General features: G+C 70.3%; 42 protein-coding genes, 5 pseudogenes and 1 riboswitch (1 of these 48 running past the window's edge). Of the genes and pseudogenes, 22 read left to right on the top strand and 25 right to left on the bottom strand.

Annotated features, from left to right (window positions below; genetic code table 11):
* Window positions 1-537: 537 nt before the first annotated feature.
* From ACZ3ZE_RS21975 to ACZ3ZE_RS21995, 5 genes are all read right to left on the bottom strand, one after another.
* A complete protein-coding gene (locus tag ACZ3ZE_RS21975) occupies window positions 538-1,347 on the bottom strand; it encodes a strictosidine synthase (protein WP_361625575.1) in 810 nt (269 codons plus the stop codon).
* A gap of 57 nt (window positions 1,348-1,404) precedes the next feature.
* Window positions 1,405-2,271 carry an alpha/beta fold hydrolase gene (locus ACZ3ZE_RS21980; RefSeq protein ID WP_361625572.1) on the bottom strand — a complete coding sequence of 289 codons (867 nt, stop codon included), beginning with the start codon at window positions 2,269-2,271 and terminating at the stop codon, window positions 1,405-1,407.
* 170 nt (window positions 2,272-2,441) lie between these two features.
* A complete protein-coding gene (locus ACZ3ZE_RS21985) occupies window positions 2,442-3,446 on the bottom strand; it encodes an NADP-dependent oxidoreductase (protein ID WP_361625569.1) in 1,005 nt (334 codons plus the stop codon).
* A 137-nt stretch (window positions 3,447-3,583) separates the two neighbouring features.
* Window positions 3,584-4,639: an aldo/keto reductase gene (locus tag ACZ3ZE_RS21990; protein ID WP_361625566.1), complete on the bottom strand. Its 1,056-nt coding sequence runs from the start codon at window positions 4,637-4,639 to the stop codon at window positions 3,584-3,586.
* A gap of 56 nt (window positions 4,640-4,695) precedes the next feature.
* A complete protein-coding gene (locus ACZ3ZE_RS21995; RefSeq protein WP_361172174.1) occupies window positions 4,696-5,388 on the bottom strand; it encodes an SDR family oxidoreductase in 693 nt (230 codons plus the stop codon).
* Window positions 5,389-5,506: 118 nt separating this feature from the next.
* Here ACZ3ZE_RS21995 and ACZ3ZE_RS22000 point away from each other — a divergent pair, with 118 nt between their 5' ends.
* The gene (locus ACZ3ZE_RS22000) at window positions 5,507-6,082 is read left to right on the top strand and encodes a TetR/AcrR family transcriptional regulator (RefSeq protein WP_361172177.1); all 576 of its coding nucleotides are present in this window, start codon (window positions 5,507-5,509) and stop codon (window positions 6,080-6,082) included.
* Between the two features lie 171 nt (window positions 6,083-6,253).
* Here ACZ3ZE_RS22000 and ACZ3ZE_RS22005 read toward each other — a convergent pair whose 3' ends face one another.
* From ACZ3ZE_RS22005 to ACZ3ZE_RS22015, 3 genes and pseudogenes are all read right to left on the bottom strand, one after another.
* On the bottom strand, window positions 6,254-6,880 hold the full coding sequence (locus ACZ3ZE_RS22005; RefSeq protein WP_361625563.1) for an asparagine synthase-related protein: 627 nt from the start codon (window positions 6,878-6,880) through the stop codon (window positions 6,254-6,256).
* Window positions 6,847-7,335, bottom strand: a pseudogene (locus ACZ3ZE_RS22010) (hypothetical protein). The gene ACZ3ZE_RS22005 and the pseudogene ACZ3ZE_RS22010 overlap by 34 nt, the downstream one beginning before the upstream one ends.
* A gap of 628 nt (window positions 7,336-7,963) precedes the next feature.
* Window positions 7,964-8,833 carry an IS5 family transposase gene (locus ACZ3ZE_RS22015; RefSeq protein WP_467260246.1) on the bottom strand — a complete coding sequence of 290 codons (870 nt, stop codon included), beginning with the start codon at window positions 8,831-8,833 and terminating at the stop codon, window positions 7,964-7,966.
* A gap of 309 nt (window positions 8,834-9,142) precedes the next feature.
* Here ACZ3ZE_RS22015 and ACZ3ZE_RS22020 point away from each other — a divergent pair, with 309 nt between their 5' ends.
* A complete protein-coding gene (locus ACZ3ZE_RS22020; protein WP_361172183.1) occupies window positions 9,143-9,604 on the top strand; it encodes a DUF6924 domain-containing protein in 462 nt (153 codons plus the stop codon).
* A 17-nt stretch (window positions 9,605-9,621) separates the two neighbouring features.
* Here ACZ3ZE_RS22020 and ACZ3ZE_RS22025 read toward each other — a convergent pair.
* Window positions 9,622-10,430, bottom strand: a pseudogene (locus ACZ3ZE_RS22025) (IS5 family transposase).
* Between the two features lie 1,136 nt (window positions 10,431-11,566).
* Here ACZ3ZE_RS22025 and ACZ3ZE_RS22030 point away from each other — a divergent pair.
* From ACZ3ZE_RS22030 to ACZ3ZE_RS22040, 3 genes and pseudogenes are all read left to right on the top strand, one after another.
* Complete coding sequence (locus ACZ3ZE_RS22030) at window positions 11,567-12,898, top strand: hypothetical protein (RefSeq protein WP_467260249.1); 1,332 nt, start codon at window positions 11,567-11,569, stop codon at window positions 12,896-12,898.
* Between the two features lie 416 nt (window positions 12,899-13,314).
* Window positions 13,315-16,632 carry a hypothetical protein gene (locus tag ACZ3ZE_RS22035; RefSeq protein ID WP_467260252.1) on the top strand — a complete coding sequence of 1,106 codons (3,318 nt, stop codon included), beginning with the start codon at window positions 13,315-13,317 and terminating at the stop codon, window positions 16,630-16,632.
* An 827-nt stretch (window positions 16,633-17,459) separates the two neighbouring features.
* Window positions 17,460-17,707: pseudogene (locus tag ACZ3ZE_RS22040) on the top strand (hypothetical protein); the annotation flags it as partial.
* A 515-nt stretch (window positions 17,708-18,222) separates the two neighbouring features.
* On the opposite strand, the gene ACZ3ZE_RS22045 reads toward ACZ3ZE_RS22040, so the two are convergent.
* From ACZ3ZE_RS22045 to ACZ3ZE_RS22060, 4 genes are all read right to left on the bottom strand, one after another.
* Window positions 18,223-18,681: a GNAT family N-acetyltransferase gene (locus ACZ3ZE_RS22045; RefSeq protein WP_467260255.1), complete on the bottom strand. Its 459-nt coding sequence runs from the start codon at window positions 18,679-18,681 to the stop codon at window positions 18,223-18,225.
* 72 nt (window positions 18,682-18,753) lie between these two features.
* Complete coding sequence (locus ACZ3ZE_RS22050; protein ID WP_467260258.1) at window positions 18,754-19,458, bottom strand: restriction endonuclease; 705 nt, start codon at window positions 19,456-19,458, stop codon at window positions 18,754-18,756.
* Window positions 19,448-20,044 carry a restriction endonuclease gene (locus ACZ3ZE_RS22055; protein WP_467260261.1) on the bottom strand — a complete coding sequence of 199 codons (597 nt, stop codon included), beginning with the start codon at window positions 20,042-20,044 and terminating at the stop codon, window positions 19,448-19,450. Before ACZ3ZE_RS22055 ends, ACZ3ZE_RS22050 begins: the two co-directional genes overlap by 11 nt.
* A 143-nt stretch (window positions 20,045-20,187) precedes the next feature.
* On the bottom strand, window positions 20,188-20,319 hold the full coding sequence (locus tag ACZ3ZE_RS22060; RefSeq protein ID WP_467260264.1) for a hypothetical protein: 132 nt from the start codon (window positions 20,317-20,319) through the stop codon (window positions 20,188-20,190).
* Window positions 20,320-21,175: 856 nt separating this feature from the next.
* On the opposite strand from ACZ3ZE_RS22060, the gene ACZ3ZE_RS22065 reads away from it, so the two are divergent.
* Complete coding sequence (locus ACZ3ZE_RS22065) at window positions 21,176-22,327, top strand: ATP-binding protein (RefSeq protein WP_467260267.1); 1,152 nt, start codon at window positions 21,176-21,178, stop codon at window positions 22,325-22,327.
* A gap of 334 nt (window positions 22,328-22,661) precedes the next feature.
* Window positions 22,662-23,500 (top strand): annotated as a pseudogene (locus tag ACZ3ZE_RS22070) (IS5 family transposase).
* Window positions 23,501-24,008: 508 nt separating this feature from the next.
* On the opposite strand, the gene ACZ3ZE_RS22075 reads toward ACZ3ZE_RS22070, so the two are convergent.
* Both ACZ3ZE_RS22075 and ACZ3ZE_RS22080 read right to left on the bottom strand, forming a co-directional pair.
* Window positions 24,009-26,066, bottom strand: a complete 2,058-nt coding sequence (locus ACZ3ZE_RS22075) for a hypothetical protein (protein ID WP_467260270.1) — start codon at window positions 26,064-26,066, stop codon at window positions 24,009-24,011.
* Window positions 26,067-26,150: 84 nt separating this feature from the next.
* Window positions 26,151-26,498 carry an esterase/lipase family protein gene (locus tag ACZ3ZE_RS22080; RefSeq protein ID WP_467260273.1) on the bottom strand — a complete coding sequence of 116 codons (348 nt, stop codon included), beginning with the start codon at window positions 26,496-26,498 and terminating at the stop codon, window positions 26,151-26,153.
* A gap of 532 nt (window positions 26,499-27,030) precedes the next feature.
* Between ACZ3ZE_RS22080 and ACZ3ZE_RS22085 the strand changes: the two genes are divergently transcribed.
* On the top strand, window positions 27,031-27,606 hold the full coding sequence (locus tag ACZ3ZE_RS22085; RefSeq protein WP_467260709.1) for an IS630 family transposase: 576 nt from the start codon (window positions 27,031-27,033) through the stop codon (window positions 27,604-27,606).
* An 869-nt stretch (window positions 27,607-28,475) separates the two neighbouring features.
* On the opposite strand, the gene ACZ3ZE_RS22090 is transcribed toward ACZ3ZE_RS22085, so the two are convergent.
* Window positions 28,476-29,375 (bottom strand): hypothetical protein, encoded by a 900-nt coding sequence (locus tag ACZ3ZE_RS22090; RefSeq protein ID WP_467260276.1) that lies wholly within the window; start codon window positions 29,373-29,375, stop codon window positions 28,476-28,478.
* A gap of 482 nt (window positions 29,376-29,857) precedes the next feature.
* Here ACZ3ZE_RS22090 and ACZ3ZE_RS22095 point away from each other — a divergent pair, with 482 nt between their 5' ends.
* Window positions 29,858-31,252 (top strand): tyrosine-type recombinase/integrase, encoded by a 1,395-nt coding sequence (locus tag ACZ3ZE_RS22095; protein ID WP_467260279.1) that lies wholly within the window; start codon window positions 29,858-29,860, stop codon window positions 31,250-31,252.
* A gap of 162 nt (window positions 31,253-31,414) precedes the next feature.
* On the opposite strand, the gene exaC is transcribed toward ACZ3ZE_RS22095, so the two are convergent.
* Window positions 31,415-32,938 carry an acetaldehyde dehydrogenase ExaC gene (gene exaC, locus ACZ3ZE_RS22100; protein ID WP_442306190.1) on the bottom strand — a complete coding sequence of 508 codons (1,524 nt, stop codon included), beginning with the start codon at window positions 32,936-32,938 and terminating at the stop codon, window positions 31,415-31,417.
* Between the two features lie 47 nt (window positions 32,939-32,985).
* Window positions 32,986-34,287 carry a GAF domain-containing protein gene (locus tag ACZ3ZE_RS22105; RefSeq protein WP_467260711.1) on the bottom strand — a complete coding sequence of 434 codons (1,302 nt, stop codon included), beginning with the start codon at window positions 34,285-34,287 and terminating at the stop codon, window positions 32,986-32,988.
* A gap of 235 nt (window positions 34,288-34,522) precedes the next feature.
* Window positions 34,523-34,628: riboswitch (ZMP/ZTP riboswitch) on the top strand.
* Between the two features lie 28 nt (window positions 34,629-34,656).
* On the opposite strand from ACZ3ZE_RS22105, the gene ACZ3ZE_RS22110 reads away from it, so the two are divergent.
* Window positions 34,657-35,511: a bifunctional 5,10-methylenetetrahydrofolate dehydrogenase/5,10-methenyltetrahydrofolate cyclohydrolase gene (locus ACZ3ZE_RS22110; RefSeq protein ID WP_361172189.1), complete on the top strand. Its 855-nt coding sequence runs from the start codon at window positions 34,657-34,659 to the stop codon at window positions 35,509-35,511.
* Window positions 35,512-35,810: 299 nt separating this feature from the next.
* The gene (locus ACZ3ZE_RS22115) at window positions 35,811-36,611 is read left to right on the top strand and encodes a hypothetical protein (RefSeq protein ID WP_467260282.1); all 801 of its coding nucleotides are present in this window, start codon (window positions 35,811-35,813) and stop codon (window positions 36,609-36,611) included.
* A gap of 27 nt (window positions 36,612-36,638) precedes the next feature.
* On the opposite strand, the gene ACZ3ZE_RS22120 is transcribed toward ACZ3ZE_RS22115, so the two are convergent.
* Window positions 36,639-37,946: an SWF or SNF family helicase gene (locus ACZ3ZE_RS22120; protein ID WP_361627898.1), complete on the bottom strand. Its 1,308-nt coding sequence runs from the start codon at window positions 37,944-37,946 to the stop codon at window positions 36,639-36,641.
* Window positions 37,943-41,047, bottom strand: coding sequence for a DEAD/DEAH box helicase (locus ACZ3ZE_RS22125; RefSeq protein WP_467260714.1), 3,105 nt, complete (start codon window positions 41,045-41,047; stop codon window positions 37,943-37,945). Before ACZ3ZE_RS22125 ends, ACZ3ZE_RS22120 begins: the two co-directional genes overlap by 4 nt.
* 265 nt (window positions 41,048-41,312) lie before the next feature.
* Here ACZ3ZE_RS22125 and ACZ3ZE_RS22130 point away from each other — a divergent pair, with 265 nt between their 5' ends.
* The 3 genes from ACZ3ZE_RS22130 to ACZ3ZE_RS22140 all read left to right on the top strand — a co-directional run bounded on the left by ACZ3ZE_RS22130 (window position 41,313) and on the right by ACZ3ZE_RS22140 (window position 44,836).
* Window positions 41,313-42,419: a fatty acid desaturase family protein gene (locus ACZ3ZE_RS22130; protein WP_361627895.1), complete on the top strand. Its 1,107-nt coding sequence runs from the start codon at window positions 41,313-41,315 to the stop codon at window positions 42,417-42,419.
* 42 nt (window positions 42,420-42,461) lie between these two features.
* The gene (locus ACZ3ZE_RS22135) at window positions 42,462-43,025 is read left to right on the top strand and encodes an MOSC domain-containing protein (RefSeq protein ID WP_361172201.1); all 564 of its coding nucleotides are present in this window, start codon (window positions 42,462-42,464) and stop codon (window positions 43,023-43,025) included.
* 197 nt (window positions 43,026-43,222) lie between these two features.
* Complete coding sequence (locus ACZ3ZE_RS22140; RefSeq protein WP_361627892.1) at window positions 43,223-44,836, top strand: phospholipase D-like domain-containing protein; 1,614 nt, start codon at window positions 43,223-43,225, stop codon at window positions 44,834-44,836.
* Between the two features lie 60 nt (window positions 44,837-44,896).
* Here the strand turns inward: ACZ3ZE_RS22140 and ACZ3ZE_RS22145 are convergent, their stop codons facing one another.
* The 5 genes from ACZ3ZE_RS22145 to ACZ3ZE_RS22165 form a co-directional block, all read right to left on the bottom strand.
* Window positions 44,897-45,283: a hypothetical protein gene (locus tag ACZ3ZE_RS22145; protein WP_361172207.1), complete on the bottom strand. Its 387-nt coding sequence runs from the start codon at window positions 45,281-45,283 to the stop codon at window positions 44,897-44,899.
* Window positions 45,284-45,615: 332 nt separating this feature from the next.
* Window positions 45,616-46,533, bottom strand: a complete 918-nt coding sequence (locus tag ACZ3ZE_RS22150; RefSeq protein WP_361172210.1) for a MurR/RpiR family transcriptional regulator — start codon at window positions 46,531-46,533, stop codon at window positions 45,616-45,618.
* A gap of 139 nt (window positions 46,534-46,672) precedes the next feature.
* Window positions 46,673-48,043 carry a tannase/feruloyl esterase family alpha/beta hydrolase gene (locus tag ACZ3ZE_RS22155; protein ID WP_467260284.1) on the bottom strand — a complete coding sequence of 457 codons (1,371 nt, stop codon included), beginning with the start codon at window positions 48,041-48,043 and terminating at the stop codon, window positions 46,673-46,675.
* A 240-nt stretch (window positions 48,044-48,283) separates the two neighbouring features.
* A complete protein-coding gene (locus tag ACZ3ZE_RS22160; RefSeq protein WP_467260287.1) occupies window positions 48,284-49,138 on the bottom strand; it encodes a hypothetical protein in 855 nt (284 codons plus the stop codon).
* A 253-nt stretch (window positions 49,139-49,391) separates the two neighbouring features.
* On the bottom strand, window positions 49,392-49,994 hold the full coding sequence (locus ACZ3ZE_RS22165) for a class I SAM-dependent methyltransferase (RefSeq protein ID WP_467260290.1): 603 nt from the start codon (window positions 49,992-49,994) through the stop codon (window positions 49,392-49,394).
* Between the two features lie 184 nt (window positions 49,995-50,178).
* On the opposite strand from ACZ3ZE_RS22165, the pseudogene ACZ3ZE_RS22170 reads away from it, so the two are divergent.
* The 8 genes and pseudogenes from ACZ3ZE_RS22170 to ACZ3ZE_RS22205 form a co-directional block, all read left to right on the top strand.
* Window positions 50,179-50,940 (top strand): annotated as a pseudogene (locus tag ACZ3ZE_RS22170) (MHYT domain-containing protein); the annotation flags it as partial.
* 312 nt (window positions 50,941-51,252) lie between these two features.
* Complete coding sequence (locus tag ACZ3ZE_RS22175) at window positions 51,253-54,105, top strand: sensor histidine kinase (protein ID WP_467260293.1); 2,853 nt, start codon at window positions 51,253-51,255, stop codon at window positions 54,103-54,105.
* Window positions 54,102-54,536: a roadblock/LC7 domain-containing protein gene (locus ACZ3ZE_RS22180; RefSeq protein ID WP_361172225.1), complete on the top strand. Its 435-nt coding sequence runs from the start codon at window positions 54,102-54,104 to the stop codon at window positions 54,534-54,536. Before ACZ3ZE_RS22175 ends, ACZ3ZE_RS22180 begins: the two co-directional genes overlap by 4 nt.
* A gap of 12 nt (window positions 54,537-54,548) precedes the next feature.
* Window positions 54,549-54,965, top strand: coding sequence for a DUF742 domain-containing protein (locus ACZ3ZE_RS22185; RefSeq protein ID WP_361172228.1), 417 nt, complete (start codon window positions 54,549-54,551; stop codon window positions 54,963-54,965).
* Window positions 54,946-55,560 carry a GTP-binding protein gene (locus tag ACZ3ZE_RS22190; protein WP_361172231.1) on the top strand — a complete coding sequence of 205 codons (615 nt, stop codon included), beginning with the start codon at window positions 54,946-54,948 and terminating at the stop codon, window positions 55,558-55,560. The genes ACZ3ZE_RS22185 and ACZ3ZE_RS22190 overlap by 20 nt, the downstream gene beginning before the upstream one ends.
* Window positions 55,561-55,678: 118 nt before the next feature.
* Window positions 55,679-56,101, top strand: coding sequence for a roadblock/LC7 domain-containing protein (locus ACZ3ZE_RS22195; protein WP_329427220.1), 423 nt, complete (start codon window positions 55,679-55,681; stop codon window positions 56,099-56,101).
* Between the two features lie 60 nt (window positions 56,102-56,161).
* Complete coding sequence (locus tag ACZ3ZE_RS22200; protein ID WP_467260296.1) at window positions 56,162-57,307, top strand: DUF6397 family protein; 1,146 nt, start codon at window positions 56,162-56,164, stop codon at window positions 57,305-57,307.
* 100 nt (window positions 57,308-57,407) lie between these two features.
* On the top strand, window positions 57,408-57,671 hold the start of the coding sequence (locus tag ACZ3ZE_RS22205; RefSeq protein ID WP_361172237.1) for an ATP-dependent DNA ligase. It continues 1,284 nt past the right edge of the window; the window shows 264 of its 1,548 coding nt (coding positions 1-264); the start codon lies at window positions 57,408-57,410; its stop codon lies off the right edge, out of view.

Here is a 57,671-nt window from a genome sequence, read left to right on the forward strand (position 1 = left end):
GCGGTGAGTTCCTAGACAGCTCCCACCACACCGGAGGTCTTCGCCATGTTCAAGACCAGACCAGTGTCAACAACGCTCGTGATCAATACACCTAGCGGATGCGCTTCTGGTGCGCTGCTTCGATCTCGTCGAGACGTCTGCGTTCGGCGGCGTCGCCGCGAAGCGTGACCTCCTGCGCGATCTCGGCGAGCTGGTCCTCGAGGGAGCGTCCGGGGGTGTCGGACCATTCGCTCGCCCGGTGCGGCTGGCCGCCGCTTAGGGCGAAGCGGAGGCGTTCGGACGGGGCGTAGTCGAAGCGGGGGATCCTGATGTAGGAGTTCTTCTTGGCCTCGGCGAGTTCCTTCTCGGTGGTGACCTGCTCAGTCCGGTCCTGCTCCTGGAGGACGAGGCGCCGCTTCGTATCCCAGTTCGAGGCCCCAGCTGGCAGCGGGCGTCATTCGAGACAAGCCATATTCCCGAGCACCGGGTAGCGCCCGGTCCGGGGGGAGTGATTGCTCAGCCGGTCCGTCGGATCTGCTCCATGCTCTGGCCGGCCGTTCACTCCTGGTAGCGCGGGAGGATGTCTCCGTTCTTGACGAAGGTCAAGGCTGCGGCGACGTCGTATGCGTGGATCGCGGAGGCGAGCGGTGCCAGCTGGTTGGTCAGGCCCTCGATCGCGTTGCCGGTGAAGAATGCGTCCCGTGCTGCGCTGTCGCTGAACCCGAGGACGAGGGAGGCATGGAATCGCTGGTCATGGGGGTTGTCGTGGGCGACGTTCGGGGTGTCCCAGAGCTTTTCGCTCCAGGGCAGGAACGTCTGCGTGCGCAGTTCCTTCAACGCTGCGGCGTCGGCGAGCGCGGGAACGAGCTGCTGGTTGACGAACTTCCGGAACTCTCCTGCGCCGACCCCGTCTCTGCGGCGCAGGTAGATCAGGGTGCGGGCACCGACCGTCTCGTCGGGGTCGGCGACGTCGTACCAGCGGGAGGAGTTCGGTGGGCCGGCATAGAGCAGGGTGCGGCGGAACACGTTGATCTCGTCGGCGTGGGCCAGCTTCGTCTGCTTACGCCCTTTCAGGGGCGCAAGCGCCGATTGGAAGGTGACCTCGGCGACGCCGTCGATCTTCCGGTCCGCGGGGATCGAGGTCTGCACCCCGTCGGTCGCCGGCCACCGGCCCGGGTTGTGCTCGGCGAGGTGGATCTGTCGGTACTCTTCCAGGCCCGGGGTGGCGGAGATGATCCCTGAGTGCGGTCCCTTCCAGTGGTCCATGCCGGTCTGGCGGGGCTGGTCGGTGCGTACCCACAGCAGGATCGAGGAAGTGAGGTGCTTCTTCTCCACGCCCAGCTGAGCGGCGGACGGCGAGGCGCTCATGGTGCTGCTCTTCTCTTTCTGGTCGCCGACACGTGTAGTTGTGGTGTTCGCCAGAGGTCAACGGGCGAGGAACTCGACCGCTAGGGGGGCGAACTGCTGGTGGTGCTGGAAGATGCCGCCGTGGCCGGAGTCGGGGTAGATGATCAGCTCGCTGTCCTTGATGCGTCGGTGCAGGTCCTCGGAGAGGACCGAGGGCACCATGCGGTCGTTGTCGCCATTGGCGATCAGGGTGGGCTGGGCGAGCTGCGACAGGTCGTCGGGGGTGGAGCGCCCCCATTTCTTGATCGCCTTCAGCTGCGTCTGGAACGCTTTGATCTTGATCTTCGCATCGCGGTCGGCAGTGCGCTCTTTGAGCCGGTTGACGAACGCGCGCGCGGCGAGCTTGCCGGTGGTGTTGCGGTTGAAGAACAGGAATTCCTTGGGGTCCGACCGGGTCAGGGTGGCGCGCAGCATGTCCCAGTACGTGATGGCGGCGACCTTGTCGATGTCCTTGCCGCCCTTGGGGCCTGTGCCGGTGAGGACGAGTTTGCGGACGAGCTCGGGGTGCTTCACCGCCAGGGCCTGGGCGATCATGCCACCGAGGGAGAAGGAGAAGACGTCAATCTTGTCGAAGCCGAGCGCCGTGATGAAGGTGTAGGCGTCATCAGCCATCGTCTCGATGCTGTCCGGCACCTGGCCCGTGGAGGCCCCGACACCGCGCTGGTCGAAGGCGATGACGTGACGGCCCTTCGCGATGGGGTCGACGATGCGCGGGTCCCAGTTGTCCAGGGTCGCGGCGAGGTGCACGAAGAACACGACGGGGACGCCGCCCTTGGGTCCCAGCTCGCGGAAAGCGTAGGTGACGCCGCCGGCGGTGACGGTGCGGGTCGGGGCGTGGGCGTACGAGGTGATGACGGGTTCGTTCGGGGTGCCGGTGCTGCTCATGGTGGTTTCTCCCGGTGTGTTTCTGGTCGCCCGCCGCGGGGTGGTGGCGGGTCCGCTGGGGCTGATGACGGCCCTGCCGAAGCCGGGCGGCAGGCCCGTGACCAGGCGCATCACGCCTTGCTCGGCGTGGACGGTGAGCTGGTGGAGCTGGTCGGGTCGGCGGGTCTGTCCTACGTCATGGAGACGACGACCTTGCCGGCCTTCGCCCGGCCCTTTTCGACGTACTCCATGGCGTGGAGGGTGTCGTCGAACGGGAAGACGGTGTCGACGACGGGGCGGATCTTCCCGGTGTCGATGAGGGGGGTGAGTTCCCGCAACTGGTCTCCACTGGCCTTCATGAACAGGAAGGAGTACGTCACGCCCAGGCGCTTGGCCTGCCGGCGGGTCTTGGAACTGAGCGCGGTCATGGCCAGGCGGAGGGCCGGGTTCGCTCCTAGTTCACGGGCGAAGGCCGGGTCGGGCGGGCCCGCGACGCTGATGGCGATGCCGCCGGGCTTGAGGACACGCAAGGACCTGGCCAGGTTGTCGCCACCGAGGCTGTCGAGGACGACGTCGTAGCCGTCGAGGATCTCGGTGAAGTCCTGGGTGCGGTAGTCGATGACTTCGTCCGCGCCGAGGTTCTTGACCAGGTCGACCTTGGCGGTGCTCGCGGTGGTGGCCACGTGCGCGCCGAGTCCCTTGGCCAGCTGGACGGCGATGGAGCCGAGGCCGCCGGCGCCCGCGTGGATGAGGACCTTCTGACCCGGTCGCACGCGGGCGCGCTCGACCAGTGCCTGCCACGCGGTCAGGGCGACCAGGGGCAGGGAAGCGGCCTCGGTCATGGTGAGGGTGGCGGGTTTGGACGCCAGGTCGTCCTGGTGGACTGCGAGGAGTTCGGCGAAGGTGCCGATGCGGTCCTTGTCGGGCCGGGCGTAGACCTCGTCACCCACCGCGAAGCGGGTGACGGAGGACCCGACCTGCAGGACCTCTCCGGCGAGGTCGTTGCCCAGGACGAGGGGGAGACGGTAGGGCAGGAACGCCTTGAAGTCCCCGTTGCGGATCCTGAGGTCCAGCGGGTTGACGCTCGCCGCGTGGATCTTGACCAGGACGTCGTCGGCGCCCACCTGCGGGTCGGGCATTTCGGCGGCGCGCATCCTGGCCTGGCCGCCGTACTTCTCGACCATGAAGGCCCTCATCGTCGTCTCCGTTCCGTGTCCCGTCCCTGGAAGGGGGCGGGGGCTGTGCTCGCCCCGGGCTTCTCCCAGTACGAGATAGTTTGTGTTGTTTTCCTGGCTGCGGCTGGGCGCACTGCGTCCTCAGTCGCGTTCACCCGTCAGGCCACCGGCACGACAGGGGCGGTGACGCGGTCGGCTGCGCCTCCCTGGAGGCGGTGCAGCGAGGCAACTATCCCTTCATGGGGCGCGCCGAGCGGCACCGCGCTGACCTCGGTCAGTCGGGTGTACTGCGCGTCGGTCAGCTGGACGTCGAGGGCGCCGAGGTAGCTGTCGAGCTGGGCAAGGGTGCGCGGGCCGATGATCGGGAGGAGCGTGGCCACGGAGCGGGCGGCGCGCTCGCGCACCCAGACCACCGCCACCTGGGCGGGTGCCACGCCGGTCTCCTGGGCGACGGCCAGGACGGTGTCGACGACGGCGGTCTTCTGGCCGGTGCTCTCGGTGTGGATGACCATGCCCAGGTCGCTCAGACGTCCCTCGGCGGAGCTGCGGTATTTGCCGGTGAGCAGTCCGCCGCCGAGCGGGGACCACAGGGCGGCACCGAGCCCGAGACTCTCGGCCATGGGCAGGAGTTCACGGTCGGCGGTGCGCTCGACGAGGCTGTACTCGTGCTGGATGCCCACGATCGGGGTCCAGCTCTTCAGGTCCGCGAGGGTGACCGCGCGCGAGACACGCCAGGCGGGGAAGTTGGACAGCGCGGCATGGTGGATCTTGCCGGCGCTCACCAGGTCGTCGAGCCCGCGCAGGAGTTCCTCCATCGGAGTGAGCTCGTCGGGGAAGTGCACCCACAGCAGGTCGATGTAGTCGGTGCCCAGGCGCTTCAGGCTGGCCTCCACCGAGGCGACCATGTTCTTGCGGCTGTTGCCCGTCTTGGAGATGTCCGGCTGCGGAGCGGAGCCCAGGGCGAACTTGGTGGCCAGGACGAAGTGGTCGCGGTCGGCGGAGATCAGCTTTCCGGTCAGTTCCTCCGACTCGCCGAACTGGTAGCCGTCCGCGCTGTCGAGGAAGGTGCCGCCGGCCTCGGCGAACCGGTCGAAGATCCGGCGTGCCTCGTCCGGCTCGGCGCCCGCGCCCCAGCCGGTGCCGAAGTTCGCGGTGCCGAGCGCGTACTCGGACACGCGCAGTCCGGTCAAGCGCCCGAAGGTCGCATAACGCATGAAGGGTCCTTGCGCGAGGGGTGGGAAGGGGGCGCGCCGCGGTGGCGGGGTGAGCGTCAGCCTGCGTTCGGCTGGGGTGCCGCGGCCAGGCTCTGCTTGACGTACCGGCTGGTCTCGTCGGCGAGGATCTCGGGCAGGCCCGTCTCGATGCCGTACAGGGCCTGAGCCGCGACGTCGGCGGCGGCGACCTTCTGGTCGGCGGGGACACCGGCGGCCATGTCGGTGTCCATGTAACCGACGTGCAGCGCCGAGACGGCGATGCCCCGGGGCGCCAGCTCTTCGCGAGTCGCGTCACTCAGTGCCCAGGCGGCGGCCTTGGATGCGGCGTAGGAGCCGAGGGCGGCCGGGTGGAACCAGGACAGGGCGGACAGGACGTTGAGTACGGCGCCGCCGCCGTTGCCCTCGATAACGGGGGCGAAGGCGCGGGTCGCGGCGAGCGGGCCGTAGAAGTTGGTCTCCATCTCCCGGCGCACCTCATCGGTGTCGCCCCCGATCAGCGTCGCGCCGGTGGAGATGCCCGCGTTGTTGATCAGCAGGGTCGCATCCGACGCGATGCGGGCGGCCTCCCGTATCGACGCCTCGTCCGTCACGTCGAGGCGCAGCGGGACGGTGCCCGGCACGTCGACCGTCTCGGGGCGGCGGGCCGCCGCGTACACCTTCGCGCCGCGCTCCACGAGCTGGGCGGCCAGGTGCCGTCCGAGGCCCCGGTTGGCGCCGGTGACGACCGCGACCGCGTTCTTCAGTTCCATGCCTGCTCCTGGTCTTCGGCGGGCGCCGTCGAGTCGCCCGCCCCATGTTTAGATTACGAACCTAATCTAAACATGGGGATACGATAGATGCCAGTCGACATCCAAATGGGAGGTGGCCATGGGCCGCGTATCGCAGGCGCAGGCGCAGGAGAACCGCAGGCGGGTGGTGGACACCGCCTCCCGGCTGTTCCGGGAGCAGGGCACCCAGGTGAGCGTCGCCGACCTCATGAAGGCGGCCGGCCTGACCCACGGCGGCTTCTACAAGCAGTTCGCCTCCAAGGAGGCGCTCGTCGACGAGGCGACCGCCCACGCCTTCGCTGAGCTCGCCCGGCGCCATACGGCCGGGCTCGAGCAGTACGACGGGCAGCGGGATACCGCTCAGCGGGCCCTGATCGACGCCTACCTCTCCGTCGAGCACCGTGACGACCCGGCGGGCGGCTGCCCGGTCGCGGCCCTCGCCGTCGACGTCGCGCGCGGGGATGAGGACTGCGAGGCCCGTCGCACCTACACCGAGGGGGTGGCCGACTTTGCCGCGTTCCTCGCCCCGGTCGGGGCCGCCGGGGAGGGCGAGGACGGCATCGCCCGGCTGTGCACCTTGTTCGGTGCGCTGGTGCTGTCCCGGGCAACCGCGGGTTCCCCACTCTCCGAGGAGATCCTCACCGCCGCGCACGCGGCCCTGACGGAAGCCGGCTGACCGGGGCCAAAGCCCCTGGCGCCGCGCGGCGTGTGCGCGCCGGTCGCACCCACAGTCGAACACCGCGGGCACCCGCGAGGGGCTGTGATCACCCCCTGTCGGCGGTAGCGCTGCCAGCCAAAGCGTCACCGGCGTCAGCGCGGCAGTACGACCGCCGGCTGGTCTCGGATGTCACGCGGGATCTCGTCGACGCTCGCGGTCGCGTTTACGCTCGCGGCCTCGCGAGGAAGAGCACGGCGGACACGACGCGCGCCAGCGTCGCGACATCGCTCTCGTTGAGCCGCCCGGCACGGCCCAGTGCGGCGACGCCCCTGGGTCGGCCAGGTCGTCCGCGCTCGGCCGGACCGTTCGGTGAGTGGTGTCGAGGTGCCGGACCATCAGGTCGACGTAGGGGCCGTCCGGGTTCCTGCCCATGGCGTCGTCGTCTGCGGCACGAGCGCCGACGTCGACGGACAGGGTGTGCAGGTTCCCGGTGGGAGGGCGGCCGAGTGCGGCGAGCGCGCTGGAGTCCAGGCCGCCCGACAGCAGCATGCAGACGGGGACGTCGGCCGCCAGTTGCCCTCGCACGGCCCGGCCCAGCAGCCCTCGTACCCGCTCCACCGTGGTGGGCGGGTCGTCGCGGTGCTCGGCCGGCGTCAGCGTCCAGTAGCGGTGAATCGTTTCACCGTTGGCAGAGAGGACCACGGTGGTGCCGGGGGCCACCTCGCGCAGTCCGGCGAAGGCGCTGCGTCCCGGGGTCTTGATCATGGGGTGGGCGGTGAGCATCAGTTCACGAAACCCGTCGTGGTCCAGTGCCACCGGGACGTCGGGGTGGCGAGTACGGCCTTGGGCTCCGACCCGAACACCGTCCCGGCCTCGGGTCGGGCGTAACAGAGCGGTTTGATCCCCAGCCGGTCCCGGGCCAGGGTCAGCCGCCGCCGGGCTGGCTCCTACGCCGCGTCGGCGAACATTCCTTTCAGCCGCCCGGGGGCATCGGGGCCCCAGGCGTCGATCGCGTGCAGCACCACCTCGCCGTCACCACGCGTACGGAACCGGTGGCCGAGCCCGGCCAGCTCGCGCCGTAGTTCGCCGTGGTTGTAGACCTCGCCGGTGAACACCACGGCCAGCACGATCCGGCCGTCGCGCTCCAGGAGCAGTGGCTGGCGGCCACCTTCCACGTCCACGATGGCCAGCCGGGTGTGCCCCAGCGCCGCGTGCCCCTCACGCCAGGTTGCGGAGGCGTCCGGTCCCCGGCAGGCGAGCGTCTGCGTCATCTCCTTGAGTGGAACCTTCGGTGGCGGCCGCAGGAGCGTCCCCGAAACCTGCGTACCCGACCAGACCGCACATGCGTGAGAACTTCCCAGGTCCAGCAGGAGGGGCGGCCCTGAACGTCGTGGGCGGGCCCGCACTGCCTCACCCTCGCGGATGCCTGCTTCACGACAGGGGTCCACCGCCGGGTCTCCGACGGCGACAACTCAAACGATCAAGGGCTGATCACGTCACGCACCGCGAAGGGGGGCTGCCAGCGCGCGTCGAAGGTGGCACGTAGCGCCCATAGTGCCCACAATGCACATTGATCTTGAGCCCGATTTGCGTCGCACGCGCCGCTGACCTGCGGTTTCTCTTCATGTGTTTTTTGGTCCACGTGTTTTGCGATGACCCACCATGTCGAGTGCGTCGCGATCCTTGAGCCTGCTGAAAAGGGTCGCTGACCTGGCGTTTCTCCGGGTGTGCGTTATAGGCGTTACATGCGTTAAGTCGATATCTTGATGCATATTCGACGCACGCGACGCACGTTTGACGCACGGACGGCGCGGTTTCTGATGGGTCGTCATGCAGGCTGGCGACCACCGAGTGGAGCCCTCAGCTGTCTGCTCTTAGAGGTCGTTTTCGCCCGATGTTTTATCCCGGGATCGGCTGTTTGGTCTGTGGTAACGGGTCGCGCCAGGAGGTGGTGTTCTCGCCGGTGAGGCGGCGGGCCATGAGGTCGGTCATGGCAATGTGGATCACGGCCTCGGAGTGGGTGGGCAGGGTTTCGTAGTCGCGGGTAAGACGGCGGTGGAGCATTAGCCAGCCGTAGGTCCGCTCGACCGCCCATCGTTTCGGGATCGGGGTGAATCCCCTGGTCCCGGGCTTGCGGGCGGTGATTTCCATGTCGATGCCGAGGGTTGCGGCGTGCTCGACGAGGTGTTGTCGGTAGCCGCCGTCGACCCACACCTTACGTACGCGAGGGTGGTCGGCGGCGACCTGGTCGAGCAGCGCGGTGCCGGCGATGGAGTCCTGCACGCTGGCCGCGGTCACGAGCACGGCGAGGAGGAGTCCGAGCGTGTCGGTGACGATGCTCCGCTTGCGTCCGACGATCTTCTTGCCTGCGTCGATGCTCTGGCCGGCGGCGGGGACGCTGGTTGAGGTCTTGACGCTTTGTGCGTCGATCACGCAGGCCGACGGCTCCCCGTCCCGTCCCTCCTTCTCCCGTAGGAGCTTGCGGAGCACGCCGTTGAGCTGGCTGAACACGCCCTCGTCCGCCCATTTGGCGAAGTAGCCGTAGACGGTGTTCCAGGGTGGGAAGTCGTGCGGAAGGTAGCGCCACTGGACCCCAGTCCGGTCCACGTACAAGATCGCGTCCATGATGTCCCGCAGATCGTGCTCGGGCGGCCGGCCGAAGTCCAGGGCCCTGCCGCGGCGCTCGAAACGCCAGGCCGCAAGAACCGGCTCGATCAACTCCCAGCGGGCATCGGACAGATCACTCGGATACGGACGTCGCTTCGTCATGCGTCCGGCGTACTCCTGCGGACCGAATGCGCCCAGGCGTAAAACCGCGACAGCCGAAGCACACGACTGCGAAGACCGGACAGCCTGGGATGAGACAGGAACGCGTCACCTTCCGCCCCATTCGTAACCCCACACGCCCCACAGGCATTGGCTGCATTCCCGGCCTCATCTGCACCGAAGCCGCAGGTCATGAGAATGAGCCGATGCACCGGCAGTTCAGGTGAAAACTACCTCTGAAAGAGCGTTTTGTCCCGACGGGGGTGTTTGGTATCGCCGGTTTGTTTGAGGAGTTCTGCAGGTGTGGTGGGTGTGGCGGTCGATGTCAGCGTCGGGTGGGAGGATCACGGGATGCCTCTGCCTCAGCCTGATGATCTGACCTCGCTGGTACTGCGTACCGACTTCGGTGACGACGGAGCTTGGGACGCGGTTCGAGCTGCGCTCGACGCGGCCGATGAGTACCCCCACGCCACGTATGTCAGCGAGTTTCGCTTCGCCGACGCGGAGGTCCGGGCATTGGTGGATGAAGAGGCTGCCGCGGATGAAGAAGCGCAGATCGTCCATGTCTTTCTGGCGGACGCGGCCACGATGAAGGATCCGGATCACTCGCTCCTGGCCGTGGATCTCTCGGACGAGCCTGGGCGGACATTCAGGCTCCCTGCGCGGTGGTTTCCTGACGTCTCGGCCAACCTCAGCATCGCCAACATGGACTTTGCGGAGTTCGCCGACGCTGCTGATGGATCAGGAACCTTCCGCGGCTTTGACGAGGGCTGACCCTCTATCTGGGTGAGCTATGTGCCGCGCCGGTTCAGAGTGGCTTCGCGGGTGAGGCGGCGGCTCATCAGGTCGATCATGGCAAGGCGGATCATGGCTTCGGAGCGGGGGGGGGGGTCTCGTAGTCGCGGCCGAGGCGGTGGTGGTGCATGAGCCAGCCGAAGGTCCGCTCGACGACCCAGCGCCGCGGAATCACCTTGAAGCCCTTCTGGGCGGGGTCGGGGCGGGTGACCTCGACGTCGATGCCCAGGCGGGCGCCGTGGTCGATGACCTTGGTGCGGTAGCCCATGTCGGCCCAAGCCTTCGTGACACGCGGGTGGTCTGCCGCGATGCTTGAGAGAACCTGAATGCCGCCGACGTTGTCGGAGACGCTGGCGGCGGTGACCAGCACGGCCAGGAGGAGGCCGAGGGTGTCGACGCCGATATGGCGTTTGCGGCCTGCGATCTTCTTGCCCGCGTCGATGCCCTGGCCAGCGGCCGGGACGTTCGCAGAGGTCTTGATGCTCTGGGCATCGAGGACGCAGGCGCTCGGCTCGGCGTCGCGGCCTTCGGCTTCCCGGACCAGGCGCCGCAGGAGACTGTTGAGCCGCTCGAAGACCGCATCCTTCTGCCAGGCGGCGAAGTAGCCGTAAACCGTCTCCCACGGAGCGAAGTCGTGTGGCAGATACCTCCAGGGGATCCCGGTCCGGTCGACGTAGAGGATGGCGTCCATGATCCGGCGCAGATCGTGTTCGGGCGGCCGCCCGATGTCCAGGCCCTTCCCTCTTTGTTGGGCCCGCCAGGCTGTCAGGGTTGGTTCCAGCAGTTTCCAACGGGCGTCGGACAGGTCACTCGGGTACGGCCGCTGCTTACGAGGCGTGTTTCTGTACTACCGATGGCTGCCGTCTCGCTACAGGGCGCAAACCGGCGCGGCCGGGGGCGTGTTGGGATCAGACAGGAGCGAAGCGAGCGAAACGGATCCTCGAAGACCGTCACCCGCCCCACCTGCCACAGCAGGCACCACCGCCTCAGTCGACCCGCAGCGGTCTGTCACCTGAACTGTAACGAAGCGCCCTGAGCAGGATAGAACGCTCTTTGAGCCGGAGTTTTGGTCCGTGACTGGTCCGGAAGCGCTGGTCAGGAGCGGGACACCGGTGGGAGGAACTGGGAGTTTCGACGCAAACTCGGCTTCGCCCTGGGAGGCGCGAGCGAGAGGCGCCTGACGGGTAAAAGACCAGGTCAGGCGCCTCTTTTCGTGCCTCTAGAAGAAGCCGAGCTTCTTCGGGGAGTACGACACCAGCAGGTTCTTCGTCTGCTGGTGGTACAGGGAGCGCAGGCGGTCTGACCAGCCAAAACGACTGATGTAAGGGGTGGCCGATCGGCATTGTGGTCCGGGAATGGTCCGGATCTAGGCCGTGGTCCTCGTTTGCGAACCGTCGGGCGAGCACAGGGTGTTCTGGGCGGACGCGGCTCGCGCGCTGTCGGTCGCAGGGGCGGTGGGAGATGACCGCGGCTGCCCCAGGGACCGTGACCCGCATCGGTCGGAGAGCGCGTCGGTGATGCAGGCGCCTGCGTTGTGGTGGAACTTCGTCGGCCGCACCGACGACGAGATCCGCGCAGCCAGGGAGGACTGAATGGCGAGCGACCGCTTCGGCGAGGTGAAGGGCTACGACGGCACCCGGCTCGATGCCCCGGAGGTCCCGCCTACCCCGCTCAAGGCCCGGGGTAGGGTGCGCTGACCTGGGGTTTTCTCCTCGCGGTCGATGTCCGCAGCAGGCTCGCTCGGTTGTGCCCCCGACTTTCGGTGTGCCGCCGGGAGGGATGGTTTCGCACCTTCTCTCGGTGTCGCAGCCAGTGCGGCGCGCTTCTATCGTGTGCTCGTGTGGGAGCAGGTCTGGTCAGCTGAATGCTGACCTTTTGCTGACTTTACTGGCGAGCCATCAGATGCGTCTCCGGAGGCAGCGGCTTCCTCGCCTGGTGGTCGTGCAGGCGATCTGGCATGCCCAGCCTGCACCCCGAGGCAGTGCCGATCATCGGACCGCCGTGTCCTCAGCGCCGCTGCTTGTGCATCATGAGCGGATGGAGAGCCCAGGCGAGTTGCCCATCGTGATGATCACAGCCGATCGTGGTTCGGACGCCCTCGTATTGGTCAGGTCCGACGGCAAAGAGGCGCGGCTGCCGCTGCCTGGCCCCTTGTTCGAACCGACAAGTCTGCTGTCTCGGATCTCCTACCCGCCGACCTTCGAAGGCTTGGTTGTGGAGACTCTCAAGTGCGACAGCATCGTGTTCGAGCTCCCCCGGCTTGACCGAGCCGACCAGTTGGCCGGACGGCTCGTCGTCTATCTGGATCAGAACAAATGGCGCCTCGTAAGCGATGCGATGAGAGGGCGGCGGAGCGGAACGGCGGATGATCGAGTCGCGGCCCTTCGGCTTGCGCAGTGGTCAGCGGAGCGCAAGATCATCCTCCCTGCTTCGTCGGGGCACTATTACGAGACGACCAAGTGGTCGAACGCGGAGGGGCGTTATTGTCTAGGCCTGTCCATCCTTCAGTTCAGCAGGGGCTGGCAGTTGCGGGATCCGCTGCAGGTGTGGCGGGATGAACTCCGTCTGATGTTCCGTGCGGAGCTCGGGCAGTCTGAGGTGATGGCGCCGGTCGTGACGTTGGAGCCGAACTCGCTTCATTCCACCGCGAGAGGCTTCGTTCCTGCCTCGGCGCCGGCGGATTTTCCACCGACGGCAGCGTTCCAGCACGAGGCGCTCGTTTCTGCAGTGAGCTTGATCGACACCATGCTGGACTCGGAAGGTGGGGAGCGTGGTCCTGAGCTTGGCTGGACGGAAGCGAACCAGAAATTCAGTGACTGGCTGGACACCCAAAGCGGCGATGCTCAGCAGAAGCGCAAGGCGATCGACGCATGGCTCCTCAGCGACCTGCGGAACAAGGTGGCCGAGGAATCCTTCGCCGCAGGAATGACGCCAGAGCAGTTGAAGGACTGGGGCACAGGATCTCAGCCCGTCCAGAAGATGAGCTCTCTTCCGGCTCTGGGCCTCTTCCGGGAGATGCTCCACGAACGTCACCTCAACCGTGGCACCACCTGGAAGCCGAATGACGTGATCGACATGGTCTATCTCTCCTGCGCGGCCGGCTACGCCGACTTCATCGTCTGCGAGCGGCAGATGCGTGAGCCACTGGCGCGGGGGGCGAAACGGCTTGGGCGAACCACTCAGGTCTTTCGGAGCCTGGCAGAAACGGTATCTGCTGTGGAAACGGCGCTTGGAACCCGTCCAGGAGCTGGCAATGCCGGGACATCGGCGTAAGGCGTCCTGCGTGCGTACGCGACCAGAGCCGGTGTGCCTTGCAAGTGGCGTTGCAGCCATCAGACCGCGTGAAAAGGTCTCTCCTCGGCGTGTGCTTGCCTGGGCCATTCCCGTGCATGCCTGGAGCGATCTTCCTTCAGGCACGGGGCCACCGCCGGATGGGGTGTACCGACGCCAGTGCGCGTAGCATCAATAATCATGGACCTCATTGCACGCGTGCGCCGGGCGATGGATGAACAAGCCATCCATCCAACGGAGTTCGAGCGGTGCGCCTGTGCGCTCCTGCAATCACAGTATCCGGGCCTGTCCGTGGTCGAGGGGGGCATGACTTCGGCCGCGACGCCGACATCTACTTCCCATGGGGACCCCAGGACGCGGACGCCCGTGGGCGCCTGCTCGTGACTACGGGTGATCCTGTGGCGAACCTGCGCACGGGCCTTCGTCGTATGAGCGAAGAGGGCGTGCAAGCCGATCTGATTGTGATGGCCTGCTCACAGCCTGTCGACGCTACCAGACGCGCCTCCTTGGACCGGTTGTGTGCAGATCATGGCCTCCCAGCGCCGCACATCTACGCCCGGGACTGGTTCGCTTCGCGCTTGTCCAAGGAGCCGATGTGGAGGTTCCACCTCCTCGGCGTCAGAGGAGAGCTGGAGGCCCTGCTTGACAGGCCGCTGGAGCTGCCGGAAGACGGCGCTGAGCACACCGATCTCCTTGGCCGAGAGGCGGATCTGGCCAAGCTCGACGAGGCCGTCACCAGCGGCCGGGATGTCGTGCTGGCCGGCGTGCCCGGTGCGGGGAAAACCCGGCTCACCGTTGAGCTCACAGGCAAGGTCGCCTACCTAGAGCAGGCGCAAGCAGACCGCATCCTGGACGAGCTACTGACTTCTCGCCCTGCCGCCGTTGTCGTGGACGATGCCCACACTCGTCTCGATGAGATGCGTGTACTGCGGCGGGCGCGCCACAGTGCGGAACATGCCTTCGCCATCGTCGCGACCACCTGGCCCGACAGAGCAGACGAGGTGACGGCAGCCCTGCCCAGCGCTGTCCGCCTCGACATCGACCTGCTGGAGCGATCCGACATGAACGCCCTGGTCACCTCTCTGGGCGTCACTGGGCACCGGGCCCGGGCGGCAGTTCTCGACCAGGCAGCTGGACGACCGGGGTGGGCCGTCACCTTGTGCCAGCTGTTCACAACGGGGGAGGGAAAGCAGGTAGCCAACGGCGCAGCCCACCTGGCCAACGTAGAGCGCCATCTCCGCCGTATCACCGAGACCGAGACAGCCGTCGACGTTTTGGCCTGTGTAGCGGCCCTGGGAGGGGCTTCAAGCGAGACGCTATACGCGCTTGCGCCGCTCGTCGGCGAGCCGCCGGCGAGAATGTCCGGCCTGATGGAGCGCCTTGCGCGCCATGGCCTCGTGGAAACGGTTCACGACGTCTGGCGGCTGCAACCAGCGCTGCGCGCGCCACTGATTGCCCGGTGGTTTTTCACACGTCCGGCAAACAGGCCGTGGTCCACTCTGTGCGAAGCCTTCCCCACCAGGAGCCGTGACCTCGTCTCCGCCGCCATATCCGCAGCCCGTGTCTCGGTCTCGTCGGATGCTCGGACGGCAGTCGAGAACTGGGTTCGAGCCTTGCCTGCACCGACCGAGTGGGACACCGGCACCTTCTCGTTGGTGTCCGAATGCGCCCGTTTGGACCGAGAGGCTGCCCGCTTCGCGGTCACCCAGGCTCGTGTGCTCCTCGCCGCCCCGCGTGACGAGCCAATGAACGGCACCATCACGGACCGGCAAGCTGACGCAGCTGCTCGGCAGCTCGCGCAGTCGGCGACGCAGTATCTACTGCCTGAAGCGATAACCGCTCTGCTCGACCTGGCCGTGGGCGACGAGCGCCCGCGCCACTCCACTCCGCAGCACCCACTGCGTGTGCTCGACGACGTGGCCAAAACGATCGACCCGGACTTCGGAACCGTATTCGAGGTTCGAGGGCTGCTGTTGAGGCCCGTCCTTGAGTGGCTGCGTACTCACCGCTCTCCAGCTGAATGGGGTGTAGCCACCGAGGTGATCGCAAGCATCTTCTCCGCCGAAACGTCTGGGACTTGGACTGACCCCGGTAGCCCCAACACGGTCACCATCGCCCGGGGCGTGGAAAGTGCCGAAAACCTGGCTCGTCTCATCTCCTTGTGGGACCAGGTGGCGCCCGTGATCGAGGAAACCGAACGACAGGATGGCCTCAACAGCGCCCCAGCCGCGGTTGTTCCTCTGCTGGACCTGGCCGGCTCATGGGTACGGCTCGGTGAAGGATACGTTCCGCACAACAGCGAACCGAACCAGGAACAGAAGAACCAGGGAGCGAAGGGAGGGGCTCGCATACTGGCTACCCTGCATCATCTACTCCAGGCCTCTCCCGGTCTCGCTCTCCGTGCTCGGCGCATGCTCAACGCCGCATACGCGCGGGCCGGCGATGAAGGAAGCAACCTCCCGGCACTGGACATCGATCCAGATATGGAGTCCTTCATCGGCTGGAGTCGTAGGGACGCCACGGGTGACCAGGACGAAACCGCCCCAGGCAGCGTCCGCACAGTGGAATCTCTCGCCCAAAGGATTGCTGCCCTCGGCCCGACCGCCGGAGTCGCGCGATTCGTCGCCTTGGCCGAGCAAGCCGAGCTCGCGGGAGACCACGGAGGCGGCACCTGGGTCGCCGACCACATGGTGCCGCACCTCACCGATCCCGCCGCCTGGCACGCAGCAGCAACAGCAGCTGGCAGCCCGCCGATTAATCGAGCCGCACTGAGCCGATGGCTCACCACTTCCCACGACACGTTGTCTGCTGAGGTCCTCACCTCTGCGCTGGATGATCCCCGCTTCAGAACCGGCGTCATCTCCACCGTCCTCGGACGAGGTGCAGACGACACGGCTGCCCAACTCGTGGTCGCGAAGATGCGCGCCGAAGACGCCTGGCTGCTCGACTCGATCTTCCTCCGCGACGAGCCGCACGAGGTACTGCACCGTCTGCTGCGCCACCCGGACGCTGTCATAGCCGGCAGCACGGCGGTGATCTTCGCCATCGGACAACCCCATGGCCCCTCACTACCGGGTACATGGCGAGCTACCTGGCGTGACGCCGTACGCCGCATCCGCCCTGAGGATCTACCCCAGCACGACCAGTGGCGTGCCGGCCAACTCCTCGCCCACCTTGCCGAGCACGACCCCGATCTGCTGGAAGCGTGGTACGCCGAGCGCCTCGACGAAATGGCCGAGCAGGGCTATTTCACCGCGCCCGAGCCCCACGGGTGCGACCTGCACTTGGACCGCCTCCCACAAAGCCACCGCTACAGCCTTGCCATCCGCTGTGTCGACCTTCCACGCATCGGCCACAGCCCGCTTGTCCAGCTGATAGGCACCGACCGTGACCTGGCAGAGCAGCTCATCAGCGACAACGCGGTCACCCCCGGCAAGCTCCTCGAAGCCCTCGTGGGCCAGCGGAACGAAACACTGGAAAGCCTCGGACCCCTTCTCCTCGACCACGGCGTACCCGCCGCACACATCGCGGCCGACGTCGCCTGGGTCGACTCATGGTGGGGAGAGGATTCGGCCAGACACCAACATCTCATCGACTACTTCACAGATCTCTCCACCCGCGTCCCGGCTCTCGCTGCCGTCGCCGAAGCGGGCCGTGCTCAGCAAGAGGAGCTGCTGCGAACGGCGGAAAGGAAAGAGCGCTCTGCGCGAGTGTAGGGGCGCTGAGCGAGGCAGGCACAAGGGCTCCCGGATCCACGTCGGCGGTCATCGAGCGGCTTACATGCAGGCCATGGACGCTGCTCTGCTCTGCTCGCCGAGCGTGTCGGGTCAGGGGCGTTGGTGGCCATAGGCAGCTGTGGCGGCCCGGTTCCTGATACTCAGAGACTGAGGAGATCTTCAAGAAGTCCTCGCCCTCGGCGCGCTGACCTGCGGAGATCGCTATCGGGGGTGGGATGACCTGGGACTTTGCAGCTTTCTGGGGCTTTCATGGTGACGTTCTTTTACGTAGCCGATTCTCCCCAGCCGCTCCCCAGGGCGGCCCATTCTCCCCAGATTCTCCCCAGGGACAGCTGGTTTGAGGGGCGGATCGCGGCTGGTCAGGAGTGGGTTTCGAGTCCCGCTCACGTCGCGCAGCGTAGCGAGTCCACGGGTCTGCGGCCGGGCCCCGGGTCGGCTGCTGCGACGGTCCGCGCCTTGGCGCGCCGGGTGGGGTGGGGGTAGTCGGAGAGGAAGGCGAGGAGCCTCGGATGGGCCATGGCGGTGCCAGGGCCTTGAGGCCGCGCTCGTGAAGTGTCACGAGGACGCTGACCTCCCCCGATCCCCTGCGTAGGCCAACCGGCTTGGAAGGGAAGGCATCCCTTGTCCCCAGCGCGCCGCCGCCGCAAATTGTCCCCAGCGGACTGATGGTCCATAAGGAGGGGCTCGTTGGTGGGCTCCCGGGGTGCGAAAGCTCACCGCGTTCCCTATGGGACGTCGAGCGGAGGCTGGCCCGCGTCCCCTCAGCGGGGCTGGAAGGGGTTGTGCGGTCAGGCCCGGGTGCGGTTATGAGCTCCACCACCTCAGCGGTCGACTGGGAGTACCGTGCCCGCGTGAATGAGTCGCAGCGCGATCCGTTCGTGTATGTCGTCGTGTGCGCGGCCGGGATCGCCGGCGATGTCGGCAAGCTCATTACAGTCGCACAGGAACGGGGCTGGGAGGTTGTGGTTGTCGCCACCCAGCAGGGCCTCGGCTTACTCGACAGCTGGGTGATCGAGAACCAGACGCATACCCGATCCGCTCTGCCTGGCGCGCCATGTCCAGGGGGTGGCCGGCCGCAGGGGGTTCTGCTGAGCCGCCGGGGAGGCTCCAGTGGCCGGGCGCCGCGGTGGTGGGGGAGCCACGTCCGACCGCGAGTCCGGCCTCCGTCGGCAACAAGACGGTGACGAAGACGGACCCGGGGACCTCTTCGGCTGGCCACAGTTTCTGCAGGGCCCGGTGTCGGTACGTCATCCTGGCCCATCGCACCACCGACGGGCCGGGCCCGGACAGGTCGATGCCCAGGCTCGCGACGAGCGGGCCGTCGAAGGTGGTGGGGTTGTGGGCCTTCGTCTCCGCCCAGAGACGGTCGACGTCGCCTCGTTCCTGTGGTGACAGGGCCGGTGGAGGGTGCTCGACGAAGTCGATCTGTTGCGCGTCGAGGAACTCGACAGGGAAATGCCCGGTCTGCATCGGAGGTCCTTCCCACCCGTCGGAGCGCTCGGATCGATCGAATGTGGCGAGTACGGCCCCCACACCGGCTGCTCTGGTTCGGAGACGCTGGATCGCTTCCTATCGGCAGCTCCAGGTCATGGCTGGTGCGGGAAGGGGACGGAAGGCGAGCTCGGTGTAGAGGGGGAGTCCGTCGGGGGAGGCGTTTAGGCGGAGGGAGGAGCAGCCCTGGTCGGCAAGCCACTGCATGGTTGCGGTGGCGACGGCATGTCCATAGCCGCGCCGGCGCCAGGCGGGGTTGGTGGCGACGGAGTGGATCTCGCCTTGGAACGGAGAGTCGCTGGTGGGACTGGGGAAGCGAGGGGTGTAGGTGTCGACCGCGCAGGGGGCGAGACCGGCACCGTCGGGCGTATCGACGACGAAGGCGACGAAGCAGGGGCCTTCGAGGGAATCGGCGAAAGCCGCCTCGCACGCCGTGACCCATTCGCCGTCCGGTGTGGGCCGCGTGGCGTCGAGCATGATGCGGCGCAGCCGGGTGAGCTCGGCCGCGTCACGGCGGTCGGCACGACGGAGGTCCAAGGCGTTTCTCCTCCAGTACGAATCGGTTTGACGGCGGCGTGGTGGGTCGACCGTTTGCGTCCTGGCGCCGGCCTACGGGGTGGTGCGGGCGCGGATGACGTCGTAGAGGTGGGTGCCGTGTGCCCATCTCTTCAGGTCCTCGCGGCCGACGGTGATCAGACGGTGGCGGGAGGCGAAGTCGAGGGCGGGCTGCGTGAAGCCGTTGAGGCCGATGATGACGGCGTGATCGGCACCGTGCTCCGGGCGGGCGGTGCCGTTGAACTGTTGCATGGCCGGTGAGTTCACGGGCCTGTTGAGCTGCTTGCACTGGACCACGATGGTGAGGCCATCGGCGTCGGTGGCGATGACATCGGCGCCGAGGTCGCCTGATCCGCCGACTCGCCGGGCATGGAGGAAGCCGTCCCGGGCGAGGAGTTCGGCGCAGGCGTGCTCGAACCCGGTCGGGCTCATGGCCTCGAGCTGCTTCATCCGGTAGGTGAGCAGGGCAGGCTCCGGCTCGACCGATGTCACCTCCACACCGGCGACGGCAGGTGTGGCGAGAACGTCGAGGACAGCGCCGGCGAGCCGAGCGAGGAGGAACAGGACAGCGAGGAAGCCGATCATGATGAGCACGGTCCACCAAGGGTGTGCGGCGACCGCGCCCCACAGGCCCACGGTGATCCATCCGATGACGGTTCCGGTCAACCACTCCCAGAGCATCTTCCCGGCGGCCAGGACCAGTACGGCGTACAGCAGGAACTTCAGAAACGGGTCGAGGGAGCCGTCTTCATCGAACACCGTTCGTCCTCCCCTCGGGAGCGGTCCGTTCGTACGGCGCGGCGAACCGGGGCCGGCGAGTGCCGGGGAGCCGTCGGCGGGTCAGGGCGGGAAGCTGCAGGATCTGGTGGAGCGGGACACCCAGCTCGGCCCATGAGCGCAGCCGTTCACGGTCGGTCCAGCCCACGGCGTGCCGCTCTCCCCACTCCCTGGCGTCGCGGGTGAAGCCGCCGTTCGTCACGACTGTCGCCGCGTTCGCGCGGTGGGCGGGGCCTGCTGTCCCCTTCACCTGGTACATCACCTGGGAGCCGACCTTCGCAGCGACCTTGGTGTGCTTGGCCTGGACGACGAGGCGCCCGTACGCCGGGTGGTCGGCGATGACATCGGCGGCCTGATCGCCCTGCTGCCCGACCTGTCGGGCCGACCAGCCGTCCCGGATCAGCAGGTCCCGCAGTGCGAACTCGAACTGCCGGTCGTCCATCGCGTCGAGCTCCGCCAGGCTGAACCGCAGGACCGACAAACGCCGTGCGCGCGCCGCGTGCTCGTGGCTTGCCGCTACGGCCCGCCAGACGCCGGCCGCGAATCCCAGGAGAGCGAGCACAGTCACGATGGGCCACCACCGCACCAGCGCCTCGCCCACCCATACGAGCAACCGCACCACCAAGGAGGCCACCGCTGCGGCGACCAGGGCCGCCGCCCCGTATTCGACCGTGCCGCGCGGCCGGCGGATCGCTAACCGCCGCCGCCCCATCAGCGGCCCGCCGCCGGCGTCGCCGTCACCCCGGGCGCGGGGGGCTGTGCCGGCGCCGCCCCCTCGAATCCGAAGAACTGCGCCCACAGCACCACCACGGCGGCGATGCCGCCGATCAGCCACGGGCTCATCTTCTTCGAAGACCGACGGGTCGGATTCCGGCGGATGTGGCCCCGCACCCGGTGATAGCCCTCAGGCGGCATGAACTGTCCCCTCCCGACATGAGGGCCGCACCGACGCGAACCCTCCTGACATGGATGTAGCAGCGGCCACCGACACTGACCCGGGAGAACCGCACCGCGATCACTCCAAACCGGCCACGCCCGTCGAAGACCTCCCCTCAGCGGTCGAGCATGAGGTGAACGGCCAGGTGGCCACGGAGAACCGATCGCCGCCCCGGCCGAGTCCGCACCACCCGGGCACCACACGGCAGCCGGAGAAACCCCTGGTCGCAGCTCTCTGCCCGGTGAAGCGAAGTTGGCGAGAAAGGCAGGGGGCACGCTCCCCGCGTACGCGCGTGTGCGCCCCCACGCGCCGCCAGCCGGACGCAGCGCCGGGCAGGTCTCCACTTTTAGGACGGGCAGCACGGTGGGGTGGGTGCTCCATGTGCCCCGAGTCCGGGGCGAGTGTCCACGAAATAGGGCAAAGCCCGAACCATAAGGCCCCAAGCGCGGTCTGATCAGTCAAACCGTCCGATTGCGCAGCCGTCTGGGTGCGAAGCCGAACGGTTCGCTCGGCTGGCCGCATCGGGCCGAGGTGAAAACTCTTGAAATTCATGATCCCGTGGCCGCCCGAGACGGTGCCGCAAACGGTCCTCGGAGGGCCGCGACGCCCCTCCCGCAGCAGCGCGCGCCCTTCCCCGCCCGACCCTCCTGATTGCCCTTCAGGAGCCCTGTCGGGGCCTCGCCATTTCGGCTCTGACCTGGTGTTTTTCTGGGAATCTCCTAGGTTGGGAGAGCTCTGTCGAACACCCTCGGAGGGGGCACCATGAACGAGGAATCCAAGACGTACGACGCCAGCACGATCGTGGTTCTGGAGGGCCTGGAGGCCGTTCGGAAGCGGCCCGGGATGTACATCGGATCGGTCGGTGAGCGCGGCCTTCACCACCTGGTGCTTGAGACCGCCGAGCGGGCGCTGAACGAGATCCTCGGCGGCACCGCCGGCTGTGTCGAGATCACCCTCACCGCCGACGGCAGCGTCCGTGTCACCGACGACGGCACGGGTCTTGCCGTCGGGCACGCCGGCCACACCGACGACCATCCGTTGGAGACTCGGTTGACCGAGCTCTGGTGCGGGGCACCGCCCGCAGACCGACACTCGCTGTTCGGCGGTTACTTCGGCATGGGACTGGCCGTCGTCAACGCCTTGTCGAGCCGCCTGACAGCAGAGGTACGGCGCGACGGCGCCCACTTGGTGCTGCAGTACGAGCAAGGCGTGCCTGTCGGGGTACCCGCCCGCACCGGGCCGGCCGACGGCAGCGGGACCGTGATCACCTTCCGGCCCGACGCCGAGATCTTCGAGACGCTGAAGTTCTCGTTCGACACACTGACCAAGCGCTTCAGGGAACTGGCCTTCCTGAACCGCGAGTTGGACATCACCCTGACCGATGACCGCGACCCTGCGGCGCCCCGGGCCGTTCGCTTCCGCTTCCCGGACGGCGCGAGGGACTACATCGCGGAACAGAGCGCCCCGCTCCACCCGGACGTGATCGGCTTCGAGCGCGAGTACTCCGAGATGGAGGGAACAGTGGAGGTGGCCCTCCGCTGGTGCGACTCCCGCCAGGAACGGATCGCAAGCTACGCCAACAGCCTGCCGACCACCGGCGGCGGCACGCACGAACTCGGCTTCCGAGACGGCCTGGCGGCCGCGCTCACCGGCTACGCCCGGGAGCAACAGCTGATCAGCCCGTCCGACCCCGACTTCACCCCCGCTCAGCTCGGCGCGGGCCTGACGGCAGTCGTGTCGGTGAAGCTCGATCGGCCCGAGTTCGAGGGGTCAACCCGCGACCGGCTGGGCAACAGACCCGTCCGCGCCTGCGTCACCGAGGCCGTCCGAGAGCACCTGACCGCCTGGCTCCGCGCCAACCCGGCGCAGGCGACAGCCGTCCTCGCCCGGATCTCGCCGACCACCCGGCACTGACACAGCAGCACACCGAAGCCCAGGTCGGAGTTGCTCCCCGGCCCGGGCTTTGGTGGCGCAGACGGTTCCAACGACCCCACTGGCCACACGGCGTGGCAGATCTCAAACGCGGTCTCAAAGAGCGTTTTGTCCCGTCGGGGGTTTTTGACGCCTATATGGGTGGCCGAGTGGGCTGGGACTGCTGAGGCTAGGGTCGCTATCCGTGATGTGAGAGACGGCTGACTCGATCGCCGGAGACGTTTCCGCCCGTTCGCTCCTGTCTGATCCCAAGGCGCCCCCCGTCACCCCTGTTTGCGCCCTGTGGCTGCGTGTCTGCCGACGGAACTATCGAAACATGTCCCGACAGCGGCCGTATCCGAGTGACCTGTCCGATGCCCGATGGGAACTGCTTGAGCCCATTCTGTCGGCCTGGTGGGCCGAGCGGCGAGGGAAGGGCCTGGACATCGGGCGGCCGCCCGAGCACGACCTGCGTCGGATCATGGACGCGGTCTTGTATGTGGACCGGACCGGGATCCCCTGGCGCTACCTTCCCCACGACTTCGCGCCGTGGGAAACCGTCTACGGATACTTCGCGGCCTGGCAGAAGGACGGCGTGTTCGACCAGCTCAACGGCCTGCTCCGCCGGCTAGTGCGGGAGGCCGCAGGCCGGGATGCCGAACCGAGCGCGTGCGTGCTGGACGCCCAGAGCGTCAAGACCTCTGCCAACGTCCCGACCGCCGGGCAAGGCATCGACGCGGGCAAGAAGATCGCCGGACGCAAGCGCCATATCGGCGTCGACACCCTCGGCCTCCTCCTCGCGGTCTGGGTCACCGCGGCCAGCGTCTCCGACAACGCCGGCGGCATCCACCTGCTCTCCCACATCGCCAAGGCCACCCCACGATCACCAAGGCATGGGCCGACACCGGCTATCGAACCAAGGCCATCGAACACGGCGCCATCCTCGGCATCGACGTCGAGGTCACCCGCCGCGACCCGGGCCAGAAGGGCTCCAAGGTCATCCCGCGGCGCTGGGTCGTCGAGCGGACCTTCGGCTGGCTCATGAACCACCGCCGCCTCGCCCGCGACTACGAAACCCACCCGCACCGCTCCGAAGCGATGATCCGCATCGCGATGATCGACCTGATGAGCCGCAGGCTCACCCGAGAGTCGACTCCGAACTGGAAGGACTCATAGCCGCCGGGCAACGCTGACCCGCGCGTCCTCGCCCCTCATTGCCTGCGGCCAGCGGTCATCGATCGCCCCCGCCGCCTCCCGGCAGGCGCCACAGGCGTTCTCCCGATCCGGCGGCCACCAATAATCCGACGGAGACATGCCGGCTACCTGGATTCCGCAGAGCGTCCTGTCGAAGATGCCGTAGGCGTGGGAGACGTCGGCGGAAAGGCCGTCCGCGACGGCCCTCTCCCAGCGCATCCCCACGGGCAAGTACGGCGGCCGCGAGACCTCGAACCACTCGCCACCCACATGCGTGGCGGCATGACACCAGGAACAGGACCAGATCTCCTCTTCCGACACAGCCGGCTGCACCGGCCATCGCCACATCACCCGTCCACACACATCGCACTCCACGGGCGGATCCTCACACGCCTCCGTGCATGGCCCCAACCCGCTGACACCGCGCGACTTACCAAACACCCCCGACAGGACAAAACACTCTTTCAGGAACAGCGCAGGTATCTATGAGTCACGTGAAGAGGTGTTCGTCTGCCTCGACATATCCGAAACCTTGAAACATGTGGATGAGAGCACGCCGTAGCAGCAGTTGCCGTTCCTCGTGTTCCAACATCGGAGAAGCGGTGATCGTCACCGCCATTTCGTGTAGGGGACTGCGATCGGTCGGCCCTAGCACGCTGAGGTCGATCAGAGTGCCGAGGTCGACACGGGGTTGATCGTGGGGCCCTTCTGCGCTCAGGCGCAGTTCGATCGTGGGTGCACCTGCCCATCGCTTGGTCGTGATGTCGCAGGTAGCCGCTGGCAGAGGGTCCGCGGCTGTCAGCCAGGCTGTCTGCAAGACCGACTCCACCTCCTCGAGTGTGAGCTTGGTTGAGGTACCTGAGGGGAGAAGCGCTGCCCAGGCAGCGGTGTCCTGGATCGTAACCTCGGCACAGGTCACTGTCTCCGATGACTGAGGCGTGTTCGGCAGAGATGCCATGACCGCCCCGGCCAAGGCCTGCCGTCCATCCGGGGTGGCGATGGTCGTCGAGTAGCTGATGGAGTCGATCGCGTTGCGGTGCGGTCCCGGGGCCCAGAGATCTGCGGGAAGTTCCGCTCCTCTCCTCAGTGACAGCGCGGCCACCACGTGTGCGAGACGGCCTAGGCGGAGTTCAGTCTGGAGGTCACGGCGACGAGCCGTGGTGATGGCGTCCGGGGCGGTGTCCCAGGGCAGCGTTACGACGACTCGCATCCGCAACTGGGGAGCAGGCTGGACAGCGGTCCAATTCCTGGCGGAACGTGTCTGATGGAAACCTAGTCCTACCTCGGGCTCCCACCGCCAGCCGTGCTGGGCCAGGACAAGCGAGCCGGGGCCCCAGCTGCCGCCCTCGAGAGCGATGCGCTGTATGTCCGGGCCTAGCACTGTGGGATCGGTCCCTGCGGCGGTGGGGTATCCGACAGCAGCCAGCGGGTCGCTGTCTGCTGCTGAGTGTCCTGCGCTTACAAGGGCATTCCAGAGCGGCTCACTCACAGCTATGGCCCGACCGTTCCTCAGTGCGAGGACCCAACCATGGCCAGAGGAATCCGAGTTAGTGAATTGTTGCACGGCAGTGACGCCGGATAGGTATGCCTCGGCGGCCGGCGCACCGAGTCTTGCTGGCTGCAGTTGCTCGTACGCCATGCTCAGCTCGCGTTCGTACCTCGGAAGACCCTGGCCGACACGTAGCTGCGGGGGGATCACATTGCTTACTGTCGGAGGATCGGTAAAAGGCGAGGTCGAGTTCGCGGCAGTGGAGGCGGCGTCCCGTTCCGGCGCGAGCAGGCGCTCATTGAGGAGGCGAAGGAGGGTGTCGTAGGCCTCGAAGAAGGCGCCACGGAGCATATGCAGGTGTCGCTCGTCTTTACCGGGCTGGTGCTCGCCGAGGACGAGGGTCCATGCGTCTTCTCTTTCTCCCGCTGGCAGAATCTCAGACGCCTTGAGGTCGACACGGTCGGTGAAGAGAAGGTCGATCATCGCCTCGCTAAGGTCCAAAACAGCTTGGCTGCATGCCGTGGCTGCTTTACGCAGCTCTAGGTCGTTGAAGTTGAGGGGGTCGTTCCTGAAAGCGTCAGCGGCCTCGTGGAAGAGCCGGTTGATTCGGCCGCTGACGACGAAGAAGTGCTGGGTGCGCAGTGTCTTTAGCCAGTCGGCGTAAGGAGGCAAGACATCCAAGATCCGCTTAGCCTTTGCCTGGTCCCCCCATGGAGCGGCAGGTGGTTCAATCGGGGAGGAGATCGAGGTGGCAGTGGTCGGGGCCGTAGGGTCTTCCTGTCGTTGAACGTCCAGAAGATGCTTGCGGAGGACGACGTAGGCAAGGGCCTGATGTGATGCGGGTTTGATGATGGTGGAGTGGTCTCCTGGCAGCATGAAGACATTGGGGAAGACCCCTTGAGCGGAGGCACGGGGGACGACGTTGTCCTCGTCTCCTCCGAAGACCCAGAACGGAATGTGGCACGAGGAGGAGCCAGTCACCTCGGCTTGGACGATCTGGTTGAGGACCGTGCGTTGGGCGTCCTTCACATCCGGATCGAGCGGCGCCAGTGCGCGCACTTGGGGGTTCCCTCGCCACCATGCGCGGCGAAGCGGCAACATGAAGTCGGAGCCGTCGTTTGGGCACGCAAACAGCATGACCCCTCAGATTCTGGTGAGTTCCTGGCCTTGCCCCTCGTTGATCATCCGTGCGAGGTAGCGCTGGACGATTAGCCCGCCTTGACTGTGGCCGACAAGGACCAAACGATCATGCCCTGACGCATCGTAGTGCAAGAACGCCTTCAGGCGCTCCGCAAGATCGTTGTAGTCGGCGGTGCGACGATCAGGTCGAAGACGGCGGAGTTTGGGAGATCCGTAACCAAACCTTCTCACCGTGATGGAATCCATCTTCTCGTCGGACGCCAGGAGTCGAACGAGCGGATCCCATGTCTCCTCCGATGAGAAGAGTCCATGGACGAACACCACTCCGAGACTGACGGTGCCTACGCTCACTGCGCCCCCACATATTCCTAACGATGCCTACGTGACTGATTGTTCCGCACCGATAGCCAAGGCGGGTGTCTCCAGCTCCACCGAAGTGCCTCGGCGGGTAGGGACGGTGGACTTGGCCGCGCTGTGTGCGGCGGTGTCCTGCCTGTTGGTGAGGTCCACAACGGCCGCGGGGCACCGGGACGCGGTGGGCCTGGTGGAGGCGGAGACACGTCACGGCGGGCGAGGGCTCGCCGGCCGGGCGCTGGAGCCTGATCGCGCCCCGCTCGTCCGCGGGCTCTTTGAGCTTGAGGAAGTGCGGTTCCCGGCTGGCGATCAGGTTGCGGAACTCGCCGCTGTCGTCCATGTCGCGTACAGCTTTCTCGTCGAGTCCGGTGGTCGCATGGGCCGACACGATGGGGCAGGAGAGGGGCCCGTCGACGAGGAGGGCGCCATGGCCCTTGAACAGGACCCTGACGGTGGGCGAGACAGATAGTGATCAGCACCAGACGGGCACTGATCTCCTGCAGCTCCCGCCGCCGCTTGTGCTCGGCAACTGTGTCTTCCCAGGAAGCGGCCACGATCGCGGCCGCTTCCGCCGACCGCCGGTTACACCTGGGCCCGCCGCGGCACCCGCGCGCTCGCCCTGCAGGAAGGCACCTCCGGCAGACGAGTCAACGCCCTCGGCGCCCTGAGCGTCGACGGCCCCGACCCGCGACTGGTCTTCCGCACCACCACCGGGAAGATCACCGCCGACGTGCTGCTCGACTGCCTGTGCACCCGCATCGCCGGCCTGCCCGAAGGCCCGGAGTCTTTCAAGACCGCCCCGCCGCCTGACAGCCCGCCCAGACAACGGACCGTCGTCCCGGACAACGCGTCTGCCCACGTCAGCCGCCTAGTGAAGGCGGCCCGGCCGCACCTGCAGGCCCACGGGATCACCCTGTACTACCTGCCGCCCTACAGCCCGGAGCTGAACCGGATCGAGCGGGTGTGGCGGCCGGTGAAGTACGAGGACATCCCCATCCGCGCCTACCCCTGGATCACCGAACTGCAAGCCACCGTCGACCAAGCCCTCGCCTACCACAACAGCCAACTCCGCGCAGCAGAAACAGACTTACGCAAGACCGCTTAGTACTCCAGCAGGACTTTGGTGTCTGACCTGGGACGATGCCGGGCGCCTGGAGCGCTAGGCGAAGCGCACGTCAAGTCAAGGGCGCCCCGAACGACGCTCGCCGGTTCAGCCCAGCGTGGGCAGGGCGGACGCGGCCTTCGCGAATTCGTCGTCTTCGTACTCCGGTGCAGCTCCGCGCTCGCGAGGCTGAACCTCCGTGCTTCTCGGGGACCTTGGCGACGCCGGGGCCCGCCCTGCCCGCGCGGGGCTGAACCGAGCTGCGTGGCTACGGCCTTGGCTATATCCGTCCTGTCGGCGCGAGGCTGAATTGTGCTTGAATTTCGTAAATGCCCCGTGGCACCCTCCGCCTCGCCCGCGAGCGGATGAACCGTATCCGATCTGAGTGAGGGCGGCGCTGATGTCGTCCGCCCCCACCTGCGCGGGCCATGCGACAGCAGGGTCCTCGGCTCGGCGTTAGGGGGAGCGAGTCCCGTGCCTGGCGCGACCTGCGCCACGCGGACCAGGTCAGCGACCAGGGCACCGGCACTCAGCTCGTCATCGAAGCCATCGCCGCCAGCCGGCCGCTAACCCCCGAATCCCCAGCAGATGGCCAGGCCTGAGACGCACCCGGCTCACCACCGGCACGGCACGCTGGCCGGTGGCCGCAGCGTGCTCCTGGGTGTCCCACGCCGACCCATCCGCGCCGTGCCGGTGGTGGCGTACGGCGATCGGAGAGTCCCGTGTTTCACATGGCGCCATCTCCGCTGCATGGCCGACCGGTGGCGCAGTTCCTCCGAAAGCGGTCTGTAATAGAGGAGGAGGCATACGGCGGGTTCATTCCGCCACCGGGATTGCCGCACCCGCTGTCGGGGGCGGATGTTGTCGCGGCGTCAGCTGCCGAGGAGGCCGGCGATGGGTCCGAACAGGCCGGTGAGCGCGATGGCCTTGACCGGATCGGTCTGGGTCTGCGTGGTGGGCTTCCAGGCGGCGAGGGTCCAGGTCTGACCGGGGCCGCCCTTGCTCTTGCCGACCAGGTAGCCGCCGTCGTCGGTCCAGTAGGTCCGATCGCTCGGCACCGTCTCGCTGTCCGCGCCGTAGATGTGGGTGCCGTCGTACGCCCACCGGTAGGTGTTGTTCTTGCCGCGGCTCGCGCCGCAGCCGTACATCCTCGTCCACGTTCTGTCGGACGTGACTGCCGGTGGGTGGATTCCTTCCTCCGCTGCCGCGTCCATGTAGGACTGCGCGGCTTCGGGGCCCTCCGGGTCCTCCTCGACGTTGTGTTCGGGGAACGTGAGGGAGGCGCAGTAGCGGTGCCAGAGGTCCAGGATCTCGTGCAGGCTCGCGTGGGCCCCCAGCTCGTTTTCAGCCTCCGCCTTGAACGCTGCGGGCAGCAGTACGGCGAGCTTCTCCTTGAGGTCGCGGGGCATGTCGTTCAGCTTGTGCCGGAACTCGTCGGCTGCGCGCCTGCGGTCCTCGGCGGTGGGGCGTGCCTGGAGGTTCAGCCATACACAGTGATTGCCGATGTTCTGGTACTCGCCGACGGCATGGCTGACGATCTGGTTGACCGGGCGGCGCTCTGCCGCGTCGTCGGTGGTGCTGAACCACCAAGCGGTCGCCGGACTGCCGTCGGGCTCTCCCAGCTGCAGGGCCGGCTTTTCGGTGACGTGCTGGAGGTACTTGGTGCCTGCCTGCCAGTCACTGACGTCCTTGGTCCTGCCCAGCCGTACGCGGACACAACGGCCGGTCTCGTTGTTCACGATCGTGAAGTTGCCGTCTGGAAACGTTGACATGACCGCAGTATCGACACCTGAGCGCGCTCTGCCAGGCGCCTTCCGTGATCTTCAGTCGAAAGAGCGACCCTAGAGTTGCAACCCCCAGACATGGAGGAACGCCGGGCGACAACTCTCCCCGGGCGCCGACCATCCGGGTGACCCCATGGCCGCCCCGTGGCGTCCCTGGCGCGACTCTCCTGGCACCCTTTGAGAGGAAAGGTTTTCGCTCTCGCGTCCCCGTCGGCGGTGCCATGTGGCACGACCCCCCGCCCTCCCGGTGGGACTGAGTGTTGTGCCCCGTGGAAGACGGCGGTGACGGGCTGGTCAGCGGCTGCCTGTGCCTGCACGGCTCGGGCCTGGTAACGGCGCGGCGCCGATGTCGCAGCTCGGGAAATGCCGATCCCTTGGTGGCGGGGCTCCCTCGGGAAATAATCCCGGCGTCCTGCGGCGTTGCTGCTCGGTAATCGCTGACCGGGGGTGGCTGGACCTGAAACTGACAATTGGCGCTGAGTTACAACGTCCGGTTCTGGGACATACGGGAGCGCCCCGACCGGCGCAAACCGTTTATGGTCCGGTGGACGGTTGACGGGCGCGAGAAGTCCGAATCCTTTATGACGGCCGCGCTCGCTGAGAGCAGGCGAGCGAAGCTCATGACCGCAGCGCGTGAGGGCGAGCCGTTCGACTTGCACACGGGTTTGCCGGTGTCCGAGCTGCGAGCCATCAAGCAGCGGACGACGTGGTACGACCTCGCCCACGAATACCTCGATCAGCGATGGGACCGCACGCCAGGGAACACTCGCCGCACCCTGGCTGATGCGTTCGCCACTATCACGCCTGCCCTGGTGCCCCCGAGTTCAACCTACTCGGAGCCGCGGGTGCTACGGCGCGCCTTGTACTCGTGGGCGTTCAATAAGAACGCATGGGCTGAGGAGCCGACGGAGGAGTGGCGGAGGGCCCTGGATTGGATGAAGCGGAACTCCTTGCCTGTCGGCGATCTCGCGGAAGCCGATGTGCTGCGACGGGCGCTTGACGCCCTGTGCCGCAAGTTGGACGGAAAGGCCGCTGCGGCCAAGACGGCACGGCGCAAGAGGGCTGCGTTCAATGAAGTGCTCAACACAGCAGTGGAGAAAGGTTACTTCGCGGAGAATCCCCTCAACGGCCTCCGGTGGAACGCTCCGGCGGTCAACGAGGAGGTTGACCTGGCTGCAGTTCCCAATCCGGCACAGGTTGCGCGGCTACTCGCGGCAGTTGCTCAGCAGCGCGGGCGCGGCCCTCATCTGGAGGCGTTCTTCGGTTGCATGTACTACGCGGCGATGCGGCCGGCGGAGGTCATTCACCTCCGGCTTGAGCAGTGCCATCTTCCCGAGACCGGGTGGGGCATGCTCAACCTGTCGGGCGGTGTTGTCACCGCAGGCAAGGAGTGGACAGATGACGGCGCGGTGCATGAGGTGCACTCGCTCAAGCGCCGCGCAGCTACCGCCACTCGGCCCGTGCCCATCCCTCCGCAGTTCGTACATCTCCTCCGTGCACACATCGACCGCTTCGGCGTGGCACCGGACGGCCGGCTGTTCCGGAACCAGGCCGGCAACTACGTGGACCCATCGGCCTATGGCACGACGTGGGCGCGGGCTCGGAAGTACGTACTGACACGCATGGAGCTCAGCTCCGGGCTGGCCAAGCGTCCCTACGATCTCAGGCACGCCGGCATCTCGTTCTGGTTGTACTCCGGTGTGGACCCAGCCGAATGCGCTCGCCGCGCGGGTCAGAGCATCGAGGTTCTATTCCGTCACTACGCCAAGTTCCTGGACGGCGTGCGGGAGCAGGCCAACCGCCTCATCGAGCAGTCCATGGAGGAGTGGGAGCGCGTCAGCCGAGGTGAGGCTCCTGCGGGCTGAGTCGGAGTTTTGGTCCGTGACTGGTCCGGAAGCGCTGGTCAGGAGTGGGACACCGGTGGGAGGAACTGGGAGTTTCGACGCAGACTCGGCTTCGCCCTGGGAGGCGCGAGCGAGAGGCGCCTGACGGGTAAAAGACCAGGTCAGGCGCCTCTTTTCGTGCCTCTAGAAGAAGCCGAGCTTCTTCGGGGAGTACGACACCAGCAGGTTCTTCGTCTGCTGGTAGTGGTCCAGCATCATCTTGTGGGTCTCCCGGCCCACGCCCGACTGCTTGTAGCCGCCGAAGGCCGCGTGGGCGGGATACGCGTGGTAGCAGTTGGTCCAGACGCGGCCCGCCTGGATGGCGCGGCCCGCGCGGTAGGCGGTGGTGGTGTCGCGGGTCCAGACGCCGGCGCCGAGGCCGTACAGGGTGTCGTTGGCCGTGCGGATGGCGTCGTCGAAGTCGGTGAAGGACGTGACGGCGACGACCGGGCCGAAGATCTCCTCCTGGAAGATCCGCATGTGGTTGTCGCCCTCGAAGATGGTCGGCTGGACGTAGTAGCCGCCCGCCAACTCGCCGTCGTATTCAAGGCGCTGACCGCCCGTCAGGATCTTGGCGCCCTCCTGCTGGCCGATCTCCAGATACGAGAGGATCTTCTGGAGCTGGTCGTCGGAGGCCTGTGCGCCGATCATCGTCGCCGTGTCCAGGGGGTGCCCGGGGAGGATCAGTTCCGTGCGGGCCACGGCCGCTTCCAGGAACTCGCGGTAGTGGCCGCCCTGGATCAGGGCGCGGGAGGGGCAGGTGCAGACCTCGCCCTGGTTGAGGGCGAACATGGTGAAGCCTTCGAGCGCCTTGTCGCGGAAGTCGTCGTCCGCCGCCCACACGTCGTCGAAGAAGATGTTCGGCGACTTGCCGCCCAGCTCCAGGCTGACCGGCTTCAGGTTCTCCGCCGCGTACTGCATGATCAGCCGGCCCGTCGACGTCTCGCCCGTGAAGGCGATCTTCGCGACGCGGGGAGAGGACGCCAGGGGCTTGCCCGCCTCCTCGCCGAAGCCGTTGACGATGTTCAGCACGCCCGGCGGCAGCAGGTCGGCGACCAGGCTCAGCCAGAAGTGGATGGAGACCGGCGTCTGTTCGGCCGGCTTGAGGACGACCGCGTTCCCCGCCGCGAGCGCGGGCGCCAGCTTCCACACCGCCATCAGGATCGGGAAGTTCCACGGGATGATCTGGGCGACGACCCCCAGCGGCTCGTGGTAGTGGTACGCCACGGTGTCCTCGTCGAGCTCGCTCAGCGAGCCCTCCTGGGCGCGCAGCGCACCCGCGAAGTAGCGGAAGTGGTCGATGGCGAGGGGGATGTCCGCCGCCAGCGTCTCGCGCACCGGCTTGCCGTTCTCCCAGCTCTCGGCGACCGCCAGCGCCTCCAGGTTCGCCTCCATCCGGTCCGCGATCCGCAGCAGCACCTGGGCGCGCTCCGCCGGTGACGTACGGCCCCAGCCCGGCGCCGCCGCGTGCGCCGCGTCCAGCGCGCGCTCCACGTCCTCGGCCGTACCGCGGGCCACCTCCGTGAACGCCCGGCCGTCGACCGGACTCGGGTTCTCGAAGTACCGGCCCCGCGCCGGGGCGACGTACTCACCGCCGATCCAGTGGTCGTAGCGGGGCTCGTACGACATGATCGAACCCTCGGTGCCGGGTGCGGCGTAACGCGTCATGGGCAGGGCCTCCTCGTACCGCGCCGGCCGTCCCTGGCCGGCTGTGCTCAGCGGCGAGTCTGTGCGGACCGACGTTGCAACCCCGTTGCGCCCGCCGACAGTTCGGCGTCCAGCGCGGTCAGCCGCGCCCGTACGGCCGGAGCCTGCGCCGCCGGTACGGCCGCGGCCAGCGCCCGCCACACCGTCACGTCGTCCTCACCCCACGCGCTGTACGCCCAGTCCGCGAGCAGTCCCGGGTCGGCCCGGTCCACCAGCGCCGCCCGCAGCCGCCCGGCCAGCCGCTCCCGGAGACGCACCACCCCCGGTGCCCGCGACCCCGGCAGCAGCGGCCCCGCGTACTCCCCGAGCGCCGTCGCCAGCGCCCCCGAGGCGAGCCGCCGGTCCACCGCCAGGAAGTCCGCGTCGACCTCCCCGGTCAGCCGGTACGGGCGCGACGCCAGCAGCTCCGCTCCGAGCAGCCCCCGCAGCCGGGACATCTCCGCCCGCAAGGTCACCGGGGTCACCGACTCGTCCTCGTAGAGCAACGTCAGCAGTTCGTCGCCGCCCACACCTTCCCGCCGGTGCGCCAGCACCGTCAGGATCTCGCTGTGCCTGCGGGTCAGTCGCAGCCGCCGCCCCGCCACCCGCAACAGCGCCTCGTCCCTGCCCAGCGCCGAGAGCCGCGGCCTTGCCCCGGCCGGGGCAGGGGACAGCAGCGCCAACTGCGACTCCGCCGCCCGCGCCACCGCCTGCACGAACGCCAGGCTGTGCGGATGCGCCAGACCCTCCCCACCCGTGATGTCCACCGCGCCGAGCAGCCGCCCGCTGCGCGGGTCGTGCACCGGAGCCGCCGCACACGTCCACGCCTGCGCCGGGCGCTGGAAGTGCTCCGCCGCGCACACCTGAACCGGCCGGTCCACGGCGAGCGCGGTCCCCGGTGCGTTGGTGCCCGCCGCCGTCTCGGACCAGCGCGCCCCCGGCACGAAGTTCATCCGGCGCGCGCTCCGGAGCGTCCCCGGGTGCCCCTCCACCCACAGCATCCGCCCCGCCGCGTCACAGACCGCGATCAGATGCTCGCCGTCCCGCGCGTACGCCCCCATCAGCTCCCGGATCACCGGCATCGCCGCCGCCAGCGGATGCTCCTCCCGGTGCCCCGCCAGCTCCTCCTCGTCGAGCTCGACCCGCGCCGCGCCGTCCGGGCTCACCCGCGCCCGCACCGAGCGCCGCCACGACTCAGCGACCAGCGGCCGCACCGGCGGGACACCGAGCGCACCCCCGGCCGTGAACGCCTCATGCGCCCGGCGTACGGCACCGGCACCGGCACCAGCGCCGGCACCGGCAGCGGAACCGGCGCCGGCACGCGAATCCAGTCCGTCCGCCGCCCGCCCCGCCGGATCCGCCGCAGCCCCCGCCCCCGGCGTTCCCGCCGCCCCCGCCGCACCCGTCACCGCACCGCTCAACTCGGCCTCCCCGGCGAGGCCGTTCGCCTCGTGGACGTCATCGTCCACGTCATCGTCGTGCGCGCGCGAGGCGCCGACAAGCGTCCGTGCGGCCTCGCATATGCCGCCTGTCCGGTACCCGTCACGGTGACCGTCACGTACAGTGGTGCCGGGCCGTGACTGGCGCTTGAGGTGGATCACCACCGGGGAGCGGCCCGGCGGACGCGCTCACCCGCGCGGCCGTGTCGCGGTCGCGCGCCTGGGCATCCACCGGTCATCGTCGACGCCCAGGAGTGGCCCATGTCCACCAGCACCGCCCGCCTCATGGACGGCACAGCGCTCGCCCGCCGCACGGTCGAGGAGACCGCCGCCCGCGCCGCCGAGATCACCCGCCGCACCGGTGTCACCCCCTGTCTGGCCACCGTCCTCGTCGGCGCCGACCCGGCCTCCGTCACGTACGTCAAGATGAAGCAGAACCGGTGCGCGAAGGCCGGAATCCGCTCCAAGCACGTCGAGCTGCCCGCCGACACCACCACCGAAGAGCTCGTCGCGGCGATCACCGCGCTCTCCGAGGACCCCGAGGTCCACGGCATCCTGCTCCAGCACCCCGTCGGCCCGCACATCGACGAGCGCGCCGCCTTCGAGGCCATCGCCCCGGAGAAGGACGTCGACGGCGTCACCATGGCCTCCTTCGCCGCCATGGGCTTCGGTCTGCCCGGCTTCGTCTCCTGCACGCCCGGCGGCATCATGCGCCTGCTCGACGCGTACGACGTCGAGCTCAGCGGCAAGCGGGCCGTGGTCGTCGGCCGCAGCGCCATCCTCGGCAAGCCGGCCGGTCTGCTGCTCCTCGGCCGCGACGCCACCGTCACCTACTGCCACTCCCGCACCACGGACCTCTCCGCCGCCATCCGCGAGGCCGACATCCTCGTCGCCGCCGTCGGCAAGCCCCAGTTCATCAAGGGTGAGGACATCAAGCCGGGCGCCGTGGTGATCGACGCCGGCTACAACCCGGGCAACGTCGGCGACGTCGACTTCGACAGCGCCGCCGAGCGCGCCTCCCTCATCACACCCGTGCCCGGCGGCGTCGGCCCGATGACCATCGCCGTCCTGCTCGCCCAGACCGTCGAGGGAGCCGAGCGCCAGCTCGGGCTCTGATCCGTACGGTCCAGGGGCTTGCCCCGGTGCCCGGCCGATGCCTGGCCGACGCCCGCCTGGCGCCTGTCCCGGCGCCAGCTCGGCACCTGCCGGGCGCCTGCCGAGCACCTGTCCCGGTTTGCGCGGAGGTGTCCGTCGCCGCCGTCCCCGGACCGCCGGTTCGCGCAGTCCGGGCCCCGCTCCTCGGGCCGTGATCAGGGTCTCGCCCCAGCAGCGGGATTGTCACGGTTCTGTACGAGCGGTGCCCAAGTCACGGATATCGCTCGCCACATGGGCGATGCCGGGTGAACCTGTTCCCTATGCTCCACCCGCCGACGGCATCCCCGTCCCGCGGCGCCCGGGCCCCTCGGCGGCCGGGCGCCGGTGCTCTGCTCGTCGCGGCGCTCGCCGCGGTCCTGCTCCTTTCCGTCGCCTTCACCGCGCGCGGCGGCACCGACGCCCGCGCGCCGCGCGCCGTCGGCCCCGCGCGCGCCGCGGCCGACACGGCGCCGCCGCCGGACGCGGGACCCGCCGGAGGGCGTGCCGACACGCCGTACGACACGCCCGGCCAGCATCCCTCCGCGCAGGGCGAGAGCCCCTCGCCCCTGCCGACGCGGACGGTGGCGCCGACCCGATCGGCGAAGCCGCGCCAGGTCCGCACCGCCTCCTCGTCACCCACCCGCTCCGGCTCCGGCTCCGGTTCCACCCCCGCGGCGACCGGCGGGACGACAGCGCCCCCGCGGTCCACCCCGAGCCACTCGAAGGCGCCCTCGGGCACCCCGTACGACCGGCTGCGTGTCGGCGACTGCTTCGACATCGACCGCGACGCGCCCGGCACGATCGTCCGTCGCACCTGCGACACGCCGCACGACGCCGAGGTCGTCGCCCGGCTGCGGCTCACGGGCCGGTACGCCGACGACGGCGCGGTACGGGACGAGGCCGCTGTCCTGTGCCGGGGGCTGCTCCGCCGCAAGGCCGCGGACCAGCCGCTCGGCACCCGCTGGACGACCTTCGTCCAGTACCCGTACCGCACCAGCTACCTGCTCGGCGACGACACCGCCGTCTGCAGCCTCGCCGCCCCCTCCGGCTCGGGCCGGAAGCTGACCGCGCCGCTCCAGTGACGCGGCCCGGCGGCGGTGCGGCCCCCGTCAGGGCGCCGCCACCGCCGCGAGCGCCGCCGCCGGGTCCTGTTCCGCCGGGCCCGCCGGGGTCCAGCGGCCGTGTTCCTTGCGGTACGGCCACCAGCGGCCGTCCGCGCCGAGCCGCAGCTGGGCGTCCGCCCCGGCGACCGTCCAGCGGCCGGCGCCGACCGTCCGCAGCCCGGGCCGCTCGCCGTCCTCCCAGGCCTCCGCGAGCTGCGCGCCCGCCCGCACCAGCGCCTCGGGCGCCGGGGCCTGTTCCTCCTCCAGGACCGCCAGCGCCGCCGCGCCGCCGAACCGCCACGCCCGCACGGCCAGATCGAGCTCGGCCGGCCCGCGCCCGGACCCCTCGGCGAGTCGTGCCGCGATCCACGACACGGGGTCGGCCGCGGCGAGCCGTACCGCGTCCTGGGACGGCGAGAGCGGGGCGTCGTCGAGGGCGCCGGCGAGCATGCGCAGGGCCCGGGCCGCGGCGTCCGCCGCCAGGAACTCCAGTGCCGCCGGGTCGATCCCGGGCTCCGGGCCGTTCTCGGTGTCGAGCGACGGAGGCTCACCCGGCGCCGCGGGCGGGACCGGCGGGTCGGGCAGCGGCGGCAGGATGCCCCCGGCCGCGAACGCCTCCTCCGCCGGCACGCCCGCCGCGTGCGACCGGCCGCCCACACCCGCCGGCGTCACCCCGCCCGAGGCATCGGACCCGCTCGCCCCGGCGGCCCCCTCCGGGCCCTCGGCCCCGGAGGCGCGCGCCGCGCTGCGCTCCTGGAGCGCGTCGAGCAGCGCCCGCTCCCCGCGCCCCCGCATCAGCAGGAGCACGAACGGATCCTCGTCGAGCAGCCGCGCCACCTGGTAGCAGAGTGCCGCCGTGTGCGGGCAGTGGTCCCACGCCTCGCAGGCGCACTCCGGTTCCAAGTCGCCGACACCCGGCAGCAGTTCGAGGCCGGCCGCCGCCGCGTCCTCCACCAGGTGCGGGGGCATCTCCCGGTCGAGCAGCGCCGCGATGTGCCCCGCGCTGTCCACCGCCAGGTCGAGCAGCAGGTCCCACTCCGCCTCGGACAGCTCCTGGAGCAGCACGTCGCTGCGGTACGCCGTGCCGTCGCGGTCCTGCACCACGGCCGTGATCCGGCCCGGCCGCACCGACACCGCACCGACCGCCCCCGCCCGGGCGTGTCGCCGACCCTGCTTCAGCTGCTGCCCGTCGAGCGCCGTGTCCTCCAGCGCCTGCAGCCACGCCCGGCCCCACCAGGTCCGGGCGAAGACCGAACCCTGCACCCGGGGCAGCGCCGCGAAGGTCCGCTCATCCTCGGTCCCGTACCCGCTCATCGTCCGTCCTCCCCGCGCAGCCGCACCAGCTCCGCGAGCTCCGTGTCGGTCAGTTCCGTCAGGGCCGCCTCGCCCCCGCCGAGCACGGCGTCCGCCAGCTCGCGCTTGCGTTCCAGCATGTCCGCGATCCGGTCCTCGATCGTGCCCTCGGCGACCAGCCGGTGCACCTGCACCGGCTGGGTCTGGCCGATCCGGTACGCGCGGTCGGTGGCCTGCGCCTCCACCGCCGGGTTCCACCACCGGTCGTAGTGCACGACGTGCTCGGCCCGGGTCAGGTTGAGCCCGGTGCCCGCCGCCTTCAACGACAGCAGGAAGACCGGGACTTCGCCGTCCTGGAAGCGGGCGACCATCGACTCCCGCTGGGCGACCGGCGTGCCGCCGTGCAGGAACTGCGTGGGCACGCCACGCGCGGCGAGGTGTGCTTCGAGGAGCCGCGCCATCTGCACGTACTGCGTGAAGACGAGGACGCTCGCCCCCTCCGCGAGGATCGTGTCGAGGAGCTCGTCGAGCAGCTCCAGCTTGCCCGAGCGGCCCTCCACCCGGGGGCTGTCCTCCTTCAGGTACTGCGCCGGGTGGTTGCAGATCTGCTTGAGGCCCGTGAGCAGCTTGACCACCAAGCCCCGCCGCTCCATCCCGTCGGCCTCGGCGATGGCGGCCAGCGTCTCCCGGACGACGGCCTCGTACAGTCCCGCCTGCTCCTTGGTCAGTGCCACGGCCCGGTCGGTCTCCGTCTTCGGCGGCAGCTCGGGGGCGATCCCCGGATCCGACTTGCGGCGCCGCAGCAGGAACGGGCGCACGAGCGACGCGAGCCGTTCGGCCGCCGCCGGATCGCGGCCGCCCTCGACGGCGGCGGCGAAGCGGGTGCGGAACGCGCCGAGCCCGCCGAGCAGCCCCGGCGTCGTCCAGTCGAGGATCGCCCACAGCTCGGAGAGGTTGTTCTCCACCGGCGTGCCGGACAGCGCCACCCGCGCCGCGCCCGGGACGGTGCGCAGCGCGCGGGCGGTCGCCGAGTACGGGTTCTTGACGTGCTGGGCCTCGTCCGCGACGACCAGGCCCCAGGAGCGCTCGGCGAGTCGCCGCGCGTCGAGCCGCATCGTGCCGTACGTGGTGAGGACGAACTCGCCGTCGGCGAGGGCGTCCAGGTCGCGCGCGGGTCCGTGGAAGCGGCGCACGGGCGTGCCGGGTGCGAACTTCTCGATCTCGCGCTGCCAGTTGCCCATCAGCGAGGTCGGGCACACCACCAGGGTGGGGCCCGCGGAATCCGGGTCGGTCTGCCGGTGCAGGTGGAGGGCGATCAGGGTGATCGTCTTGCCCAGGCCCATGTCGTCGGCGAGACAGCCGCCGAGCCCGAGCGAGGTCATCCGGTGCAGCCAGCCGAGGCCACGCAGCTGGTAGTCGCGCAGGGTGGCGGCGAGCGCGGCGGGCTGGGCGATCTCCTGCGCGCCGCCCTCCGGATCGGCGAGCCGGGCCCGCAGCCGTTCCACCCAGCCGGTCGCCTCGACCTCGACCCTGCGCCCGTCGACCTCGGTGGTGCCGGTGAGCACGGCGCCCAGCGCGTCGACCGGGGTGAGCTTGTGGTCCTGGTACGTACGGGCCCGCCGCAGCTCCTCGGGATCGACGAGCACCCACTGGTCCCGGAGGCGTACGAGCGGCCTGCCCGCCTCGGCGATCCGGTCGAGCTCGGCACGCGTGAGCTCCCGGTCGCCGACGGCGAAGCGCCAGTCGAAGGAGAGGAGGGCGTCGGCGGAGAGGAGTGAGGGGAGGCCGTTCCCCCGGTCGCGCGCGCCGTGTCCGTCGCGTGCGCCGGGCCCGTCCTGCCCGGCGTTCGGCTCGCCGTATGCGTTGAAGTCCCTTGCGTCCGGGGCTCCTTCGGCTCGGTCGTGTGCGCCCGGTGGGCCGATGACGGCGCGGGCGGTGAGCCGGTTCGCGAGCTCGCGCGGCCAGTGGACGCGGACCCCCGTCGCGGCGAGCGCGCGGGCCGCGGGGCCCAACAGCTCGGTGATCTCCTCGTCGGCGAGGTCGACCGCGTCGGGGACGGCCGCGGAGAGCAGCGGGGAGAGCGCGGGCCAGGCCCGCGCCGCCCGGCGCAGCGCGAGCAGGGCGTCCATCCGGGCCCGGGGCCCGAACGCGGCACCCGCCGCGGACACCCCGGCCCACACCTCGGCAGCGTCCGTGACCAGGGCGGGATCGGCGACCGAGTGCATCTGGAGGACGGCGCGGAAGGCGGGACCGGGGGAGGGGGAGGCGGTGCCGGCCTCGGCGGGCTCTGAGGGACCCGAGACCTCCGAGGGACCCGAGACCTCGGCGTACCGGTCCGCCGCCTCCGCGCCCACCAACTCCAGCCGCAGCGACAGGCGTACGCCCGCGTCATGACCCGCCGCCACATCCGCCGCCCAGCCGCGCTGATGCGGCAGCTCCTGCGGCTCGTGGCTCTCGTCGGCGGCGAAGGCGGGGCCCCCCGCCGCCAGCGGCGCGGCCGGGGTGCGCGGCAGTACGTCGGCGACGGCGTCGGCGAACGCCCGCAGCAGCCCCTCCTGTTCGGGGAGCAGCAGCGGCTCGTCCTCCGCCTCGGCCGGCAGCGGTACGGCGTGGGCGGCCGGCGGCATGGAGGCGGCGAGGTCGCGCAGCGCGGCCAGTTCCTCGGGGCCCAGCGGTCCGGCCCGCCACGCGTCGCGGTCGGTCCCGGTGAGCCCGGGCAGCAGCAGCCCCCGGGCGACCAGGCCGAGGGAGAACAGGGCCGCCGCGCCCCAGAACGCGGCCGAGGGCGAGGCGTCCTCGGTGGACCGCGCCCGCACGAGCACGGGCAGGGCCTCCCGTACGGGCAGGAGCAGTGCGGGAACGGTCTGCGGCAGTACGTCGTCGTCGAGGACGGTCAGTTCGGTGACGGCAGTGGTGAGGGCGGCGGCGTCCGCCGGGGGCCGGAACTCCGGGCCCCAGAAGGCGATCCGTCCCGCGCGCGGCGGATCGGCGGGCAGGAAGACGGCGGAGCAACGGCCGAGTTCATCGGAGGTGAGAAGAGAGGAAGAGGCCGAGGGGCCCTGCGCGGATGACGGGGACTGCGGAGACGACGGAGACGACGGAGACGAGGACGAAGGCGACAGCGACAACGCATTCCTCAAATTTGACTACCGGAGGGTCGAGCCGCCGAGGGTACCTGAACGCGTCACCCCCACGCGCCGTTCGACACCGTGATCCGGGTCACCCCGCCCCGCCGTGGTGGGGAAGACCCCACCCCCATCCCCAGGGCCGCCCCCCGAACCGGCCCGGGTGGTGACGCCATGGCCCGGACCGACCGCCGATCCGTAGGTTTCGAGTGGCCGCCGAGACCCGCGCGGCGACCCCTTCCACGGACCCCGGAGCCCCGCCATGTCCCAGGCCACCGCGACGCTCGCCCCGCCCCTCGCGGCACCCGACCCGCGCCCCTCCCGCCGTCAGGGCAAGGGTGGCGGCAGCGAGTTCGCCCCACTGCTGCGCACCATCAAGGAGCAGGGGCTCCTCGAACGCAGGACCGGCTGGTACGCCCGCGGCATCGTGGTCAACCTGCTCGGCATCGCCGCCGTCATCACCGGCCTGGCGCTCATCGGCCCGTCCTGGTGGGCGCTGCTCCTCGCCGTACCGCTCGGGCTCCTCTCCGCCCGCGTCGCCTTCGTCGCCCACGACGCCGGCCACTCCCAGATCACCGACCGGCGCGGGCTCGGCCGGGTCATCCAGCTCGTCCACGCCAACCTGCTCCTCGGCATGAGCCGCGAGTGGTGGAACGACAAGCACAACCGCCACCACGCCAACCCCAACCACCTCGACAAGGACCCGGACGTCGCCGCCGACATCCTCGTCTTCGCCGCGCACCAGACCGGCGGCCGCACGGGCCTGCGGGGCTGGCTCACCCGCCACCAGGCCTGGCTGTTCTTCCCGCTGACCACCCTGGAGGGCATCGCCCTCAAGGTGTACGGCGTCCAGGCGCTGCTCGCCGAGGACGGCCCCTACCGCACCCGGCGCGAACGCCTCGTCGAAGGCGGTCTGCTCCTCGCCCACCTCGCCGGATACGTCACGCTGCTCCTGACCCTGCTGAACCCGCTCCAGGCCCTCGTCTTCGCCCTGATCCACCAGATGCTGCTCGGCGTGCACCTGGGGATGGCCTTCGCCCCGAACCACAAGGGGATGGAGATGCCCGACGCCCACCCGGACGGGGACTCCTGGGGGCATCTGCGCCGCCAGGTCCTGACCTCCCGCAACATCCGCGGCGGGGCGCTCACCGACTGGTTCCTCGGCGGTCTCAACTACCAGATCGAGCACCACCTGTTCCCGAGCATGCCGCGGCCGCACCTGCGCCGCGCCCAGAGCGCGGTGCGCGCGCACTGCGCCGCGCTGGGCATCCCGTACACGGAGACCGGCTTCGTCGCGTCGTACCGCGAGGCGCTCGGGCATCTGCACGAGGTCGGCGCCCCCCTCCGTGCCGGGAAAGGCGTCGCATAGGGTCGAGGTGCCCGACACCCGAGGAGAGGGGAGCTCCACGTCATGAGCGGTACGAGCAGCGAGAACGAGGCCGTGGTCACCACGGTCAGCAGCAACGGTGTCTACTCCTTCACCAAGCCCAACCGGGCGAGCATCACGCTCCTCGCCGGCCTGGGTGTGGAGGGCGACGTGCACGCGGGGGTCACCGTCAAGCACCGTTCCCGGGTGGCCAAGGACCCGACCGTGCCCAACCTGCGCCAGGTGCACCTGATCCACGCGGAGCTCTTCGACGACGTGGCCCTCGCCGGATTCGAGGTCAGCCCCGGCGCCCTCGGCGAGAACATCACCACCCGTGGCATCGACCTGCTCGGCCTGCCGACCGGCACCCGGCTGCACCTCGGCGCCGAGGCGGTCGTGGAGGTCACCGGACTGCGCAACCCGTGCGCGCAGATCGACAACTACCGGCACGGACTGCTGAAGCAGGTCCTCGGACGCGACGAGGAGGGCCGGATCGTCCGCAAGGCGGGCATCATGTCGGTCGTCCTGACCGGCGGGGAGGTGCACCCCGGCGACACGATCCGCGTCGAGCTGCCGGCGGAACCGCACCGGGCCCTGGAGATGGTCTGACCGGTGGCGAAGGGTCGGTCGAGGGGTGGATGCGCGGACGTGCGGGTGGGCAGATGTGCGGATGTGCGGATGGCCGGATTCCGACCGGTTCGCGTGAACCACTGACTACCAACTGGTAACTTGCGCGAGTTGATCAAGGTCGGGGGCTGCTCAGTGGTGCCCTCGGCCTGAGCCACTCCCCATTCCAAGGAACCACATTGGCACGCACCGTCCGCACGACGGCCCTCGCCCTGACCCTCTCCTTCGCCCTGTTGCCCGCCGTTCCGGCGACCGCCGCAGCGCCCGAGCCGGCGGCCGTCGCGGCCGCCGCCACCCCGCACCTGGACGCCGTCGAGCAGTCCCTGCGCCAGGTGTCCCCGGGGCTGGAGGGCTCCGTCTGGGAACGCACGGCCGGGAACCGGCTGGGCGCCTCCACCCCCGGCGGCTCCGACTGGCTGCTCCAGACCCCCGGTTGCTGGGGCGACCCCTCCTGCGCCGACCGCCCCGGCTCCCGCCGCCTGCTGGAGAAGGTGCGCGAGGACATCGCGCGGGCCCGGCAGAGCGTCGACATATCCACCCTCGCCCCGTTCCCCAACGGCGGCTTCCAGGACGCGATCGTGGCGGGCCTGAAGGAGGCGGCGGGGAAGGGCAACCGGCTCACGGTGCGCATCCTGGTCGGTGCCGCGCCGGTCTACCACGCCAACGTCATCCCCTCCTCGTACCGCGACGAGCTCGTGGCCAAGCTGGGTCCTGACGCCGCGCACATCACCCTTAACGTCGCCTCGATGACGGCCTCGAAGACCAGCTTCTCCTGGAACCACTCCAAGCTGGTGGTCGTCGACGGGGAGACGGTGATCACCGGCGGCATCAACAGCTGGAAGGACGACTACCTCGACACCACCCACCCGGTGAACGACGTCGACCTCGCCCTGTCCGGTCCGGCCGCGGGTTCCGCGGGCCGCTACCTCGACACGCTGTGGGACTGGACCTGCCGCAACAAGAGCAGCTGGAGCAGCGTCTGGTTCGCCTCCTCCAACGGCGCGGGCTGCCTGCCCACCCTGCCCCGGACGGCCGGCCCGGCCGGCGGCGGTGACGTCCCCGCCATCGCGGTGGGCGGCCTCGGCGTCGGCATCCGGCAGAGCGATCCGGCCTCGGCGTTCCAGCCCGCCCTCCCGGACGCCTCCGCCGCCAAGTGCGGCCTGACCGGGCGTGACCACACCAACGCCGACCGGGACTACGACACGGTCAACCCGGAGGAGAGCGCCCTGCGCGCGCTGGTCGCGAGCGCGACCGAGCACATCGAGATCTCGCAGCAGGACCTGAACGCGTTCTGCCCGCTGCTGCCCCGCTACGACATCCGGCTCTACGACACCCTCGCGGCCAAGCTGGCCGCCGGAGTGAAGGTGCGCATCGTCGTCAGCGACCCGGCCAACCGGGGCGCCGTCGGCAGCGGGGGCTACTCGCAGATCAAGTCGCTGTCCGAGGTCAGCGACATCCTGCGGAGCCGCCTCACGGTCCTGACGGGCGACGACCGCACGGCTCGGGCGGCCATGTGCCAGAGCCTCCAGCTCGCGTCGTTCCGCGCCTCGTCCAAGGCGACCTGGGCGGACGGGAAGCCGTACGCCCAGCACCACAAGCTGGTCTCCGTCGACGACGCGGCCTTCTACATCGGCTCGAAGAACCTGTACCCGTCCTGGCTCCAGGACTTCGGCTACGTGATCGAGAGCCCCGCCGCCGCACGGCAGCTCGCGGACGGCCTGCTCGCCCCGCAGTGGACGTACTCGCAGGCGACCGCCACGTACGACTACGCCCGCGGCGTCTGCCAGGGCTGACGGACCGGGCCGGACACCCGGCCACGTGTCGGGCCCGCCCGGCCCGTCCGACCCCTCCGGTCAGCGCCTGCGCTGGCCGGAGGGGCCCGCCAGGAGCGCTTCGGAGACCAGGCGTACGCCCCGGGAGAGACGTCCCAGCTGGTCGAGCTCCATGGCGTACATCCTGATCGTGTTCTCGATGACGACCTCGGCCACGCCCATCCTCGGCAGCTCGGCCCGGCTGGTCTGCAGGGCCGCGCGCACCGTGCGTATCTCGTGCTGGAGCTGCAGCTGCACATGCCGGGTGAGCACGGCGGGGTGGCGGGTGAGGGTCGCGTAGCCGCCGTAGCGGGCCGGGAGGAGGTCGCGGAGCCATCGGGTGGCGGTGCGGTCCCAGTCGTGCGTGCCGGGGGCCTTGACCTGGAGGGGCCAGTCGGGGCTGCGCGTGAGGGTGGCCGTCTGGGGCATTCTCGTCACTTCCGAGGGGTGTCGAAGCTCTGATCGAGACAGTGAGGCGGGCGGCCTCGGCCCAGGGGGGGTTGGCCGAGGCCGCCACGGGCGTTCCTCGTGATCCGCCGCCCTGACCGTCACCCGGTCGCACCGCGAGGAGGTGCGGCGCGCTGGGTGGCTGATTCGACGAGGACATGGGGTCGTCCTCCCTGGCTCCTGACGGATCCGGAACGCCGAAGTCAGTAAATATATATACCGTCGAGTACGCAAGAGTATGAAAAATTTCATGCATGCGGTGATGCTGAACACCCCTCTGCGGAGACGGCGCCCACACCCCCCGTGACCTGCCGTTAGAGGAAGAACCCGTGCTGGTCGGCGACCTGCTCGTACTGTTCGAGGCGGGCCTGGGTGCGCTCCGGATCGGCGTCGGCCATGGCCTGGAGCAGCGCGGCCGACAGCATGCCGGGAGCCGCGTACGAGTCGAAGACCAGCCGCGATCCGGTGCCGGCGGTCAGCACCACGTCGGCCTCCTCCACCAGCGGGCCGACCGTCGGGTCGGTGATCAGCACCACCCGCAGACCGGCGCTGCGGGCGGCCCGCAGGGCGGCCAGGGTCTCGTGGGCGTGCCGGGGCATCGCGAAGGCCAGCACCCAGCCGCCGCCGGCCGCCCGGGCCTGCAGCAGCGTGTCGTAGGCCACGCTGCCGCCACGGGTCACCAGGCGTACGTCGGGGTGGATGCGGCGGGCGGCGTACGCGAAGTACTCCGCGAGCGAGACCGAGATGCGCAGGCCCAGGACGGTCAGCGGGACCGAGCCCGCCAGCTCGCGGCCGATCTCCAGGACCTGATTCGTGTCGGCCAGCAGGCGCCGGACGCTCTCCAGGTTCTCGATCTCGGCGTCGACGGCGGCCTGGAGCTCGTTCTGCCGGATCTGCTCACGGCTGTCGGGGGTGCCCGCCACCGCGCTCAGGGCGATGGGCTGGAGCACGTCACGCAGGGCGGGATACCCGCTGAAACCGAGGGAGACCGCGAAGCGGGTCACCGACGGCTGGCTGACGCCGACCCGCTCGGCGAGCTCGGTGATGGAGAGGAAGGCGGCCTCGGTGAGGTGGTCGATCAGGTACTGGGCGATCCGCCGCTGGCCGGGGGAGAGCCGGTGTCCGTCGAAGAGCGCGAGCAGCCGGTCGGCGGGCGCCTTCTCCTGCCCCGGCGGGGTCCCGCCGGGCGTGATCGCGGCTGCCTGCGCGCGTGCCTGCTGCCCCGATGACACCGGCGGACCTCCCTCTCACGTCGCTCGTGTTCCAACATAGCCCACGCCCCGCAGGCGGATGATCATTGCGCCGTGCGGGGCGGTGCCGGTGGCCCGACAGGGACCTCCCCTGCCGGGCCGATGCTCTCCTGCCGCGCCACTACCCCTTCACAGCACAGGAGTTGACCACGTCGCCGTCCGCCGGCCGGGCGATCACATGGTCCGCGGGCGGCGTCTCGCCCGCCTCGACCCAGCGGGTCAGCGCGGTGAACGCCGAGCGGTAGCAGGGCAGGATCGGCCGCAGCCTGTCCGGGTACGTGTCGTACAGGCCGTCCGTGTGGGTGCCGTCCTGGACCGTGTAGAAGCGGTGCAGCGCGCCCCGCCCCCGGCCGTCGATCATCCGCGCGTACACGTCCGAGTCGGTGGCGACCGGCAGGAGGGTGTCCAGGTCGCCGTGGAGCGTGATCAGCGGCTTGCCGATGCGGCCGGTCAGCGCGACCTTCGCGACCGCCCTGCGGACGGAGTCCGGCCGGTCCGCGTAGGTGTACGAGGCGCCCGACGCGCACGGCGCGAGGATCTCCGGCACGGTCGTGCCGGCCGTCGCACCCGGGCACTTCGGGTCGTACGAGGGGTCGAACTCCGCCCGGAACATCTTCTGGGTCAGTCCCCAGTAGGCCTTCTCGTGGTACGGCCACAGGAAGCGCGAGCCGGGCGCGAAGCCTGCGCGGATCAGATCGTCGTCCGAGGCCGTGCCGAAGGTGCGGGCCACGGTGACCGGCAGGCTCGTCAGGAGGTTGGGGCCACGCGTCGTCCACAGCACCCCCTCCCAGTCCACGCCCCCGTCGTACAGCTCGGGCCGGTTCTCCAGCTGCCAGCGGGTCAGATAGCCGGCATTGGAGATGCCCGTCATGTACGTGCGCCGCGGCGCCTTCCCGTAGCGCTGGCGCACCGCCTTCTTCGCGGCCTTCGTCAGCTCGGTCACCCGGCGGTTCCACTCGGCGACCGCGTCGCCGGGCTCCCGCCCGTCCGTGAAGAAGTCGGCACCCGTGTTGCCCTTGTCGGTGGCCGCGTAAGCGAAGCCCTGGGCGAGCACCTGGTCGGAGATCAGGGTGTCCGAGGAGTACTGCCGGCGGGTGCCCGGAGAACCGGTGACGACGAGGCCGCCGTTCCAGTCGTCGGGCAGCCGGATCACGAACTGCGCGTCATGGGCCCAGCCGTGGGTGGCGTTGGACCGGGAGCCGTCGGGGAAGTAGCCGTCGATCTGGACACCGGGGACGCCGGACGGATTGCGGGTCCCCTTCGCCGAGAGCCCCGCCTGGTCGGCCATGTCGGTGTACGGGGTGCCCGCGAGCCCCGCCGTCGTCAGATCGGCCAGGCACGCGGACTCCTGGTGCTCGGCACCCGGCACGGCCAGCCGGTCCTGGCGGGCGCAGTGCCCGGGGGCCCGTGCCCCGGCGGGGGCCGCGGGTCCGAGGACGGTCAGCCCCGTCAGGAGCGCGGCGAGCAGCGGAACGCCTTGGGACAGGCGCATGGTGGGCCTCCGGGTGTGACGACGGTACGGATGCCCGGCGCCGTACGGACGAGCGCCGGGGCACGCCGTGGTGCGTCGGCGTACACCTCGGCGCGCCGCCACATCGTGCGCGGGACGCCGATCACCGGGCCATGGGGCGGGGCCACATCTCGGACGGCTGGGCCATGTGGCCCTCGGGGTCCGTTGGTGCCTGAGAGGGGCTGTGCGAAGGGGCGCCTAAGGGTGGTGTTACGAGGGCCCTTACGAAGGCCGGACCGCCATCGCGTCGAGTGCTTCGAGCAGCGCGGGCAGCTTCGGGCCCGGGGTCACCGGAAGCACCTCGTTCGGCTCGGTGTCGAGGAGCACGAAGGCCATGTCGCCGGTCCGCGCGACCAGCGACCAGCCGGGCCCGTCCGCACGCAGCATCCGCGCGTCGCCCCCGGCGAAGCTGGACCGGACCCGTCCGACGGGCGGCGCCTCCTCCAGGTAGGCGTCGAGCTCGGCGAGTGCCCGGCGCACGCCGTCGGAGGGGGCGGCAGGGACAGGGGCAGGGGCAGGGTCGAGGGAAGCGGGGGAACCGGCACCCGTCCCGGTGGCCTCCCCGTCCCCGGTGGAGTCCATCCGCCCGCGCCACTCGGCCCACTGAAGGGCCACCATGTCCGCGCCGAGCCGCCGCTGAGCCGGCCCCCACGCGCCCTCGTCCGGCGGGGTCAGCGGCTCCGGGGCGCCCTCCTCCGGCTCGGGATCGTGCGGTGCGGGAAGGCCCTGCGCGGCCGCGGCGACCGCCAGGGGCCAGCCGGGGAGCGCCGAGACGACCGACTGCTCGTCGGGGGAGAGGTCGTACGCCATCCCGCAGTCCCAGGAGGAGATGGCCACCGCGACCAGCGACACGTCGTCGACGATCACGGTCCACCGGGCGCCCGTACCGTCCTGCCCGAGGACGAGTCCGTAGCCCTCCGCGTACGGTTCGAGTCCGAGGGCTGCGCAGGCCGCCGGGTAGTCGTCACCGAGCACGGTGGGAAACCGCGCGGGTGTGAGCAGCGCCGCCGTCAGCACGAACAGCGCGTCGTCGTCGCCGTCCGCCGCGCCGGTCACGGCGGATTCCGGTTCACCCACGGCAGCCTCCCCATCTGGTCGTCGGCGCACCTTAACCAGTGAGTAACCTGCCCGTCGAGAGCTGTCGCCGGAACACCTCGACGGGCGGGTGGGGCACGTGACCGTGCCGCGCGCCCCTGAGGTCAGCCGCGCTCGAAGACGGCCGTCAGGGTGTGGCCCGGCCGCATGGCCGGGCCACGTCCTGTGGATCGTCAGAAGGCTTCCTCGCGGCATAAGTGTGATCACCGGATCGGACGGACAGCCACTCCGTCAGTCACTCCGAACGGCGTACCGCGAGGGCCAGGTAGCGGTCGTCCTCGTCCACGTAGCTGCCCAGCTCCCACCCCGAACCGGCCAGCACGACACGGAGGTTGGGCTCGGCGCGGAGGTCGTCGGCGGTGATCCGGCGCCCGTGCCGGGCGGCGAGCGCGGCGCGGCCGATCGGGTGGAAGAGCGCGAGCCGTCCGCCGGGCCGGACCACCCGGGCCAGCTCCCGCAGGTCCGTGGCCGGATCGGCGAGGTGCGAGACGAGCCCCGCGCCGAACACGGCGTCGAGCGACCCGGCGCGCAGCGGCAGCCGGGCGACGTCCGCGCGGAGCAGCGTGGCGGCCTTCCCGCGCCCGGCCCGTACCGCTTCGTCCAGCATCTCGGGGGTCAGGTCCGCGCCGATCACGGTGCCCGTCGGGCCGACCGCCTCGCGCAGCGGGGGCAGCGCGCGGCCGGTGCCGCAGCCCGCGTCGAGCACCGCGTCGCCGGGGCGCAGCCCGAGATCGGCGACGGCGGCGGCGTAGGCGGGGCCGTCGTCGGGGAACCGGGAGTCCCAGTCGGCGGCGCGTGCGCCGAAGAACTCGCGTACCTGTGTGGGGTCATCGCTCATGCGCCCCATGATCGCGTAACGGGGTGTCACTCGCAGGTGTGAGGTTCCGCCTCGGACGAGTGAACGTTCTGTGTGCACGTTCGAGTGCGCCGTGATCGTTCGGGAACATCTCTCTGTCATATTCCATCAGCTTTCGAAATGCGCCCCTGATGCGCCCCTGGGGGCGCACTAGCGTCCCTGAGTCATGGGACACCTGGACCACGCCACCTTCGGCTGGCTGACACCCGTGCTGTCGTACGCGATGGCCTGCACCGGCGCCGCCCTCGGCCTGCGCTGCACCGTACGCGCCCTCGACGCCACCGGCCGCTCACGGCGCAACTGGCTGCTCACCGCGGCCTCCGCCCTCGGCACCGGCATCTGGACGATGCACTTCGTCGCGATGCTCGGCTTCGGCGTGACCGGAACCGACATCCGCTACGACGTCCCGCTCACCCTCCTCAGCCTGCTCATCGCCATGGGCGTCGTGGGCGTCGGGGTCTTCGCCGTCGGATACGGACGCGACAGTCGCCGCTCCCTCCTGGTCGGCGGCCTCACCACCGGCGTCGGCGTCGCGAGCATGCACTACATGGGCATGGCAGCCCTCCGGCTGCACGGCCAGGTCCGGTACGACCCGCTGCTCGTCGCCCTCTCCGTGCTCATCGCGGTCGTGGCCGCCACGGCCGCCCTGTGGGCGGCGCTCCACATCCACGCGCCGGCGGCCGTGGCGCTCGCCTCGCTCGTCATGGGCGCCGCGGTCAGCAGCATGCACTACACCGGCATGTTCGCCGTCCGCGTCGAGGTCTCCCCCTCCCCGGCGCCCCTCCCCGGCGCCTCCGTCATGCAGTTCATCTTCCCGCTCGCCGTCGGCCTCGGCTCCTACCTCTTCATCACCTCCGCCTTCGTCGCCCTCTCCCCGTCGGCGCGCGAACGCGCCGCCTACGCCTCCGCCGGCCGCCTCACCGAACCCGACGACCGCGCCGTCGACGTCGCACCCCCCGGCTTCCGCCCCGAGCCCCGGGACGCCCGCGACGCCCGCGACACCCGGGACCCCGCCCCGCGCACCCGCGCCTACCCGTCCGGCCCGGTCGACGACACCCCCGCGGACCCGCGCCACGCGCGGGCCTAGCGGGGCTTGCGGATCAGGCCGGCTCGTCCCCACAGCCCCCCCACGGGGAGACGTCCGCCGGAGCGCCACCGGCGCCGTCTCCGGACCGTAAGCCCCGAGCACCAGGCGGACCGCCCCTTACCGGCAGGCCGTGAACGAAGGAACGAGGAGGCCATGCGAACTCCCCGCAAGACCCCGGAACCGGAGGCCGAGGCCCCGCCGCAGGCGTCCACGGCGGCCCGTGGGCGCCGTGCCCACGCCGGACGGCCCGCCGACGAGAAGGTGCGGAGCGAGCCCGCCGCCCCTCGCCCGCCCACCGCCGCCTCCGCACGCACGTCCGCACCCACTGGGGCCAGAGGCCCCGACGGAGCCCGAGGCCCCGACGGCCCCGGACCGGGCGCCCCGGCGCGAGCCCACGTGCGCGGGCTGCGCCCCCGTACCGTCCGCGCGAAGATCGTCTCCCTCCTCATGGTCCCCGTCGTCTCCCTGCTCGCCCTGTGGGGATTCGCCACCGTCACCACCGCCCAGGACATCGCCCGCCTCCGTCTCCTCCAGTCGGTCGACGCCGACATCCGGCAGCCCGTCAGCGCCGCCGTCACCGCCCTCCAGGACGAACGCCGGGCCGCCGTACGCCAGGTCGCGGCCCCCGGCGCCGGGCGCGCCGCCGAGCTCAAGGACCGGATCGCGCGCACCGACACCGCCGTCGCCCGGCTCCGTCTCGACGCCCGGCACACCGTCGGCGACACCGGGAACCTCCCCGTGGACGTCTCAGGCAGGGTCGCCGCCTTCGTCGCGAAGGCCGAGGGACTGGGCAGGCTCCGCACCGCCGCAGCCGACGGCCACGCCGACTGGGACCAGGTCTACGCCGTGTACACCTCAGCCATCTCCGCCGGCTTCGGCGTCGACGGCGCGCTCACCGGCATCCAGGACCCGCAGGCCGGATCCGACGCCCGTGTCCTCCTCGAACTCGCCCGCGCGGGGGAGATGCTGGCCCGCGAGGACGCCCTCCTGGGCTCGGCCCACCTCACCGGACGGCTCGACGCCGACCGTCTCCGGGCGTTCGGCGGCGCCGTCGACGCCCGCCGCGCCCTCGTCGAGGCCGCCACCGCCGACCTGCCCGCGCCCCAGCGCACCGCCTGGCACGAGCTCACCGCCCAGCCCGGCTACCGGCGGCTCACCGCGGCCGAGGACCGTGTCCGCGCGGCCGACCCCGGCCGCCGGGCGGCCCAGGCCACTTCCTCCGGCGACTGGGACGACGCCCACGCCTTCGTACGCGACGGCATCGCGGGCGTCGAGACGGGCGCCCACCGCGCGGCGGCCGACCGCACCGACCCGTTCGGCGGAGGCGCCTTCAGCACCGGCGGCGCCGCCGTCCTCCTCGGCCTCGCCGCGGTGGGCGCGTCCCTCGTCATCTCCGTCCGCATCGGCCGCGGCCTCGTCGTCGAACTCGTCAGCCTGCGCAACACCGCTCTGGAGATCGCCCGCCGCAAACTCCCCGCCGCCATGCGCCGACTGCGCGCCGGAGAAGAGATCGACGTCCAGGCCGAGACCCCGCCGGGACCCGCCCCCCAGGACGAGATCGGCCAGGTCGGCGAGGCGCTCACCACCGTCCACCGGGCCGCGCTCTCCGCCGCCGTGGAGCGCGCCGAACTCGCCCACGGCATCTCCGGCGTCTTCGTCAACCTCGCCCGCCGCAGCCAGGTCCTGGTGCACCGCCAGCTCAACCTGCTCGACACCATGGAGCGACGCGCCGACGACCCCAACGAACTCGGCGACCTCTTCCGGCTCGACCACCTCACCACCCGGATGCGCCGCCACGCCGAGAGCCTGATCATCCTCTCCGGCGCCGCCCCCGGCCGCGCCTGGCGCATGCCCGTGCCTCTCACCAACGTCGTCCGCGCCGCCGTCTCCGAGATCGAGGACTACGCCCGCGTCGAGGTCCGCCGTCTCCCCGAGACCGCCATCGTCGGCGGCGCCGTCGCCGACCTCACCCACCTGCTCGCCGAACTCATCGAGAACGCGGCCCAGTTCTCCCCGCCGCACACCAAGGTCCGGATCAGCGGCGAACCCGTCGGCAACGGCTATGCCCTGGAGATCGAGGACCGCGGTCTCGGCATGGGCAGGGACAGCCTCGCCGAGGCGAACGCCCGGATCGCCCAGTCCGAGGCCCTCGACCTCTTCGACAGCGACCGGCTCGGACTCTTCGTCGTCAGCCGCCTCTCCGCGCGGCACGAGATCGCGGTCCACCTGCGCACCTCGCCCTACGGCGGCACCACCGCCGTCGTCCTCCTCCCCACCGACCTGCTGCAGGGCGCCCTCCCGCCCGGCCGGGGCACCGCCCCCGACCACCCCGACCGGCCCGCGTACGGTCCCGGACCCGCGCGCGAGCCCGAAGCCCGGCACGCCGCCGAGGCATCCGTACGCGAGGAGCGCCCCGCCCCCGACGCCCGCACGGCCCAGGCCGTCCACAGGCGCGATCCCGAGGCACCGCGCCCGCCCCGGATACCGGCGGTCCCCGCGCCCCGGGAGGCATGGGGAGTGCCGCTATCCGGGGGCAGGCCCGAGCAGCGAAAGCCTCCCGCCGGTGTCACCGCCATCGGCCGGCGCCCCCGCTCCGTGACGCCGGCGCCCCCGGCCCGGCCCACGCCCGTCCTCCCGCCGCCACCGGCCCCGCCCGCCGACGGAACCGACGGCCGGCCGCCCGAGTCGGACGGCCACGAGGGACCGGGCCCGAGCGCGGACCTGCCCCAACGCGTGCGGCAGGCCAGCCTCGTACCGCAGTTGCGCGAGGCACCCGCCCCCGCCCCGTACAGCACGGCGGATCCCCCGCCCACCACGGCCCAGCGCACCCCCGAACAGGTCCGGGACCGCATGACCGCCTACCGCGACGGCTGGCAGCGCGGCGGCGGGCCAGTCCCCGGCACCCCGGCCCACGGCACCCCGCTCGGCAGCAGACGCCCCTTGGGCACCGGCCAGCCCGGCCGGCCCGCATCCAGCACCCCCGGCAGTGAAGGAGACGACGCATGATCGACCACGAGAGGATGCCCCACCAGCGCTCCGGCGAGCTCGACTGGCTCCTCGACGACCTCGGCACCCGCGTCCGCGAGGTCCGCCACACCGTCGTCCTCTCCAACGACGGCCTCGCCGTCGGCGCCTCCAGCGGGCTCAGCCGCGAGGACGCCGAACACCTCGCCGCCATCGCCTCCGGCTTCAACAGCCTCGCCAAGGGCGCCGGGCGCCAGTTCCACACCGGCGGCGTGCGCCAGACCATGGTCGAGATGGACGACGGCTTCCTCTTCGTCGCCGCCGCGGGAGACGGCTCCTGCCTGGCCCTGCTCAGCTCCGTCCACGCCGACATCGGCCTCATCGCGTACGAGATGGCCCGCCTGGTGAAGCGGGTCGGCGAACACCTGCACACCCCGCCGCGGCTCACCGTGCCCCCACCGGCCGCCGGCTGACCGGAGACCCCCATGAACGAGGACAGCACCGGCTCGCCCCAGGACGGGCCGGGCAGTCGTTGGTACGACGCCGAGGCCGGGCCGCTCGTCCGGCCGTACGCCCTGACGGGCGGCCGCACCAAGCCCGGACCGAGCAACGTACGGTTCGACCTCATCGCGCTCGTCGTCGTCGACGACGACCCGCCGGGCGGGGCGGAGGAGTCCCTGCTCGGCCCCGAACACCGGTCCCTGCTCGCCCTGTGCCGGGCCGAGACCCAGTCGGTCGCCGAACTCTCGGCCGACGCCGACCTCCCGGTCGGTGTCGTGCGGGTGCTGCTCGGCGACCTCCTCGAAGCGGGATTCGTACGGGTCAGCAGACCGGTGCCTCCCGCACAGCTCCCTGATGAACGCATCCTGAGGGAAGTAATCGATGGCCTACGAGCGCTCTGAGAGCACCCCGGAGGGCGACGTGGACACCACGGCCCTCGCGCTGAAGATCCTGGTCGCCGGCGGGTTCGGGGTCGGCAAGACCACCCTCGTCGGCGCGGTGAGCGAGATCCGGCCGCTGCGGACGGAGGAACTGCTCAGCCGGGCCGGGGAGTCGGTGGACGACACCGGAGGCGTCGCCCAGAAGACCACCACGACGGTCGCCATGGACTTCGGCCGCATCACCATCCGCTCCGGACTCGCCCTGTACCTCTTCGGAACGCCGGGACAGGACCGCTTCTGGTTCCTGTGGGACGAGCTGTCCCAGGGAGCGCTCGGCGCCGTCGTCCTCGCCGACACCCGGCGCCTGGAGGACTGCTTCCCCGCCGTGGACTACTTCGAGCACCGGGGGATCCCCTTCGTCGTCGCCGTCAACTGCTTCGCGGGCGCCCGGACATACGGCGCGCACGATGTCGCGCGCGCCCTCGACCTGGACCGCGGAACGCCCGTGGTGCTCTGCGACGCAAGGGACCGCGACTCCGGCAAGGAAGTGCTGATCCGCCTGGTCGAGTACGCCGGCCGGATGCACACGGCACGGCTCCTGGACTCGGTGGGCTGACGGCCCGGCGGGCGTCACGTCCTCGGGGCGGCGCGCAGGTCGTGACGGGTGCTTGCCCTGTCCACGACAGTGCGTAAGGCTGGCAGGTGACACGCACCAACAGGGGGAGGACCACACAATGGCGTTGGACCGAGGACTCGACTGGCTTCTCGACGATCTGACCGGTCGGGTCGAATCCATACAGCACGCGCTGGTGCTGTCGAACGACGGCCTGGTCACCGGGGCGAGCAGCGGTCTGGCACGGGAGGACGCGGAGCACCTCGCCGCGGTCTCCTCCGGTCTGCACAGTCTCGCCCGCGGCTCCGGCCGGCACTTCAAGGCCGGCCGGCCACGGCAGACCATGGTCGAGTTCGACGAGGCGCTGCTCTTCGTCACGGCGGCCGGCGACGGCAGCTGCCTGAGCGTGCTGAGCGCCGCCGAGGCCGATGTCGGCCAGGTCGCCTACGAGATGACACTGCTGGTGAACCGGGTGGGCGAACACCTGGGCGTGGCGGCGCGGCAGCCCGGCGGCGAGGTTATCCACAGGCCGAGCGAAGGGTAGTCACTACCGGTTACGGTCATCACCGAGAGTATTCAGGACTCGCGGGGGAGGACCGACGACATGACCACGCAGGACCGCACGACACCGCACGACCCTGGCACCACGCTGGACCGCACGACCCAGCACGTACGCGGCACCACGCTGGACCGCACGACACAGCACGTACGCACCGCAGCGCAGGACCGTACGACGCACGGGGGCACCATCACGCAGGAGGACGGCTCGCAGGTGGTGACGCCGGGGCGGGCGGCGGAAGAGCTGGGACTGCGGCGCGACGAGTTCCAGCTCGCCGTCCAACTGGGCATCGTCCGGACGGTGTCGGGGACGGCGACGGGCTCCGTGTCCGCCGCCGGCCCGGACGGGCCCGGCATCGCTGCGCGCCGACGCGTGCGGTGGAGCGAGATCGAACGCCTCAGAGCCGCCCCGGACTTCCCCGAAGGGCTGCGCGAACGGGTCCGCGTCGTCGGCACGACGGAGGGCGCCCGACTCCTCGCGGTCACCCGGGAGCGCTTCACCCGACTCGCCAGGACCGGGCACTTCAGCCCGCTGCGGTTCTACGTCAACCGCTACCGGGCGGTCGTCTGGCTCTACCCGGCCGCCGAACTGGCCGAGTTCGCCCTCAACCACCCGGGACTCCTCACCGGCCGCCTCCCGCTCGACGTGCGTTCCCGGGCCGACGGGTACGAGGACTGGCGGCCGCGCAACTGGCGGGCCCGGCGGCTCGGTTCGCTGCTGCGGGCGAGCAGGGACCCCTGGGTGCGGACGGCCGCGATCGCCTCGCTGCTCGACCCGCTCCAGGTCGCCGAGGTCGTCGACGACCCCTACGAACGCGTCTACCTGGACCGGTTCCGCCCCGCGCCGCCCGCGTGGCGGCCGACCGGCCCGACCGGCCGTGAGATCGCCGACCGCCTGATGCTCGCCGACGACCCGGACGAGATCCTCTGGCACCGGATGAGCCTCGCCCTCGCCCTGGACGAGGCCCGCGCCGACCGCCAGGCCCCTCGCCCGGACGGACGCGGCACGCCGCTTGTCGCCGTCGTACGGCGGGAGGAGGCGCCCGCGCGCGAGGACAGCGGGAGCGGTGCCGCCGTGACCGTGGCTCCCGTTCCGGTACGGCCGCCGGGCGTCACCCGGCCGCCGGGGAGGCGCGTCCGGCGAGGCCTGCTCGACCGGCTGCGCAGGCGCAGGGAGGTGGGGCGCACGTAGGGGCCACCGCGGCGGGGACGTGTCGGAACCGGCTCCCGGGGCGCGTCCGACGCGCTTCGGCCGGGGTGCGGTGGGGCTCGGGCGCGGGCACGATGGGCGCATGTTGCTGGCCCGGGTCGCGGAGGTGTCGGGGGAGGTCGCGGCCGCCTCGGCGCGGTCGCGGAAGATCGGTCTGCTGGCCGAGCTGTTCGCGGAGGCCGCGCCCGAGGAGAGCCCGCTGGTCATCGCCTATCTCTCCGGACGGCTTCCGCAGGGGCGGATCGGGGTCGGCTGGAGCGTGCTCAAGCACGTCGTCCCGCCGGCCGTCGGGCCCGCCGAGCGGCCGACGCTGACCCTCGCCGGCACCGACGCGGTGATGACAGAG

It is taken from the genome of Streptomyces sp. NPDC023157 (genome assembly GCF_055560575.1).

Bases quoted from the DNA above. Each gene is read 5' to 3' on its own strand.
- ACZ3ZE_RS22180 (WP_361172225.1), top strand. From the start codon at position 54,102: ATGATCGACCACGAGAGGATGCCCCACCAGCGCTCCGGCGAGCTCGAC.
- ACZ3ZE_RS22060 (WP_467260264.1), bottom strand. From the start codon at position 20,319: ATGAGCCCGTGGCTGATCGGCGGCATCGCCGCCGTGGTGGTGCTGTGG.
- ACZ3ZE_RS22165 (WP_467260290.1), bottom strand. From the start codon at position 49,994: ATGAGCGATGACCCCACACAGGTACGCGAGTTCTTCGGCGCACGCGCC.
- ACZ3ZE_RS22135 (WP_361172201.1), top strand. From the start codon at position 42,462: ATGAGCGGTACGAGCAGCGAGAACGAGGCCGTGGTCACCACGGTCAGC.
- ACZ3ZE_RS22110 (WP_361172189.1), top strand. From the start codon at position 34,657: ATGTCCACCAGCACCGCCCGCCTCATGGACGGCACAGCGCTCGCCCGC.
- exaC (WP_442306190.1), bottom strand. From the start codon at position 32,938: ATGACGCGTTACGCCGCACCCGGCACCGAGGGTTCGATCATGTCGTAC.
- ACZ3ZE_RS22195 (WP_329427220.1), top strand. From the start codon at position 55,679: ATGGCGTTGGACCGAGGACTCGACTGGCTTCTCGACGATCTGACCGGT.
- ACZ3ZE_RS22200 (WP_467260296.1), top strand. From the start codon at position 56,162: ATGACCACGCAGGACCGCACGACACCGCACGACCCTGGCACCACGCTG.
- ACZ3ZE_RS21980 (WP_361625572.1), bottom strand. From the start codon at position 2,271: ATGAGCAGCACCGGCACCCCGAACGAACCCGTCATCACCTCGTACGCC.
- ACZ3ZE_RS22185 (WP_361172228.1), top strand. From the start codon at position 54,549: ATGAACGAGGACAGCACCGGCTCGCCCCAGGACGGGCCGGGCAGTCGT.
- ACZ3ZE_RS22145 (WP_361172207.1), bottom strand. From the start codon at position 45,283: ATGCCCCAGACGGCCACCCTCACGCGCAGCCCCGACTGGCCCCTCCAG.
- ACZ3ZE_RS22115 (WP_467260282.1), top strand. From the start codon at position 35,811: ATGCTCCACCCGCCGACGGCATCCCCGTCCCGCGGCGCCCGGGCCCCT.
- ACZ3ZE_RS21995 (WP_361172174.1), bottom strand. From the start codon at position 5,388: ATGGAACTGAAGAACGCGGTCGCGGTCGTCACCGGCGCCAACCGGGGC.
- ACZ3ZE_RS22175 (WP_467260293.1), top strand. From the start codon at position 51,253: ATGCGAACTCCCCGCAAGACCCCGGAACCGGAGGCCGAGGCCCCGCCG.
- ACZ3ZE_RS22120 (WP_361627898.1), bottom strand. From the start codon at position 37,946: ATGAGCGGGTACGGGACCGAGGATGAGCGGACCTTCGCGGCGCTGCCC.
- ACZ3ZE_RS22155 (WP_467260284.1), bottom strand. From the start codon at position 48,043: ATGCGCCTGTCCCAAGGCGTTCCGCTGCTCGCCGCGCTCCTGACGGGG.
- ACZ3ZE_RS21985 (WP_361625569.1), bottom strand. From the start codon at position 3,446: ATGAGGGCCTTCATGGTCGAGAAGTACGGCGGCCAGGCCAGGATGCGC.
- ACZ3ZE_RS22000 (WP_361172177.1), top strand. From the start codon at position 5,507: ATGGGCCGCGTATCGCAGGCGCAGGCGCAGGAGAACCGCAGGCGGGTG.
- ACZ3ZE_RS22065 (WP_467260267.1), top strand. From the start codon at position 21,176: ATGAACGAGGAATCCAAGACGTACGACGCCAGCACGATCGTGGTTCTG.
- ACZ3ZE_RS22190 (WP_361172231.1), top strand. From the start codon at position 54,946: ATGGCCTACGAGCGCTCTGAGAGCACCCCGGAGGGCGACGTGGACACC.
- ACZ3ZE_RS22015 (WP_467260246.1), bottom strand. From the start codon at position 8,833: ATGACGAAGCGACGTCCGTATCCGAGTGATCTGTCCGATGCCCGCTGG.
- ACZ3ZE_RS22090 (WP_467260276.1), bottom strand. From the start codon at position 29,375: ATGTCAACGTTTCCAGACGGCAACTTCACGATCGTGAACAACGAGACC.
- ACZ3ZE_RS21990 (WP_361625566.1), bottom strand. From the start codon at position 4,639: ATGCGTTATGCGACCTTCGGGCGCTTGACCGGACTGCGCGTGTCCGAG.
- ACZ3ZE_RS22130 (WP_361627895.1), top strand. From the start codon at position 41,313: ATGTCCCAGGCCACCGCGACGCTCGCCCCGCCCCTCGCGGCACCCGAC.
- ACZ3ZE_RS21975 (WP_361625575.1), bottom strand. From the start codon at position 1,347: ATGAGCGCCTCGCCGTCCGCCGCTCAGCTGGGCGTGGAGAAGAAGCAC.